Source organism: [Clostridium] saccharolyticum WM1 (assembly GCF_000144625.1).
GTDB classification, from domain to species: Bacteria; Bacillota; Clostridia; order Lachnospirales; family Lachnospiraceae; genus Lacrimispora; species Lacrimispora saccharolytica.
Genome location: NC_014376.1, coordinates 4,259,215 through 4,316,885, shown reverse-complemented (window position 1 = coordinate 4,316,885; position 57,671 = coordinate 4,259,215). Strand labels below are relative to the sequence as shown.

Genomic DNA, 57,671 nt, shown 5'->3' with positions numbered 1-57,671 from the left:
AAGGTGGTACGGGAGACCGTAAGGGAAATTGGTTATGACCGGGCAAAGTACGGGTTTGACTGTGATACCTGCGGCGTTGTGGTAGCCCTGGACGAGCAGTCTGCGGACATTGCCTTAGGCGTTGACCGTGCACTGGAAGCAAAGGAACACAAAATGTCTGAGGAAGAGATCGATGCCATCGGAGCCGGAGACCAGGGAATGATGTTTGGCTTTGCCAGCAACGAGACCGAGGAACTTATGCCATACCCCATCGCTCTTGCCCACAAACTGGCTCTTAAGCTTACAAAGGTCCGCAAGGAGGGAACACTGACCTATCTCCGTCCTGACGGAAAGACCCAGGTAACCGTGGAATACGATGAAAACGGCAAACCTCTCCGCCTGGATGCAGTGGTTTTATCCACTCAGCATGATGAGAACGTGAGCCAGGAGCAGATCCATGCAGACATTAAAAAATATGTATTTGATGAAGTCCTGCCAGGAGAGCTGGTAGATGAGAATACCAGATTCTATATTAATCCTACCGGACGCTTTGTCATCGGCGGACCTCACGGAGACAGCGGTCTGACCGGCCGTAAGATCATCGTTGATACCTATGGCGGCTATGCCCGTCATGGCGGCGGTGCATTTTCCGGCAAGGACTGTACTAAGGTGGACCGTTCCGCTGCTTATGCTGCCCGTTACGTGGCAAAGAACATAGTGGCAGCAGGTCTTGCCGACAAATGTGAGATCCAGCTTTCCTATGCCATCGGCGTGGCTCACCCTACTTCCATTATGGTGGATACCTTTGGAACCGGAAAACTGAGCAATGAGAAGGTTGTGGACATTATCCGCCAGAATTTTGACCTTCGTCCCGCCGGAATCATTAAGATGCTGGATTTACGCCGCCCCATCTACAGACAGACCGCGGCTTATGGGCATTTTGGAAGAAACGATTTAGATTTGCCATGGGAAAAGCTTGATAAGGTTTCTCTTTTAAAGGAATATTTATAATCATAACCATATAAGAAGGATGCCGCAAAAAACAGCTGGTTCATAGCTGATTTTTACGGCATCTTTTTTCTATGGATAAAGGCAGGCTCCGGTAAGACTGATTTCTATGAGAAAGATCCTTATGGGGAAGGCCTTAAAGCCTGTTTTAAGAGGAATTTATAAGGGGATGGGGCAAGGACTTTATGGTTTTTCATATTTGGCACTAAAACTAGCGCCAAATCCCAGTTTCTTCGAGTTGAAATCGGAAGCTCATATTGATTATAATAAGGCTATGAAAAGGAATTGATTGGCCAATCATACCTTCCACGGATCACACAGTAAATACTATATTATGAAGTGAGGGTATGTAATATGAAAGAGAAGGTACAAGTATTTGGCCGCTTTTTAAGCGGTATGGTAATGCCTAATATCGGTGCATTTATTGCATGGGGACTGATTACGGCATTGTTTATTCCAACGGGCTGGTATCCCAATGAAGCCATGGGAGCTTTGGTTTCACCTATGGCCAGCATGCTGCTGCCGCTTTTGATCGCCTATACAGGCGGTTCGGCTGTATACGGCCAGCGGGGCGGCGTGATCGGCGCAATCACAGCGATGGGCGTGATCGTTGGTTCCAGTGTTCCCATGTTTATCGGGGCAATGATCGTGGGACCTGCCAGTGCCTGGGTGATTAAGCAGTTCGACCGCAAAATGGGGGGAAAGGTCCCTGCCGGCTTTGAGATGCTGGTTAATAATTTTTCTCTGGGCATCATCGGTGCCATCTTAACGGTTATCGCCTTAAAGGGAGTTGCGCCTTTTGTAGAGGTTATGAACCGGGTGATGGAATCAGGAGTTGGGTTCTTTGTGGATCATAAGCTGCTGCCTTTGGCAAGCATCTTTATTGAGCCTGCCAAAATCCTGTTCTTAAACAATGCCATCAACCATGGGATCCTTTCTCCTATGGGAATCCAGCAGGTTGAGGAAATCGGAAAATCCATCTTTTTCCTTCTGGAAGCAAATCCAGGGCCTGGACTGGGAGTTTTACTGGCTTATTGTCTTGCTGGGAAAGGATCTGCCAAAAGTTCGGCACCTGGCGCAATCATCATTCACTTTTTAGGTGGAATCCATGAGATTTATTTCCCCTACATCCTGATGAACCCACTTTTGCTTCTGGCGGTTATTTCAGGCGGAGCCAGCGGAATCTTTGTGTTCCAGCTCCTTGGTGTGGGCCTGACCTCACCGGCATCTCCCGGAAGCATTCTGGCTGTTCTTGCAATGACGCCTAGAGGAGGATACTTTGGTGTGCTGGCAGGTGTTACGGTAGCAGCCGTTGTTTCCTTCCTTGTGGCACTTCCTCTGCTGCGGTTTGCAGGTAAAAGCGGAGATCTGGATGAATCGAAGGATAAAGTTCAGCAGATGAAGCAGGAGTCCAAAGGAAATCAGACAGTGGATCAGAAAACGGTATCTGGTGGGAGTGTTAAAAAAATCGTGTTTGCCTGTGATGCAGGTATGGGTTCCAGCGCTATGGGCGCTACCGTATTGAAAAAAAAGCTGGCAGCAGCAGGTTTCGGAACTATTGAAGTGGTTCACTCACCGGTTTCCTCAATTCCATTGGATGCCCAGATTGTGGTGACTCATAAGGAATTGAAGGAACGTGCGGCTCACAGCAGTCCCGAGGCACAACTGGTTTTGATCACCAATTTCCTGGCAGCTCCGGAATATGACCAGCTTGTGGAATCGTTAAAAAGCAATCAGGCAAATTTATAGAAAAAAATCAGCCTTTCTGGTATCCGATTGTAAACCATGATATAATACTTATATATGTATATCATGGGTTCAAAAGGGGAATTTCATAGATGAAAGTAGCGGGGAAAGTACTGAAGTATTACAGCAGGGTGATCGCTGAATGCATACCTTTGTTTGTGACAGCAGGGCTGCTGTCAGTCTTTTCGGCAGGCATATTCCAGAATGAGCACCTGTATGAAATGTCTAACATTTTATCTTTTCTGGTGATTCCGGTGTTTATGGGATATAAAGCAGGCACTATGTGCGGCGGGGATGCCGGCGGTTTAGCCGGCACCCTTGCCGCTTCTGCTGTTGTTATGACGGAGCCTGCTTCTGCCATGATCCTGTCTGCCATATCAGGCGGCATCGCCGGTTTCCTCTGCAGGAAGGGGCTGGACCGGATCAAGCACCGGATTCCTGCCGGCTTTGAGATGCTCTTCAGCAACTTATACTTAGCATCTTTAGGGCTGCTTGCAGGAGGCGCTGCCTATGTTTTGCTCATACCGGTGGCGGAATGGCTGCTGGGTTTTTTGGGGAATGGCCTGTCATTTATGATAGACAAGGGAACCATCCCTTTTATCAGCTTTGTGGTAGAGCCGTTAAAAATCATTTTTTTTAATAACTGGATCAATCACGGCTTTTTTCTGCCGCTGGGGCTGGAACAGCTGAAAACCCAGGGGAGTTCCATTTTGTTTCTCCTGGAGACCAATCCGGGTCCGGGATTCGGGATCCTTCTTGCTCATGCCCTGGTTTACCGGAACATGAGAAAACCAATGGTTTCCAGTCTAATTATCCAGTCTCTGGGGGGCATCCATGAAGTTTATTTCCCCTATGTACTGTCAGACATCCGATTATTGTCTGCTGCCATAGCCGGCAGCATTGCGGGAAATTACTGTTTCATGATGTCAGACAGCGGGCTTCTGGGGCCGGCTTCACCCGGGAGCATCATCACGATACTGATTATGGCGGATAAAAAGCATTGGGTGGGGATTGTTATGGGGATCCTTCTCTCCGCTGTGGTAACCTGCCTTTTATCCTGCCTGATCCTGTCGGGGAATAGGGGGAACCCATCCATTGATCAAGAAAAGGAACGGAAGGCCGGGGAGATGCCGATGAAGAGAATGGAACATGCCAGAATTTATTTTGTCTGCGATGTGGGAATGGGCTCCAGTGCCATGGCCAGTGCCCTTTTTAAGAAAAAACTAAGGCTGGAAGGACTGACAGGTGTGGAGGTTTTCCATGTGTCGGCTGACCGGATTCCTTCTGATGCAGATGCCATTGTCTGCCAGAAGGATTTTGCCCGCTTCCTGTCAGGAATTCATACTCCATGCTTTACGGTGGACAATTTAACGGATATGTCTGGCTATAAGGAGCTCCTGAACTGGTTAATGGGAGGTGGATGAGATGGCAGGTAATGATTTTACGCCCAGGATGCAGCAGATCGTTCTGGCTCTTCTGAAAGAGAATGGGCCTGTTCCTGTGAAGCAGCTTGCAGATCAGATCCGCATCAGCAAAAGAACGGTGCAAAGGGAGCTGGAATACATTCCCAGGGCGCTGAAGAAATACGGCCTGACTTTTTGCTCAAAAACCGGAACCGGCATCTGGCTGGAGGGAGACAGGGAGCAGATAAACGTTTTAAAGGCTGAGCTTGAAGCGGATGATGCTCTTGATGTTTCTGACCGGATTGAACGGCAGAAGCGCCTGATTCTTGAAATTCTAAAGGATAAGACGCTGAAAAAGCTGTATTATTACAGTGATTTATTCGGAGTCAGCGAGGCAACGGTCAGCTCGGATTTAGAGGCGGCAAAGGAGTGGTTTCATAAGTATCATCTGGAGATAAAGAGAAAACCGGGATACGGCGTGTTCATTGAGGGCAGTGAACGGGATTTCCGCCGGGCCCTTCGGGTGTTTATTGATGAAAACATTCATACGGAGATCATACAGGGGATGTATGAAGACCGGAACCAGTCCGTATTAAATGTCATCCAGAATAAAAGTGAGAGGAATATATACAGAATTCTGGATGACGATATTGTAAATCGGGTTACCGCCTGCATCTTAAGGATACGGGATAAGCGAATCTTAAACCTGACCCAGGACTCCTACCTTGGCCTGGTAATCCATGTGGCGATTGCCGTGAACCGGATCCGCAGGCAGGAGATCATTGAGGAAAATCCCCTTATGGCGGATTTTTTGCAGAAAGACCAGGATTATGATCTGGCACAAACCATTACGAAATCCCTGGAAGAAGAATTTCAGATTCAGATTCCGGAAATTGAATGTGCCTATATCTGCCTTCACATCAAAGGCTCTAAAATCCAGCAGCTGAATATTGACGAGAAGTCAAGAAGTGAAATTGAGGAATCCAGGGAGCTGTGGGAGGTGGTCAATGAAATGATCGACTGCTATAACGATGGTATCGCTTATCTGCTGAAGCAGGATGAAGAATTTGTGATTCAGGGCCTGATCGCCCATTTAAAGCCTACTTTGGTTCGTCTTGCCAATGGTATGAAGATCCAGAATCCTTTGCTGGAGCAGATCAAACGGGATTATCCGGCCATATTTGAGCGGTGCAGGACCGTTGCCAAGGTGATCGAGAGACGATATGGATATGAGGTGCCGGAACCGGAGATCGGATTTCTTGCGGTACACTTCGGTGCGGCAGAAGTCCGGATGGAAAGCAGAAAGGAAAGCCGGAGAAAGGTGAATATAGGGATCGTCTGCGCCAGTGGGATCGGGATTTCCAGGCTCATGTCTTCCAAAATTGCCAGAGATTTTTCAGACAGGGTGGAACTGTCTGTTTATGGAATGACAGACGTATCCCCCTATGTGCTCAGCAAGACGGATTTCTTTGTATCCACGGTGCCATTAAAGGAGGAGGCGGACATCCTGTATGTAAGTCCCCTGCTTTCCGCTGAAGAAATGGAACGGATCGCCGGTAAGGTCCGCCAGTGTGAATATATGCCTAAAAAACAGGAGAACAAGGAGTTTACCATTCAGTTGGACCAGGTGAATTTTATGGCTGTCCAGATCAAAAATGTCATCAGGCTCATGGAGTTCCAGCGGGTAGACAACGGGATCACCTTTGAGGAACTGCTCATAGCCGTCAGTGAGAAGCTGGCCTCCTACGCTGACCGCCAGATCATGATCCAGGAGGATTTAATGAGGAGAGAACGGCTATGCAGCCAGATATTCCCTGACTTAAACTTTGCCCTGCTTCATGCCAGGACGGAAGGGGTGGTAAAACCGGTATTCTCGGTCTGCCAGACGAAAGACGGAGAGCCTTTTAGCAACCCTTATTTTAAGGGGGTATGTGTTGTGCTTGTCATGCTGGTGCCAAAGGATGACCACGAAGTAGAAAACAGTGAGATCCTGGGGGTTTTAAGCGAACGGCTGATTGAAGAGGAGGAGTTTCTGGAAGCGGTGAGGCATGGAGGAATAGAGGAGATAAGAACTCTTGTTTCCCGGTATTTGAATCAGTATTTCAGACATTATCTGGATAAGATGTGAGGAAGAAAGGCAGGAAAGCCGGGTCCGAATAGGATCCGGCTTTTTTTGATTTTCAGTTTTGGCGCCATCTGATGGCGCCAAATGCCATTTTGTTTTCGTTGAAAAAGAAGAGATGCGGCCACTATAATTTACTTAGAACACCAGCAGAGGAGGGGATTAGCGTGTTTGGATACGGGAAAAAAAATGAAGAGAAGAATACAGAACTTCTGGAACTTGGAAATATCCGTTTAAATTGCAGACCTGGAGAAAAAGAGGCAGTCATAAGGGAAGTTGGGAATATGCTTTGCCAAAGCGGCTGCGTGGATGAGTCCTATATAGAGGCAATGCTTCGGCGGGAGCTGACCTTTCCTACGAACATCGGCAATGGGATCGCACTTCCTCACGGTGTGGAGGAAGCGAAAAAAAACATCAAACGCTCCGGTATCGCAGTCATGGTATTTCCTGACGGAACAGACTGGGGAGGAGAGCAGGTAAAGCTGGTCATAGGGATCGCAGGGGCAGGAGAGGAACATTTGGAGATACTTTCCGTCATTGCACAGTGCCTTGCTGATCCGGAGGATGTGAATCGGATCACCAGGTACAGCGCACAGGAGATCCATACCATGTTTACCGGAAAGGGGTGTTCTTAATGATCGTTACAGTTACCATGAATCCTGCCATTGATAAAACAGTGGATATTGGAAGATTTGAACGGGGAGATTTAAACAGAATAAAGCGGGTGGAGATTGATGCCGGCGGGAAAGGCATTAACGTTTCCAAGACAATCAGGGAATTAGGAGGGGAAAGCATTGCCACAGGTTTTGTGGGAGGAACCAGCGGCACCATCATCAGACAGGTCCTGGCTGACCTTGGCATAAGGACCGATTTCGTGGAAGTAAAAGGGGAGACGAGAACGAATTTAAAGGTGGTGGAGGAAACCGGGGAGGTGACAGAGCTTAATGAACCCGGACCGGAAGTATCAAAGGAACAGCTGGAAGATCTGCTTAATAAGCTGGAAGGCTATGCAAATCCTGATACCCTGTTTGTACTGGCAGGAAGCATACCTGCGGGGATACCAACGGATATCTACCGCAGGATCACGGAACAGGTTCACCAAAAGGGGGCAAAGGTTTTGCTGGATGCGGACGGTCCGCTGTTTTCTGAATCCTTAAAAGGGGAGCCGGATATGTTAAAGCCTAACCGTTCCGAGCTGGAGCGGTATTATCAGATGGATTACAGGGCTTCCGAACAGGAGCTGGTTTCCATGGGAGAGAAGCTTCTAAATCATGGAGCCTCCATGGCTGCAATCTCCCTTGGACAGATGGGTGCCATTTTTTTGACAAAGGAGAAGCGGTACCGTTGTCCGGGGCTTCGGGTAAAAGCTCATTCCACCGTAGGTGCCGGGGATGCCCTGGTAGCGGCCATGGCATACAGCTGGGATGAAAAGCTTCCCCTGGAAACCTGCATCCGCTTATGCATGGGAGCCTCTGCAGGTGCGGTCACCAGCATAGGGACCAAACCGCCTCCCCGCAGTCTGGTAGATGAATTGGTTAAGCAGGTAGAGCTGATGGAGATTTCGTGTAAAATTTAAGAATAAGGTTGGAGGATGGAACTATGAAAACAAAAGCGGTAAGAATGTATGGTACGGATGATTTGAGACTGGAGGAGTTTGAACTTCCACAGATCAAGGAAGATGAAATTCTTGTAAAAATCATGAGCGACAGCATCTGTATGTCCACCTACAAGCTGGTAAAACAGGGGAAAAAGCATAAAAGGGCTCCCCAAAACATGGACACCAATCCGGTGATTGTCGGTCATGAATGTTCGGGGCTGATTGTCGAAGTTGGGAACAAGTGGAAGGATCATTTTCGGCCGGGGCAGAAATTTTCTCTGCAGCCAGCGTTAAATTACATGGGAAAGCTGGATTCACCGGGATATTCTTATGAATTCTGCGGAGGGGCCTGTACTTACTGTATCATGCCGAACGAGGTGATGGAGCTGGGGTGTCTTCTGGATTACACCGGGGAGAGCTTTTTTGAAGCCTCCCTGGGAGAGCCAATGAGCTGCATCATAGGCGGATTCCATGCCAATTATCATACCAACAAAAGAAATTATGATCATGCCATGGGAACCAAAACCGATGGTAACATCCTGATTATGGGGGGATGCGGCCCCATGGGCCTGGGTGCGGTCAGCTATGGCCTTCAGTTTGAAAATAAGCCGAAGCGGATCGTGGTCACGGATATCAGTGATGAACGGATCGCCCGGGCAAAGGAAGTGATATCAGAAGAAACCGCTTTGGAGAGAGGTATTCAGCTTCTCTATGTTAATACAGCTAAAATGAAGGATCCTATTTCTGAACTTATGGCCATTACCGGCGGCCATGGCTATGATGATGTATTTGTTTATGTCCCTGTGAAAGAAGTGGCGGAAATGGGAGATAAGCTCCTTGCCTTTGACGGCTGCATGAATTTTTTTGCCGGTCCTTCTGACAGCCAGTTTCAGGCGGAAATCAATCTTTACAACTGCCACTACACAAGCACACATATTATGGGAACCACAGGCGGTAACACAGATGATCTGGTAGAGGCCAATCAGCTGTCAGCCAAAGGAGCCATTGAAGCGGCTGTTATGGTAACCCATATAGGAGGTATTGACAGCATTGCAGAGGCGACAAAGAATCTGCCTTCCATACCCGGAGGCAAAAAACTCACTTATACACAATTTGATATGCCTTTAACCGCTATCGGCGATTTTGAAGAGCTGGGAAAGACTGATCCGCTGTTTCAAAAGCTCAGTGAATCCTGTAAGGCCCATAAGGGATTATGGAATGGGGAAGCGGAAAAGATCCTTTTTCATCATTTTGGTATCAATCCAAAGGAGTTATAAATAAAGGCCAGATATTTAAAAATCATCCATGCTGTATCCTTTCTTATGCGGAAGGATGCAGCATTTTTTATTTATGATAACTGCTGAAAGCCGCTGTGCACGGGAGGGAAAGCCTTCTTTGCATCTGCTTTTATTCTGCGAGATAATAGTAAATTGAAAAAATAAATGGTAAAATCCGGTTATTTTGCAGCAATGTCTTAAATTTTAGAATTGTTTTATAAATTCTCTTGCCTATGTGTGTTATAATACCCCTAAGTAATATTAATTTTTCGTTATAAATGAAGTTTCAGAGCATGGGAGAGACGAGAATAGTGAAATTAAGATTGAGAACCCGTCTGGTCGTGGCATTTTTGATTATAACGGTAATTCCCCTGACCCTGATCTTTGCAGTGGTTGCAGGGCTTGGCAATTACCAGATGAAGGCGTTCCGGAAAGCCTATAATCTGACGGAACAGATCGACCTTCTGTCAAGCAATTCCCTGCAGATTTTTAACCGTCTGACCAGGACGGAGCAGAAGGAAATCAGCCAGATCCTTCAAAGTGACCCGAGGCAGTTTCAGGATGGGGATTATCTGGCAAAACTTAACGAGAATCTGGCATCCAAATATGCCTATATGATTGTGCGAAAGGGAGACTCCCTTATTTTTGACGGGAACAGCCACATTACCCAGGGTCTATACGGCCAGCTGCCCAAATACGAGGAGATGGACAGCAACATAGACGGTGCCATCTATCTGGATGGAGAAACCCAGCATCTGGTAAAGCAGATGGATTTTCTATATCCTGATGGGGATAAGGGGAGCGTATTCATTGTTTCCAATGTGAACGGCCTTCTTCCTGAAATCAAGGTCATGATGGCGGAAATGCTCATGGCCATTATTATGATCATCGTGTTTACCGATGCCATCTTAATGATGTGGGTATACCGGTCTGTGGTAAGCCCCTTAGGGCGTCTTCAGGTTGCCACCAAGAAAATCCGGGATGGGAATCTGGACTTTTCCCTGGAGGTGGAAAATGACGATGAGATCGGGCAGCTTTGCCTGGATTTTGAGGAAATGAGGATCCGGCTTAAGGAATCCGCAGAGGAAAAGGTGGAATATGATAAGGAGAACAAGGAGCTGATCAGCAATATATCCCATGATTTAAAGACACCCATCACTGCGATTAAAGGGTATGTGGAAGGAATCATGGATGGAGTGGCTTCCTCTCCGGAAAAGCTGGACCGCTATATCCGTACCATTTACAACAAGGCCAATGACATGGACAAGCTGATTGACGAATTGACGTTTTACTCTAAAATCGATACCAACAAGATCCCTTATACCTTTTCCAAGATCAATGTGGCAGGCTATTTCAGAGACTGCGTGGATGAAGTGGGACTTGAGATGGAAGACCGGAGCATTGAACTGGGATACTTTAATTATGTGGACGAGGATGTGGTGGTCATTGCGGACGCAGAGCAGCTTCGCCGGGTCATTAATAATATTGTCAGCAATTCTGTAAAATATATGGATAAAAGGAACGGCATTATCAATATCCGGATCAAGGATGTGGGAGACTTCATCCAGGTGGAGATCGAGGATAACGGAAAAGGGATCCCGGCAAAGGACCTGCCTAACATCTTTGACCGGTTTTACCGCACTGATTCTTCCAGGAATTCTTCTCAGGGCGGAAGCGGAATCGGCCTGTCCATCGTTAAGAAGATTATTGAGGATCATGGAGGCCGGATCTGGGCCACCAGTAAGGAAGGCATTGGAACAGAGATACATTTTGTTTTGAGAAAATACCAGGAGGTCATACAGGAATGAGCAGGATACTGATTGTGGAAGATGAAGAAAGCATAGCAGAGCTGGAGAAGGATTATCTGGAGCTGAGCGGATTTGAGGTTGAGATCGAGAATGATGGAGAACAAGGACTTCATATGGCGCTTCATGAGGATTTTGATCTGGTGATCCTGGATCTGATGCTGCCGGGTGTGGATGGCTTTGAAATCTGCCGGAAGGTCAGGGAGGTAAAAAACACCCCCATTATTATGGTTTCCGCAAAGAAAGAAGACATTGATAAGATCCGGGGGCTTGGCCTGGGGGCTGATGACTACATCACGAAACCCTTCAGCCCCAGTGAGATGGTTGCCCGTGTGAAAGCCCATCTTGCCCGTTATGAAAGGCTGATCGGCAGCGGAGTGCCGGACAATGAGATCATTGAGATCCGTGGCCTTAAGATTGATAAAACAGCCAGACGGGTATGGGTCAATGGAGAGGAAAAGAATTTTACCACCAAGGAATTTGACCTAGTAACCTTCCTGGCCCAGAATCCAAACCACGTTTTTACCAAGGAAGAACTGTTCAACAAAATATGGGATATGGAATCCATCGGAGATATTGCCACGGTTACCGTCCATATTAAGAAGATCAGGGAAAAGATCGAATTTAATACGGCAAAGCCCCAGTACATTGAAACGATTTGGGGAGTTGGCTACCGGTTTAAGGTGTAAAAAGCATCATTTTCTGTAAGGTCCTTGTTAATACAAGGACTTTTTGCATGGCTCCTCATTATATCATTCTTTCAACTGCTAAAAATACTACCAAAATATTATGGGCTATGCTATATTGGGAAAGGAAGACTCATTTGATTCCAGTTAAGATAAATAATTCAACATGGAGCGTTTATGAAAAAGGCTATTGTATTTGCATTAACAATGCTATTATTCATCTCAGGATTCCCATCAAAAAGTTATGCGCTGCCAGATGAGCAATCTGCAGCAATTCAAGCGTTGCTTAATGAAGCCTGTCGTAAATCAGGGGTGCCGGGAATGTCAGTCTCAATACTTGCTGATGATGAAGTGTTCTACTTTTCTTCCGGGTATGCAGACCGTGAAAAGGAGTTGTCTGCAAGTGAAAATACACTGTATGAGCTGGCTTCGGTGAGTAAAGCTTTTACTGCCACGGGTATTCTGCTGCTGGAAGAGCAGGGGCGGCTGTCAATGACTGACTCTGTCCAAAAATATCTGCCTTGGTTTACGTTAAAGTATCAAGGAAAACCTGTGGATATGCATCGCCTTACACTCAATCACTTTCTTCACCATACCAGCGGCTTAACAAATAGTAGACATACTCAAAATATTCCGCAAGGCAATACGCCGGATATGCTGCAAAAGACTGTGGAAATGCTGGCAGATGCTGAATTGGCGTTCCCTCCCGGTGAACAGTATAACTATGGAACTGTTAATTATGACGTATTGGGCTTGGTTATTGAGACCGTGTCAGGACAAAGCTATGAAGACTTTATGAGGGAACAGGTATTTCAACCGTTAGGCCTTCGCCAGACGTATGTTTACAAAGAAGATGCCAGGGCTGCCGGACAGATGGCAAAAGGCTACCGTTCTTCCTTTTTTATGACAATTCCATATCATGCGCCGGATTATGCCGGGAATAAACCCGCAGGCTACCTCATTTCTTGTACAAAAGATATGGCCCGTTGGATGGGGATACAGATAGGGATTGTGCAGGACATACCCGAAATATTCCATACGGTTATTGATAAATCACACCAGGGTGATTTGTCGGTTCCAGCTGTTAACGAAATGTATTATGCAGCGGGCTGGCAGGTAAATGCCGGCCAAACGATGATAGAGCACTCAGGGGGCAATCCTAATTTCAGTACCCAAGTTACCCTGCTGCCAAAGGAAGGAAAAGCCGTCTGCCTGCTGACCAATGGTGCAAATACCAATATCAGCCTGGTACAAAAAATAATAGCCATATTAGACGGCAATTTAACCCAGTCCTATGAAATAAGCGGCACACAGCTTTTGGACATCCTATTGTCGTCTGCCACAATTATTTTTTGCCTATTGGCTGTACTGTTTTTTCTTTCAGGATTACGCAGAGTAAAAAGGAATGAGCCTCAGCCAATAACAAAAAAGACAATAATCGTAACCGTTATTTTTCTAGCCGCTACGATTTTGAGTATCATGTGCTGGGCCTTCCCAATGTTCATAGGATATGGTTGGTCAAAGATACTGGTTTGGCAAACATATAGTGTTCTAACAGCTTTGATTTCGTCGTCATTATTATCAGCAAGCATTGCATGGTTTGTATACACGCAACGTTATCATGCTTCGCTCCGATAATAAACAGAAGGAAGCAATACCGTGCAGTGAGTAGTAATTAAGATAACAAGGCAAATGAAACCAGAAACTTTAAACACAGTCAAATGTGGTACAGATTGTGGAATACCGGTTGCAGGTGTAAGCGATGAAAGAAAAATTATATGAGATCCCCATAAATGATGCTATGGATGCCGATGATGAGTGCCTGTTCTGCTTTCTTGAAAGAAAAGCGGAACAGGAGCTTCTGGATTTTGTGTTAGGCTCCTGTGCATCTTATATGGAAAGTGATACAAGACAAGCCACGGACCGGTCCGGCTTCTGCCCCATCCATCAAAAGAAAATGTTTGATTACGGCAATGCCCTGGGAAATGGCTGGATATTAAAAACCTATTATAAAAACCTGATAAAGGAAATGAAGGGGGAATTTAAGGAGTTTACTCCCGGAAAAACCTCCTTAAAGGACCGGTTTACCAAAAAGGAAGGGAATCACAATTCCGTGAGTGCCTGGATCCGGGAAAAGATGAAGACCTGCTATATATGCGACCGGTTTTCCGAGACCTATAAACGGTATGTGGCCACTTTTTTTTACCTGTACAAAAAGGATCCTGTCTTCCGGGAACGGCTAGAAAATAGCAGGGGTTTCTGCCTCCGTCACTTTGCGGACTTATGCAGCGGGGCAGATGAGCACTTAAATGACAGGGAACGTCAGGCGTTCTATCCGGTGATTTTTAAACTCATGGAAGAGAACATGGAACGGATTTCCGGCGATATTGACTGGTTTGTGGAAAAGTTTGATTACTTAAACAAGGATGCGGATTGGAGGCAGTCAAAGGACGCCCTGCAGCGTGGGATGCAGAAGATACGGGGCGGATATCCGGCAGATCCTTCTTATAAACACCGGTAAGCCTGGTGGCTTACCCCCTTATGGCAGGCCTCTGAAACGGTATGCCCCAGGGAGAGGAATCCCCGTTGAAGATCTGAAAAAGGCGTAGCCAGGAGTCCGTTCAGGAAGAAACTCCAGGATACACCTTTTTTTGAAGAGGAGGAAAGAACCCGTCCTACGGCTCAGGAGCCGTCTCAATGGCGCAGCCCAACTCTCTGCAATAGGAGCAGAAGGCGTCATCAGGCATCCGGTCCGTTAAGATGGAATCAAACTGTCCGATCTCTCCAAAGGTCATGAGAGAGGTTCGCCCAAATTTCGTGTAATCTGCCAGAAGATAATGCTTCTGGCTTTTTTTTAATGCTGTTTTCTTAATGGTGTATTCCTCTGTGGAAGCGTTGCAGACCCCGGCCTGGACAGAGATCCCTGTACAGGCCATAAATGCGCGGACAATGTTATAGTCCTCTAAGTATTCCACACAGGAGCTGCCCACCAGGGAGGCGGTATCCCGCTTTAAGGACCCCGGAAGGGCAATTAAGTTGATATTAGGATAATTCAAGGACTTGTTAATAACCTGAAGGCTGTTGGTAATAACCGTAACCGCACTTAGATGAGACAGGTGGTCCACAATGCTCATGGTGGTAGTTCCGCTGTCAATGTATATAATATCCCGCTCCTTCACAAAGGAGGCCGCCAGAGCGGCGATCCTCTGCTTGCCCTGGGCATTTCTGCCGGAACGTTCGTGAAAGGTGACCAGATCCGGGATGGCTGCCGTATTTTCGCATGCGACTACGCCTCCGTAAACCTTTTCCACGTTGCCCCTGGAGACGAGGATCTCCAAGTCCCGGCGCAGGGTATTTTTTGAAATCTCAAATGCTTCACACAAGGCATCATTGGAAACCGCCTTGTGCTCCAATATATATTGTTCCAGTTGATCGATACGGGAAATTCTCATAGGTGTGCTCCTTACTTGGCAGCCTCTTTGGCATGCTGATATGGTAAGATTATAACAGATACTTGGAAAAATATCAAGAAGTAACCAAAACATGATCAAATTTATAAAAAAATTAGAAGATTTTCTTGACTTGGCCTAAAATAAATGCTAAAATATAACCAACATATGACACTAATAGAATCAACACATGACCATGATGAAATATTGTGATCATAGCTTTATTTGTTACTGTGGAAGTTTTGACGGTGTTTTTTCCCGGTCTGTGGGATGAAGAACCGGATAAAGGAGAAGAAGTATGGGATTAGTAAAAATGAAGGAATTGCTGAAGCAGGCCTCAGAAAAGAACCGGGCGGTGGGGGCCTTCAGTGTGGGAAACCTTGAGATGGTGAAGGGAGCTGTAAAGGCAGCGGAAGAAATGAATACCTCCATTATCTTACAGATCGCAGAAGTGCGTCTTCCCCATTCCCCTCTGATGCTGATGGGCCCTATGATGGTGGAGGCGGCGAGGAATGCAAAGGTAGATATTGCAGTTCATCTGGATCACGGCAAAACCCTCCCGGTGTTAAAACAGGCTCTGGATTATGGGTTCACCTCTGTGATGATGGATGGCTCCACCCTTCCTTTTGAAGAAAATATGGCAAAGACCTTAGAAGCGGTCAGGCTGGCCAGGGAATATGGAGCAACCGTAGAAGCGGAGCTCGGACTTGTGGGCGGCAGCGAGGATGGAAGCATTGATGAGGGAATCCGATGCACCAATCCTGACGATGCCAGAACTTTTTGCCAGAGAACCGGCGTGGATGCACTTGCAGTAGCCATCGGCAATGCTCACGGCAATTATCCGGTGGCTCCCAGACTGGCCTTTGATGTTTTGAAAGCCATTGATCAGAAGCTTGATGTACCTCTGGTCCTTCACGGCGGAACCGGAATTACTCCGGAAGACTTCCGGAAGGCCATAGGCCTTGGAATCCGGAAGATCAACATCGCAACAGCCAGCTTTGACAGTCTTACGAAGGAAGCGGAACAATACCTGGAATCAGAAGGAAAACATGATTATTTCGGACTGAATGAGGCGATGGTACGGGGAGTGTATGAGAATGTAAGGCAGCATATCCGGATCTTCCAATGTATAGAGCCGCTTACGTAAGTCCGTTCAATTATGCCAGAAATGGCGGATTACATACAGAAAGATACGGATATCCGGTTACCAGATGATCCGCCCGCTATTTTAAGAATCGGAGTATACCGGGTTCCATATATAAAAACGAATTTAATTAAACCGCTTGAAACAGCCGTTTATTAAAACGAGTTGTGTCTTGAGCGAAGAGAAAGGAAAGGATATAATAATGGGAGAGGTAAAAAAATTAAAGTATCTTGTAAATGGTCAGTGGAAGGAATCAAAGACAGATAAGTATTCTGATGCCTACGACCCAAGTACCGGAGAAGTAATTGCCCAGGTGCCCTGCTGTACTCCGGCAGAAGTGGAAGAAGCCGTGGAAGCAGCCAAAGCGGCGTTTCCATCCTGGTCATCTACCCCTGTGATAAAAAGAGTTCAGGTACTCTATAAGCTCAGGGATTTGCTCATGGAGCATATGGACGAACTGACCATGCTGGTGGCAAAGGAAAACGGGAAAAGCTGGGAAGAGGCTCAGGGCGATGTCCTGAAAGCCAAAGAAGGAACCGAGCAGGCTATCAGTGCCCCGTCACTGATGATGGGAGAAAGCCTGATGGATGCTTCCGCCGGATTTGATACGGTGCTGTACCGTATGCCTTTAGGTGTATTTGCCGGTATTGTGCCATTTAATTTCCCTGCGATGATCCCCATGGGGTGGATGGCTCCCATGTGTATTGCCTGCGGCAATACCATCGTGCTGAAAGCCGCATCCTTTACCCCTCAGTCCTGTATGCGTATAGCGGAACTGTATAAAGAAGCTGGGCTGCCGGACGGTGTTATCAATATTGTCACCTGTTCCAGAAAGGAAGCAGAGATTCTTCTCACTCATCCGGACATCAAGGGAATCAGCTTTGTTGGTTCTACTTCTGTGGGTATGCATATTTACTCCACCGCTGCGGCTACGGGCAAAAGAGTTCAGGCTCTCTGCGAAGCAAAGAATCATGCTCTTGTTTTAAATGATGCTCCGGTCAAACGGGTAGCGGCAGGAATCATCAATTCTTCATTTGGATGCGCAGGAGAACGGTGTATGGCTCTGCCCGTTGTGGTAGTACAGGAGGGAATCGCCGACGCCCTTGTGGCGGAGATCATCGCTCAGGCAAAGACTCTTAAAGTGGGTCCGGCCTATGATAAGAGTACGAAACTGGGTCCTGTGGTAAACAAGGCTCATCGAGATTCCATTGTAAAGTGGATTGAGAAAGGAATAGAAGAAGGCGCAGAGCTTGTGCTGGATGGACGTGATATTGTAGTGGAAGGTTATGAAAACGGCTTTTATTTAGGGCCGACGATCTTTGACCATGTGACTTCTGACATGAGCGTAGGGGAAAAAGAAATCTTCGGGCCGGTGCTGTGCATCAAGAGAGTGAAGACCTTTGAAGAGGGATTGGAGATCATGAATGCCAATCCATATGCAAACGGTTCAGTAATCTTTACTCAGAACGGTCACTATGCCAGAGAGTTTGCCAGACATACGGACGGCGGTATGATCGGTATTAATGTGGGAATTCCGGTTCCGGTTGGCATGTTTCCTTTTAACGGCAAAAAACTGTCATTTATCGGGGATCTGCACTGCTTAGGCAAGGATGGATACCGGTTCTTCACAGAAAACAAAGTTGTCACCACCAGATGGTTCGACGAAGAAACCGGAGAATCCACAAATGTAAATACCTGGGATGGTACAATTTAAAAACTGCCGGCCAATGATACAAAAAACGCCCTGCAAGGCGAATTACCTTGCAGTGTGTTTTTTCACTCCATGAAGTGACTGCCGATCCCGCATATTTTAAGTGAATGATGGGAGCAGGATTGGAAACATTCAATAAGGAACAGAACTCACCGGGATATAATAAGAACCATGGTACGCGAAACGGGATGGGAGAGATGTTAACAATGGAATATGTAAAATTTGATGAAACCAGAGAAATGGACTTAATTCTTCTTGGAAGGGTAGCAATTGATTTTAATCCGGCTTACAATGAGTATGTAAAAGAGGAATTCAAGCCTTTAAAGAAGGTGCACATGTTTGAAAAGTTTGTGGGCGGCTCTCCGGCTAACATCGCCGTAGGCGTGACCAGACATGGCATGAAGGCGGGATTCATCGGGAAAGTATCCGATGACCAGTTCGGTGAATTTGTAGTGGATTATTTTAAGGAACAGGGGATTGATACTTCTCATATTACGAAATGCAAAAATGGTGAAAAGCTGGGTCTGACTTTTACAGAAATGCTTTCCTCCAGTGAAAGCAAGATTCTGATGTACCGGAACTGTATTGCTGATCTGCAGCTGGACGTAGAAGACATAGACGAAGCCTATATCAAAAAGTCAAAAGCCATTCTCATATCAGGTACGGCACTTGCACAAAGCCCGTCAAGAGAAGCTGCCCTTAAGGCGGTCATGGTGGCTAAGAGAAACGATGTCAGAATAATCTTTGATATTGATTACAGAGCCTATAACTGGAAAAATGAGGATGAAATCTCCATTTACTACTCCGCAGTCGCCAAAGAAGCTGACATTATTATGGGCTCAAGAGAAGAATTCGACTTAACGGAAAAACTGATCAGACCAGGCATGACAGACGAAGAAAGTGCGGCTCTGTGGCAGGGCTACCATGCCAGGATCGTGGTTATCAAGCATGGAATGAAGGGGTCCACCGCTTATACTTGTGACGGACAGTCATTTTCCATCAAGCCGTTCCCGGTGGAGGCCAGAAAAGGATTCGGCGGCGGCGACGGATATGGTTCAGGGTTTCTGTATGGACTGTATCAGGGCTGGGATATCATAGACTGCCTGGAATTTGGTTCGGCAGAGGCTTCCATGATGGTAAAGAGCAACAACTGTTCGGATTCCCTGCCTACGCCGGAGGAAGTACATGCATTTATAAAAGAAGAAAAGGAATCGTTTGGTGAGATGATCGCCCGTGTATAAAAGTGTAAAGGAGAGCGGAACATGTCAAAAACTATAAAAATGACAACAGCACAGGCACTTGTGAAGTTCCTGGATAACCAGTATGTTTCTGTCGATGGAGTGGAAACAAAGTTCGTTGAAGGTGTTTTTACGATTTTCGGTCATGGAATCGCGGTTGGCTTGGGAGAGGCTCTGGATACGGACCCCGGACAGCTTAAGGTGCTTCAGGGAAGAAATGAGCAGGGAATGTGCCATACTGCCATTGCTTTTTCAAAACAGAGTAACCGGAAGAAAATCCTTCCATGTGCCTCATCCGTGGGACCGGGTGCCGCCAATATGGTAACAGCCTGTGCTACCGCAACAGTAAATAACATTCCGCTGCTGGTGTTTCCGGCAGATACCTTTGCTTCCCGACAGCCTGATCCGGTATTGCAGCAGTTAGAGCAAAGCAGCAGCCTGGCCACCACGACCAATGATGCGTTTAAACCGGTGTGTAAATACTGGGACAGAATCACCAGGCCGGAAATGATCATGAGCGCTTTGATCAATGCCATGCGTGTGCTGACGGACCCGGCAGAAACCGGAGCATGCTGCATTGCCCTCTGTCAGGACGTGGAAGGTGAATCCTATGATTATCCGGATTACTTCTTTAAGAAACGGGTCCACCGGATCACCAGGCCTCTTGCAGTAGAAGAAGAACTGGAGGAGATTGCAGACATCCTTGCAGAAGCGAAGAAGCCCCTTGTAATCGTAGGCGGGGGAGTCCGTTACTCCGATGCAGGAGAAACCGTAGAAAGGTTTTGTGAGGAATTTAAAATTCCCTTTGGAGAAACCCAGGGAGGGAAGAGTGCCTGTAAATCAAGCCATCCCTATTGTCTTGGCGGAATCGGAGTTACCGGGACTTATGCCTCCAATGTGATTGCAAAGGATGCAGACGTAGTCATTGCAATCGGAACCAGGCTAAGTGATTTTACCACAAGCTCAAAGCGGCTGTTCCAAAGGGAAAATGTCAGATTTGTTACCATCAATAACAGCAGATTCCATGCTTATAAAATGGATGCGGCCAAGGCTGTGGGGGATGCCAAGGTGACCGTTCAGGCCCTGGCGGAAAAACTTAAGGAAAGACAGTATGTATCCCAGTACAAAAACGAAATTGCTGATGCAAAAAGAAAATGGGATGAAGAGATGGTGCGTTTGGGCAGCATGGAATATACGGGAGTTGATTTTGAACCCAACATAAAAGCACGGGATCCCAGAACCATCCCGGAGTTTGTCCGCCTGACCGGTGGAAAAATCACTCAGACCGCAGCTCTTGCAGCGATCAGAAGAGTTATTGAGGAAGATGCTACCATCATTACGGCAGGTGGTTCCCTTCCAAGCTGTATGCAGCGTATGTGGACCACCGACAAACGGGGCGGATACCATGCAGAATACGGGTACTCCTGTATGGGATATGAAGTGGCAGCCACACTGGGGGTTAAATTTGCTGAGCCGGAAACGGAAGTTTACTGCGTTGTGGGCGATTCCAGCTTTCAGATGCTTCACAGTGAAATCATGACCATTATGCAGGAAAGGCAGAAGGTCAATATCCTGATCTTTGATAACTGCGGCTTTGGCTGCATCAATAATCTGGAAATGAACCATGGGATCGGAAGCCTTGCCACGGAATTCCGCTATTCGGATGGGAAAAAGCCCTCAGGGGATTTAATTCCCGTTGATTATGCCAAGATCGGGGAGGGCTATGGTCTGAAGGCTTATACCTGCAGAACCATCAGGGAGCTGGAAGAGGCACTGGAAGATGCCAAAACACAAAAAAGAGCCTGCCTGTTTGATTTAAAAGTAATTCCTAAAACCATGTCGGACGGATATGAATCCTGGTGGAACGTAGGAATTGCCACGACCTCGGAAAAAAGCAGTGTGAGGGAAGCGTGGGAAAAGGTCATGGAAGGTAGAAATGAAGCCAGAAAGTATTGATATGGCTCCACCGCTGTAAAACCGGCGGTATAATAATATGATAAGACTGGGGGATACAAACATGTTAAACAAGGAGAAAGTAAAATTAGGAATTGCACCCATCGCATGGACCAACGATGATTTGCCGGATTTAGGGAAGGAAAATACCTTTGAACAGTGTGTCAGCGAGATGGCCCTGGCCGGATTTACCGGATCCGAGGTGGGCAACAAATACCCAAGAGATGTGGAAACTTTAAAAAAGGCATTGGAGCTTCGGGGCGTAGAGATCTGCAATGCCTGGTTTTCCACTTTTTTGATCAGCAGACCTTATGAGGAAACGGAAAAAGAATTTGAAAAGCATGTGGCGTTCCTGGCGGCCATGGGAGCCAGGGTGGTAGGTGTTTCCGAGCAGAGCTACAGCACCCAGGGAATTCAGGACCAGCCGGTGTTTGAAGGAAAGCATGAGATGGATGACAGAGAATGGAATCTGCTGTGTGAGGGCTTAAACCGCCTTGGAAAGCTTTCCAGGGAAAAATACGGGGTAGCTTTGACCTTTCATCACCATATGGGAACCGTTGTCCAGAGTGCAGCGGAGGTAGAACGCATGATGGAGGGCACCGACCCGGACTATGTGAGCCTGCTTTTTGACAGCGGCCACTTTGCATACTGCGGCGAGGACCCGGTGGCAATGGCGGAAAAATATGTGGGACGCATCAAGCATGTACATTTAAAGGATATCCGTCCGGAGATTGTAAAACGGGTGAGAGAGGAAAAGATGAGCTTCCTGGCAGGGGTACGGGCAGGGGCATTCACCATTCCGGGAGACGGCTGTGTGGACTTTGATCCGATATTTAAGGTGCTGGAGGAAGCTTCCTATGAGGGATACATGGTAGTGGAAGCAGAGCAGGATCCTGCAAAGGCAAATCCACTGGAGTATGCCATCCGCGCAAGAGCATTCATCGCCGAAAAGACCGGTCTATAAGAGGCAGGAAAGAGAGAGGAGAAGATATTATGGTAACAGTAGGAATTATTGGAGCAGGAAGAATCGGAAAGGTACATACCACCAGCATCTGCAATCTGGTAAAGAACGGAAAGATCAAGACCATTGCCGATCCGTTTATGAATGAGGAAACCGAACAATGGGCAAAAGGCATGGGAGTTCCCAACACCACCAAGGATTATAAGGAAATTTTAGCGGACCCGGAGATTGACGCCGTGTTGATCTGCTCTTCCACCAATACCCATTCCCCCATTTCCGTTGAAGCCATTCAGGCCGGAAAGCATGTATTTTGTGAAAAACCCATTGACCACGACATTGAGAAGATCAAGGAAGTGATGGAAGCCTTAAAAGGCAGTAAGATAAAATATCAGGTAGGTTTTAACCGCCGCTTTGACCACAACTTTGAGGCAGTGAGAAATGCTGTGGCAGCCGGTAAGATCGGAGAGCCGCATATCATCAAAGTGACCTCCAGAGATCCGGAGCCGCCAAGCGCCGAGTACGCAGCCGTATCCGGAGGCATGTTCCTAGATATGACCATCCATGATTTTGATATGGTCCGTTACTTAGCAGGCTGTGATGCAGAGGAAGTTTACGTTCAGTCCGCCGTACTGGTAGATCCGGCCATTGGGGAAGCAGGAGATGTGGATACGGCTGTCATTACCCTGAAAATGGAGAACGGTGCCCTTGCAGTTATTGATAACTCCAGAAGAGCCGCTTACGGCTATGACCAGAGAGCAGAGGTTTTCGGCTCCAAGGGAATGGTGGCAACCTCCAATGATACCGAATCCAGTGCAGTATTAAGCACTGCCGAAGGCGTTACCGGGGAAAAACCCTTATACTTCTTCTTAGAGCGTTACATGCAGTCCTTTGCAAAGGAAGTAAACTGCTTCATTGAAGCCATTGAGAATGATACTCCCACCCCTCTTGGCGTAGACGATGGGTTAAAGCCAGTACTCATGGGAATTGCCGCTAAAAAGTCCGTACAGGAGCACAGACCAGTAAAGATTTCAGAAATCATGATGGAATGAGCGCAAGAGAGCGAAGATGAGCTTGCTCATCGGCGCGAACGGTGAATGCTGCTTAAGAACCGAAGGTTCGTAAGATAGGAGACAGGAGGAGAAAGAAGCTGCCATGAGTGAATTATTCAGTTATCCGGAATTCGATTCCAGAGGAGCAAAGCCCCTGACAAAAGCAGGAGATGGGGAAAATGATATGATGATGGACATTGCCGTTTATGAGATGAAGGCAGGGGATGAAAGAACCTTTTCCAGCCTGACGGATGAGATGGCAGTCCTTCTCCTGACCGGAGAGATCCGGTTTTCCTGGGAAAACAGAACGGAATGGGGAAAACGAAACAGCCTGATGGAAGAAGGGCCTTACTGCCTGCACGTTTCAAAGGGCATTATGGTGAAGGTTTTGGCAAAGGCAGACAGTCAGATCCTGGTTCAGTCCACCGGAAATGACCAGGCATTTGACAGTGTTTTTTACAAGCCTGAGAATTGCACCAATGATATTTTTGGTGAAGGACTTTGGGAAAATAAGATGAAGCGGACGGTCCGTACCATCTTTGATTATAATAACGCCCCCTACTCCAATATGGTAAACGGGGAAGTTATTACTCACCAGGGAGGCTGGTCCAGCTACACCCCTCATGAGCATCCCCAGCCTGAGGTCTATTATTACCGCTTTGAACGGCCGGAGGGCTTTGGCGCCTGCTTTCTGGGAGAGGACGTCTTTAAGATCAAAGATGGAAGCTGTGCAGCCATTCCCGGCGGCAGGACACACCCCCAGGTAACAGCACCTGGGTTTCCCATGTACTATTGCTGGATGATCCGTCATCTTCCCGGTGATCCCTGGACAACACGGACGGATGATCCCAGATACGACTGGATCAGGGAAGGAAATTAAACGGATTTACACGGAACAAATGCCAGAAAAAGATGGAAAGCGTAACGTTCTATTGAGAATATAACGGGGCGCTTCTGTCTTTTCCTGGCTTTTGTTGTAAATCAGCTCTTTTCCCGAAAAATACCAGGCGGAAGTGAAACCGGACGGGCGGCAAATTCCCGGCGGGTGCTTTTAAGCAAACATGGTGAACCGGCAGCATATTTTATAAGACATGGATTGATTATTCAGAAAAGAGGAGTAATTATGGGCCAGGCTTGGCAAATGCTGGTGAGCCTAGCGGAACGGTATGACCTTATCTACCAGACGGGATTGTTTTTCAGAATAGTAGTAGCGGGATTTTTCGGATATCTGATTGGATATGAAAGAAAGAATCATCATAAAGAGGCAGGAATGAGGACCCATGCCATTGTGGCCATGGGAGCGGCTCTTATGATGGTGGTTTCCAAGTATGGGTTTCGGGATGTACCCAATTTTGACGCTTCCAGGATCGCTTCCCAGATCGTATCAGGTATCGGATTCCTGGGAGCAGGAGTGATTTTTGTTAAGAATCATTCCGTCAGCGGCCTGACCACTGCGGCAGGCATATGGGCAACTGCAGGGGTGGGAATGGCCATCGGCGCAGGCGCCTACTATATGGGGTGCGGGGCAGGCCTTTTTCTTATTTTTACCCAGGTCCTCCTCCATGACGTCCCCTTTCTCTCCAGAGAGCCTTACCGGGGCGTTATAAAGTTCACCACCAACCAGTATGACAGCGTGATAACGGATCTGTTTGATGAATTAAATAATGAAAAGATCAGAGTTTTAAATATGAAGGTGGGAAAATCCAAGAATTCCGTCAAGGTGGAGCTGGAACTTCTGTTTCCTGCCGGATATGGGAAAAATGACCTGATAATCAGGTGGTCAAATGACAAAAGGATCGAATCCATCAGCGGTTAAGGAATGAGTCTGATATCTTCCTAATGAAGACTCCCACAGGTTTTTCTGTTGAATCACCTAAAAACCTATGGGAAATATATGGTATGACTTCAAAAACAGTTGCAAAAAAGCCGGAAATGTGTTTAAATTAATCTGACTTTTCTGACAGATAACCGGATACGCGATGGGTTATGGTCAATGAAGATATGAAAGGAGAAATTTATGAAAAAGATTTTTATGAAGAGTGCGGCTTTCCTGATGGCATCTGCTATGGTGCTTGGTGGTCTGACCGCTTGCGGAGGAAAGGACCCGGTGGCAGGGGAAACGCCAGCCGCCAATTCCAGTTCCCCGGATGCTGGTGAATCAAGTGACGGGGCCGGAAAAACTGCAGCAGGAGGAGAAAGCACGTTTACCTATGCCATTGCAGGTGATCCGGGAGCCAATGTAAATGTAATTACCACAAGCGACCGTTTCGGCCTGATGACCATCAAGATGATCTATTCCCCCCTGTATATGTATAATGCAGATGGAATCAATTATTTCCTGGCAAAAAGTATAGATACCTCTGATGACAAACTGACCTATACCATGCACTTAAGAGATGATGTAAAGTGGTCCGACGGAGAGAAGTTTACCGCCGATGACGTGGTCTTTACCTTTGAGGCGATGGAAGAAGAGAAGAATGCCGGCTGGGCGTATTCTCAGCTTGTATTCCCGGAAGGAGCGGTAAAGATCGAAAAGATCGATGACTATACCGTTTCCCTGACCATGCCTTTTGTCAATTCCGCCGCAGTAGAGATGTTTTCCCAGATCTTCATCATGCCAAAGCATATCTATGAAAATGTGGAGAATTTTGAAAACAATGACGTGAATACCAAGCCTGTAGGTACAGGGCCATATGTAATGGCAGAATATTCCCCAGGCTCCTATGTGAAATTCACAAAAAATGAAAATTATTTCCTTGGCGCACCTGCCATTGACAATTTCGTATACCGGATCATTGAAAATGAAAATACTGCCATGACAGCCATTCAGAGCGGAGAAGTAAATGCATGGATCGGAACGCCTGCCCAGGTGGCACAGATGAATCTGGAAGCTGCCAATTTAACGGTTTACCCATATCAGGAAGGCCGTGTGGGATATATGATGATCAATGCCAACCGGGTAAAGGATGAAAACCTCAGGAAAGCCATTTTCTATGCCCTGGATAAAAAGGCCATTGCAGACGCAGCCCTTCTGGATCCCCAGTATTATGACCTGCCCTGGAGCTTCATGCCTCCCAACAGCCAGTACTTTACTGAGGATGTGGAGAAATACGAACAGAATCTGGATCAATCCAAGGAGCTTCTAGCAGCCTCCGGTGTGACAAATCCGGAATTGACCCTTGCCTATAACGCTTCCGACAGCCTTCAGTCCACCTCAGCCATTATGATTCAGGAACAGCTTCAGAAGGCGGGAATTAAGGTGAACTTAACCGGCGTGGATTCTACTGCCCTCAGCCAGCAGATGAAGAAGGCAGACAATCCCTATGATATGTACTTTGGCGGTTATATCATGGGCATTGACCCTGATACGTTTTCAAGCCTGTTTGAAACAGGAGCCACTTACAATTCCATGCATTACGACTATCCTGAAATGAATGAACTTTTTGCTCAGGGCCGGAAGGAAACGGATGATGCAAAGCGTAAAGAAATTTATACAACCATCCAGAAGAAATTGCAGGATACCGCTTGCTTCTATCCCCTGTATTCCAACAAACGCCTTCTGGTAGTATCTAAAAACGTGGCTGGAGTTGAGGAGGCGAAGCTGGTTCCTGTTTATACCTTTGAGGACACTTCCAAGCTGCAGATGAAGTAATGCAGACAGCGGGTGTGTCAGCTGAATAATACGGTGCGGCTAAATCAGCTGTGAAGAAGGAAGGGTGTTCTGCTGCTGGAATCCTGCGGCAGACACCTCTTTCTTTATATAAGGAGAAACCATATGGCAAAATATATATTAAGACGGATATTGACAGCCATACCCATGGTCCTTTTGATCACAATTCTATGTTTTGCTTTGATGCATTTTGCGCCCTACGATGCCATTGATGCAATGACAACACCAAAGATGTCACAGGAAACAATTGAATTGATAAAGGCTAAATACGGGTATGACAAGCCTCTGTTCATCCAGTATTTCCGCTGGCTGAACGGAATACTCAACGGGAATTTCGGATATTCCATCGTGACCAAGCAAAGCATTGCAGGAGATCTGGCAGTGAGGATTCCAAACACCATAAAGCTGGTGCTTCCCGCCTATGCAACCGCATATATCCTGGCGGTCATTCTGGGATTATTGGCAGGCTCCCATAAAAATAAGACAGCAGATAAGGTGATCGACGGACTCTCTTCTGTAGCCATCGCAGTTCCTTCCTTCTGGTTTTCCATGCTGCTGATCTTTGTCCTGGGCTATAAACTGAAGCTTCTTCCGATTGTAGGTATGCATTCGGTGGGGAAGGGGGCCTCCATGTCGGATTTTTTAATGCATTATATCATGCCTTTCCTTACCCTTACCTTTACATTCTTACCTGCCAACTTAAAATTTGTCCGTTCCTCTACGGTCACCCAGTTTTCAGAGGATTATGTGCTGGTTCAGCGGGCGTTTGGTGCCTCCAGAGGGGAAATTATGTATAAGCATGTCTGTAAGAATGTTCTGCTTCCCATTATTACCAGGCTTGGCATGGCCCTTCAGCTTCTGGTAACCGGGGCCATCATTACGGAAACCGTATTTGGCTGGCCGGGAGTGGGACCTTATTTCATCAAGGCGATTCAGGGTATGGATTATCCCATTGTTATGATCATCCTGGTGCTGTCCTCCACTCTAGTAATCCTTGGAAACTTACTGTCGGATATCCTCTACTGCATTACGGATCCGCGAATCAGGGAAATGGGGTGACAGATGATGAAAAGTAACGAAAAGAACACAAAGAAAAGCAGATCCCTCAGAGTGGACAGCGTATTGCTGGCCTTAAAGCATGATAAGGCAGCGGTCATTTCCCTGTTTCTTTTAGGACTGATTATTTTATTTGCATTCATCGCACCCTTACTTCCAGTGGAACCGAATGCAACTAATATTGTAAACCGGCTTCAGCCCCCGTCTGCCGGGCACTGGTTTGGTACCGATGAGGTAGGAAGGGATTATTTTGCCAGAGTCATCTACGGAAGCCGTGTTTCCCTGCTGGTTGGATTTCTGGCCATGCTCACAAGCCTTACCATTGGAGTGGCGGTGGGTACGGTGTCCGGCCTGTGCGGCGGAATGGTTGACATGATCCTTATGCGTATCGTGGATGTATTGTATTCCATTCCATGGATGATCCTGGTCACTGTTGTCAGCATCTTTTTAAGGCCTGGATTAAAATCCATTATTCTGGTTATCGGGTTTTTTACCTGGATGGAGATTGCAAGACTGGTGCGGGCCGAGACCCTTTCCCTTAAGGAAAGGGAATTTATCCTTTATGCAGAATTTTCCGGCGTGGGCATCTGGAAAATCATTATCCACCATATCATACCTTCCGTGTTTCCCACCATCATTGTATCGGCAACCACCAGCATGGCCAATGCGATAATGACGGAATCTTCTTTAAGCTTCCTGGGGGTGGGCATACAACAGCCCATGTCTTCCTGGGGAAGCCTTTTGCAGAATGCTCAGGGAACCATGCAGAATACCTTTTACATGGCTCTGATCCCCGGCCTTCTGATCATTGTCACGATTTTTGCCTTTAATAAGCTAGGCAACCTGCTCCGGGTTTTCGTGGAACCCAAAATTATGAACGACGAGAAAGAGTAAAGGGAGGAAACAGGAATTGGAAAAGACAAAGAAAAACGATGAAAAGATTCTGTCTGTTGAAAATATCCATACCACCTTTCATACCCACGGAAAATCGGTAAAGGCGGTACGGGGAGTAAGCTTTCACGCAGACCGCCAGGAGATCCTGGCGGTGGTGGGAGAATCCGGCAGCGGAAAAAGTGTCCTGATGAAATCCATCCTGGGCCTGATGCCGGAGAATGCAGAGGTGACTGCGGACCAGATGCTGTTTCTGGATCAGGATATGATGGAGATGACGCCGGAACAGCTGCGAAAGATGCGGGGAAAAGAGATTGCCATGGTCTTTCAGGATCCTATGACGGCTTTGAATCCGGTGAGGACCATTGGTTTTCATCTGACGGAGGTGCTGAAACGCCACAGGGGAATGGATAACCGGTCTGCCCGCAAAGAAGCGGTCGCTGTTTTGGAACAGGTGGGCATCCCATCTCCGGAGAAGAGACTGGGCCAGTATCCCCATGAATTTTCCGGTGGAATGAGGCAGAGGGTATTGATTGCCATGGCCCTTTGCTGCAGGCCGAAGCTTCTCATTGCAGATGAGCCGACCACGGCTCTTGATGTGACCATTCAGGCCCAGATCCTGGAGCTATTAAAAAAACTGCAGGATGAGACTGGAATGAGCATAATACTTATTACCCATGATCTGGGAGTGGTGGCAAGCTTAAGCAGCCGGATCCTCGTCATGTACGGAGGCCTTTTAATGGAAGAGGGGCTGACCCGGGAAATCTTTTATGCGCCCAGGCATCCTTATACCAGGGCTCTTCTTCAGGCGGTTCCCAAACCACAGACAGGAGACAAAAAGCGGCTGGAGCCTATTCCGGGAATGGCCCCCTCCCTGATCGATCCGCCAGATGGCTGCCCTTTTGCGGAGCGTTGTAAATTTGCCTGTGAGGAATGCGAAAAGGGAATTCCTAAGTACCGGATTTATTCGGATACCCAGAGAGCTATGTGTATCTTTTCGGCAGAGGAGCTTGATGCAAGGGAAAGGAAGGTGGAGTGACATGGAGAACAAGAACCAGGAAATCCTTCTGGAAGCCCGTGAGGTCTGTAAATATTTCCCTGCAAAGGACTTTTTCGGCCGTAAGAAGGCGGAGATAAAGGCAGTGGACGGCGTGAATCTTACGATCCGGAAGGGAGAGACCTTTGGGCTGGTAGGGGAATCCGGCTGCGGTAAGTCTACCTTAGGCAGGACCTTAATCCGAATGTATGATCCCACCAGCGGCTCGATCCGGTTTAAAGGACAGGATATTACCAGTGTAAAGGGAAAAAAGCTGCTTCCAATCCACCGTCAGATGCAGATCATTTTCCAGGATCCCTATTCTGCCCTGGATCCCCACCACAATGTGCGTGAGATCATTGGAGAGTCCATGGCGGCAGGATCCGCCATGGCTTCCAGCGAGATGGACGGCAGGATCGAGGAAATGCTTAAAAAGGTGGGAATGAAGCCGGATGACATGTACAAGTATGCCTATGAGTTTTCAGGCGGCCAGCGCCAGAGGATCGGGATTGCCAGGGCCCTGGCAGTAGAACCGGAATTTTTGCTTTGCGATGAGCCTATTTCAGCCCTGGATGTTTCCATTCAGGCCCAGGTAGTGAACATGCTGGAGGATTTACAGAAGGAAATGGGACTGACCTACTTATTTGTAGCCCATGACTTATCCATGGTGCGCCATATCTCCACAAGGATCGGAGTCATGTATCTGGGAAGGCTGGTGGAGATCGCAGACAGCGATGAACTGTATGAGAATCCTCTCCATCCTTATACAAAGGCGTTGCTTTCCGCCATACCGGTGGCTGACCCGGAACTTTCTGCAAAATCAAAGCGGCTGATGCTTCAGGGAGAGCTTCCCAGCCCCATGCATGTACCATCCGGCTGCCATTTCCATACCAGATGCATGTATGCCAGGGAGGAGTGCAGCAGCAGGGTGCCTGTAATGGAAGAGGTTTCTCCAGGACATTTTGTGGCCTGCTCCTGCCTGCCATTTATTGGTAACAAAGAAAATAATCCTTGACTTTTCAAATAAAACTTTTTATAATAACAACAATTAAAAAGACTAAGCAAAGACGCTTAAGATATTCAGACTCTAAGGCGTCTTTTTGCATATTTTTAGAGAAAGTTTACAGAGAGGGGATGGAATTATGCCAGATATGGTGAAAGTTGAAAACTTAAAAAAGAACTTCGGAGATTTAGAGGTTTTAAAGGATATAAGCCTGACGGTAAAGGAGGGCGAAAAGCTGGTTATCATCGGACCCTCCGGCTCTGGAAAGTCTACCTTTATCCGCTGCATTAACTATCTGGAGGAGCCTACCAGCGGAAAGATAACCGTGGCAGGCACAGAAGTAACAAAAAAGAACCATCTGGATATGGCAAAAAAGTATTCTTCCATGGTCTTTCAGCAGTTCAATTTATATCCCCATCTCACTGTCTTAGAAAATCTGACGCTGGCTCCCATCAAGCTGCAGCATGTTCCCAAGGAAGAGGCAAAGAAAAACGCCATGAAGTGTTTGGAACGGGTGGGCTTGAAGGAAAAGGCAGGGAATTACCCGGTCCAGCTTTCCGGCGGACAGCAGCAAAGAGTAGCCATAGCCAGGGCTTTGTGCACCAAGCAGCCCCTGATTCTCTTTGACGAACCTACCTCCGCCCTTGATCCTGAGATGGTTCAGGAGGTATTAAATGTTATGGTAGAACTGGCTCATGAAAATATCACTATGATCTGTGTAACTCATGAAATGGGCTTTGCCCGCCAGGTAGCAGACCGGGTGATCTTCATGGATGGAGGCTACATCCTGGAAGAGGGAACACCGGAACACTTTTTTGAATGTCCGGAGCATGAGCGGACCAAAGCGTTTTTAAGCAAAATCCTTCATTAGGATGTTGTTTAAGATATTATAAAATGAGGAGGAACCAATTATGATGAAGAAAATGTTATCACTTGCCCTGGCTTTTGCAGCTGTGGCATCCTTAACTGCATGCGGAACAAAGGCCCCGGAAACAACAACGGCTGCTCCGGCAGAGACAACGGCTAAGGAAGGAACAGGGACGGCTGGCTCTACAGAGGCAGCAGGCAAAGGCTTGGCTGCAGATGTACAGAAAATTATTGACCGGGGAGTTTTAAAGGTTGGCTGTAAGGCTGATATCCCTAAATTCAGCTTACAGAATACGGCAACCGGAGAATACGAAGGCTTTGAGGATGATCTGGCTTATGAGATCGCCGGCACTATTTTCGGATGCACAGCGGCGGAAGCAAAGGAAAAGAAACTGGTGGAATTTCAGGGCGTAACCGCTAAGACCAGAGGACCTCTTTTAGAGAATGGAGAGATCGATCTGGTGATAGCTACCTTTACCATTACACCGGAAAGAAAAGAGACTTATAATTTCTCTACTCCATATTATACCGATGCAGTGGGACTTCTGGTTAACAAAGAGTCCGGAATTGACTCCATTGAAGATTTAGACGGCAAGATCATCGGCGTTGCCCAGTCCTCCACAACAAAGGATGGCTTTAAAAAATATGTGGATGAAAAAGGGTTAAAGGTAAATCCTCAATTCCAGGAGTTTGATGGTTATCCGGCTTTGGCCCAGGCGCTGGCAACCAAGCAGATCGATTGTTTCTCCGTAGACCGTGCCATTTTGGCAGGCTATGTAAATGACGGAAACCAGATCTTACAGGACCGTTTTGCAGAGCAGGATTACGGTGTGGCAGCTGCTAAGGAGAATACAGGCCTTGCTGCTTTCGTTGATGAAAAGATTACCTCCATGCTATCCGACGGCTCCCTTAAGGCCCTTCAGGATCAATGGGGATTGCAGTAACCCTTATGTAAAGGATAGATGACATGATAAAAGGTCTTTTTGATGCAAAACGATGGAATGCCCTGTTTCAGGCATTTCCTGAATATTATATACCGGGCTTTCTAATGACGCTTAAAATATCACTGGTGGGGCTGGCCGTTGCGCTGGCCCTAGGAGTGGTATTTGGTATGTTTTCCACGGCTAAATTTAAGCTGCTTAAGATAATTTCACGAATTTACGTAGAATTCATACAGAATACGCCCCTGGCTTTGCAGGTGCTGTGCTATTATTCCGTGCTTCCTATGTTATTTTCCAGCTCAGGCTTCCGGATCCCTAAGTTCGTTCTTGGTGTGATCGGAGTGGGAGTTTATCATGGGGCCTATATATCAGAGGTCATAAGAACCGGAATCGAAGCCATACCAAAAGGCCAGTCTGAGGCGGCTTCGTCCCAGGGCTTTTCCTATCTGGAAACCATGTATCATATCATCCTGCCCCAGACCATAAAGATTATCATGCCTCCCCTTGCCAATCAGGCCTTGAATCTTGTGAAGAATACCTCCATCCTGGCTATGGTGGCCGGTATGGACTTAATGTACTTTACGGATTCCTGGGGTGCTGACAGGGGATATTTTGCCCAGGCGTATTTTACCAGTGCTATCATGTATTTTATTATCTGTTTCCCTCTGGCAAGGCTGGCCCGCTATTTAGAGATCAGATCCATGCGGCTGCCTGTAGCAAAAACGCTTGATCTTCAGGCAGATGAGGAGGCAGCATGTTAGAATTATTTCATAAGATATTTACCCAGGCGAATGTATTATTCATGCTGAAGGGGTTGAGAATGACGGTAATGATCGCCGTTCTTGCAACAATCATCAGTATGTTTTTCGGAACCCTCCTGGCACTGATCAGGACCTATTCCACCGGAAAATGGAAATGGGCGGGAGGGGTTGTAGCTGCATATACGGAATTTTTCCGCTGTACCCCCAATCTTTTGTGGATACTCTGGATCTATTTTACCGTAAAGGGGAATAAGGTAGGAGTATCGGTATTCGCCATTTCCCTTTTCACTTCAGCAGTTATGGCAGAAATATTCCGCGGAGGCTTGAACTCCATTCCCAAGGGGCAGTTTGAAGGCGCCCAGTCCCAGGGATTCAGTTTTGCCCAGACTCTTATTTATATCGTGCTACCCCAGACGTATAAAAAGGTCATTCCTGCCCTGCTCAGTCAGGTAATCACCATCATCAAGGACACTTCTTTCTTAAAAATGGTAGATGTGGCGGAGTTTATGAGAAACTGCTCCGTTGTCCTTGGAAGCATTTATGATGTAAGAGGAATGCTGATGCTGTTTGCTTTTGAAGCACTTTGCTATTTTACTATCTGCTTTGCCCTCAGCTGTGCAGTGAGGGGATATCAAAAAACAATTGTAACCGGTTAGGGAGGAACTTCTTGCTATGGAAAAGTTTACAATTACCATCACCCGTGAATTCGGAAGCCTGGGGCGTTCCATCGCCAAAGAGCTGTCCAGAGAGCTGGGGGTGGAATTCTATGATCGTGATATTGTGGAGGAGGTTGCGAAGAAGCTGAACCTGCCGGTCTCCACGGTCAGCGAAGAGGAAGAAAAGTCAAAGCAGAGCTTTCTGCCGCGCATGTTTCCTTTGGGAACAGATGAGGCATACATTCAGGACATTATCTTTGATGTGCAAAAGGGTATTATTCAGGACCTGGCAAAAAAGTCCAGCTGTATTCTGGTAGGAAGGTGTTCCGATTACTTACTGGAAAAGGAAAAGAACAACATCAATATTTTCATCTATGCCCCTTATGAAAAAAGGCTGGAAAACTGTGTGAACACTCTTGGCATGACGGAGGGGGAGGCAAAACGGATGATCGCTTCCGTAGACAAGGCCAGAAATGCCTATCATAAGAAATACGCCGGTTACTTCCCCGGGGATCCGGAGCATAAGAACCTGATGATTGATTCTTCCCTTCTTGGGGTTACGGGAACTGCAAAGCTGATTGCAGAAATTGTGCGTCAGTTATTCGGAGAATAATAAGAATGGGAAGCTTTTTATAAAAACAGGCCTTTTTGGTGAAGCATGGGGAACATCCCGGTTTTTCACTGAAGGGGCCTGTTTTAATGCTGCTGGAAGAGTAGTTTTCATCATGGACCGGCGGGCGGGTATGGAACAGAAAAAAAGAGACGGGCTGGTTGGCCTGGGTTAAGGATGCAGATCAGTCGGACTATCATGGGGCTTTAGGAGGAAAAGAACGTGCGTTATAAATTAAGGAAAAGGCTGATCCCTGTGGGAACGGATGAAACAGTTCCAGAAGGGGAGTCCCTAATCTCTTAGGCAGGCCTGCAGTCTTTGGTTATTACATGGACAAGAACCGGCTCATATTAATTGATGACAGCGGGGAGGCGGAAAAAATGCTTCGGGAAATGGAGAGGCTCCAGAGCTATGACAAGACCTGTGTCTCCCATATGCTTTTTGAATTTCTGGAATATCAGGTAAAGGATGAGATTGAATTTTTGCAGAAATACGAGGAAGGCCTGACAGAAATGGAGGACCGGATTATGAGCGGGGGGAGGGACCGGAACGATGTGCCGGGAACCATCTTAAGGGCCAGAAAAGAGCTGGCAAAAATCGTTTCCTATTACGGGCAGCTTTTAAACATCAGCCAGACCCTGACGGAGAATTACAACGGGCTGTTACAGGATGAGGAATGTGCCCGGTTCCGCTTGTTTTCCGGCCGCATGGCAAGGCTTTCCGAGTATGGGAAGGAGCTGAGGGAATATGCCCTGCAGATCCGGGAAATGTATCAGGTGCGCATGGATGTAAAGCAGAACCATGTGTTGTCCTTTCTTACCATGGTGACCGCCATATTTATGCCCCTTACCCTGATTGCCGGCTGGTATGGCATGAACTTTAAAAATATGCCGGAACTTCATTGGGATTATGGCTATCTGGTCTGTGTGGCGGCCAGCGCAGTGATCATTATGGCTGAAATATGGTATTTTAACAAGAATGGTTGGTTGAAAAAATAGAAATCAGGGATCCGGGATTTTCCTGTTTAAAAAAATGATATAGAAAAATAAAGTCATGTCCCTTGACACCTTTAAAATAAACTGCTATAATGTATATTTGTGTGAAGCGAGAGGATGAAGGTCTGAAACGTGCCTGCTACCTCTCGTTTTGTTTGCGAAAAGTGTGTGCGAGGCCGACGGCAACATGGGAACCCGGTTGGCCGTAAGAAAGGATCAAGCATTTATGGAAACAGTTAGATTTGATGAATTACAGTTAGATGAAAGAATTCTGCGGGCAGTTGCGGATATGGGATTTGAAGAAGCATCTCCCATTCAGGCCCAGGCCATTCCGGTTCAGGCAGAAGGCCGGGATATTATCGGTCAGGCTCAGACGGGAACAGGGAAAACAGCCGCCTTTGGCATCCCTCTGCTGCAGAAAATTGACCCTAAGGTGAAAAAGCTTCAGGCGGTGGCTCTCTGTCCTACCAGAGAACTTGCCATCCAGGTGGCAGATGAAATCCGCAGGCTTGCAAAATATATGCACGGTGTAAAGGTCGTTCCCATATACGGGGGACAGGATATTGTAAAACAAATCCGATCACTGAAAGATGGTACCCAGATCATTATCGGGACACCGGGACGTGTTATGGACCATATGCGCAGGAAGACCGTGAAATTCGATCACGTTCATACCGTGATCATGGATGAAGCCGATGAGATGTTAAATATGGGATTCCTTGAGGACATGGAAACCATTTTAAGCCAGCTTCCAGAGGAACGGCAGACCGTTATGTTCTCCGCAACCATGCCGCCAGCCATCATGGAGATCGCCAGAAAGTTCCAGCAGGATCCGGTGACTGTTAAAGTGGTAAAGAAGGAGCTGACAGTTCCCAAGGTGACTCAGTATTATTATGAGGTGAAACCGAAGAGTAAGGTTGAGGTTATGTGCCGCCTTCTGGATATGTACGCTCCAAAGCTTTCTGTTGCTTTCTGCAACACCAAAAAGCAGGTTGATGAGCTGGTACAGGCCCTTCAGGGAAGGGGATATTTTGCGGAAGGACTTCATGGAGATTTAAAGCAGATTCAGCGTGACCGGGTCATGGGCAGCTTCCGTAACGGTAAGACGGAGATCCTTGTAGCGACCGACGTAGCGGCCCGAGGAATTGACGTAGACGACGTAGAGGCTGTATTCAATTACGACCTTCCCCAGGATGACGAATATTATGTTCACCGGATCGGCCGTACCGGCCGTGCAGGCCGTGAGGGCATTGCATTCAGTTTTGTTGTGGGGAAAGAGGTTTACAAGCTTCGTGACATTCAGCGTTACTGCAAGACCAAGATCGTTCCTCAGGCGATCCCATCCTTAAATGATGTAACAGCCATAAAGGTGGATAAGATCTTAGAGACCGTGGCAGATACCATCGGGGATACAGATTTAAGCAAGACGGTAAACATTATTGAAAAGAAGCTTCTGGAAGAGGATTATACCTCTCTTGACCTTGCGGCAGCATTGCTTAAGATGATGATGGGTGAGGAAAATGAGGATATTATTGATACAAGAGAGCCTCGTTCCCTTGATGAACTGGATAACTTCTACGGCGGAGGAAGCCGGGGACGCAGCAGCGGAAGAAACGGAAGCGGCAGCAGCCGCGGAGGAAGATATGATTCTTCCAGAGACGATATGGCCCGTCTGTTTATCAATATCGGGAAAAACCAGAATGTGAAGCCGGGAGATATCCTTGGTGCCATTGCAGGAGAGTCCGGTATGCCTGGAAAGATGGTGGGAAGTATTGATATGTATGACAAGTATACCTTTGTAGAGGTGCCCAGGGAAAACGCTGACGCCGTATTACAGGCCATGAAGGATGTAAAGATCAAAGGAAAAAATATCCATATGGAAAAAGCCAACGGAAAAGGCAGATAAATTTCCGGGAGCTGGGTGAGGAAGGAAGACCTTGTGTCTTACCGGAGCCGCCTTGCTCCCGTTTTTTGATCATGGGAAATTCCATTTTGTATAATAATAAAATGAAGCGGACCGGCTGAGGACCTTAGGCAGAGGTAAAACGGCTGCTGAAGCAGTTAAGTTTTGGTTTTGATTCCGTATTGTGGAAAAGGTTTTCTTGCTTCTTGTGGAAAAAAAAGTTACAATAAGCTCAGGATGTGGAAAAGGTATTCATTTAATAAGGATTTGGTCTGGAAATATTTTGGTAGGACAAGTAGGAAGGCCGGGAAGGAAGGCCGGAAAACGGATTAGTATCAACGGAGGTTATGATGGCAGAGTGGAAGAAGAATGATAGAATCGATGTAATGATTGAGGATATGAGCGAAACCGGTGAAGGGATCGGTAAGACCGATGGATTTACCTGGTTTATTAAGGATACGGTAATCGGAGATAAAGTTCAGGCGAAGGTAATGAAGACCAAGAAATCCTATGGATTTGCAAAGCTGGAAAGAATTACAGAGCCTTCTTTCAACCGTATAGAACCGAAGTGTCCGGTTGCCGGCCCATGCGGCGGCTGCCAGCTGCAGGCAATGGATTATGGGGAACAGCTTCGTTATAAGGAGCGGAAGATTTATAACAATATTACCAGAATCGGAGGATTTTCAGAAGTTCCCATGCAGCCTATCATGGGGATGGACGAACCGTGGAGATACCGGAATAAGGCACAGTTTCCCTGGGGACTTGATAAGGATGGGAATATTGTAACAGGATTTTATGCGGGACGCACTCATTCCATCATAAGCTGTGAGGACTGCCTTCTTGGAATAGAAGAGAACCAGGAGGTTTTAAGACAGATCAAGGCTCATATGGAGCGGTATCATCTTATTCCCTATGAGGAGGCTTCTCACAAGGGGCTGATCCGCCATACCCTGATCCGCAAGGGATTCCGGACAGGGGAGATCATGGTGTGCCAGGTGATTAATGGTAACAGCCTGCCTCACAGCAAGGAGTTGGTGGAACGCCTTCTGGAGATTCCGGGTATGACCAGTATTTCCTTTAATATTAATAAGGAGAGGACAAATGTGATCCTTGGGGACAAGGTGGAGAACCTTTATGGGCCGGGGTATATTACGGACTTCATAGGAGCGGTAAAGTACCGCATTTCCCCCCTGTCCTTCTATCAGGTGAATCCGGTACAGACGGAAAAGCTTTATGGCACTGCGCTTGCTTATGCCGGACTGACAGGCGTGGAAACGGTTTGGGATCTATACTGCGGCATCGGGACCATCTCTCTTTTTCTGGCGCAAAAGGCAAAGAAGGTGTATGGAGTGGAAATTGTGCCCCAGGCCATTGAGGATGCCAGGGAGAATGCCAGGTTAAATGGATTAGATAATGTGGAGTTCTTTGTGGGAAAGGCGGAAGAGGTTCTGCCGGAGCAATATGAGAAACATCAGGTGTATGCAGATGTCATCGTGGTGGACCCGCCCAGAAAAGGCTGCGACGAGGCTTGCCTGAATACCATTGTAAAGATGGGACCCAAACGGGTGGTGTATGTAAGCTGCGATTCAGCTACGTTGGCACGGGATATGAAGTATCTGGCGGAGAATGGGTATAAGGTGGAGAAGGTTAGAGGATGTGATATGTTTCCTCAGGCGTTGCATACAGAAGTATGCTGTTTAATAGTAAAGGCTTAAATTTTCAATGGCGGAATAATTCCTACCGGAATTGTTAATTTACCGTTTAGTATGACTAAATCGATACGTATTTAGAAAGGATTTAAAATGAGTGTGTTTTTTTATGGCTGTATAACTCTGGATGGCTATCTTGCTGATAAGAACCATAATTTGGACTGGCTTTATCAAACTGGAGCAGTAGAAGAAACAGATTATGATAGTTTCTATAAAAGTATGGATATTACTATCATGGGTAAAAGGACATTTAATGAAATCAAAAATATGGATAATATAGATAGTTTATACCCGACCACAAAAAACTATGTTTTTACACATGATCGAAGCTTATCAGCAAAGGGGTTTAGTCCAATTAATTGCGATATTATAGAATTTGTTAAACAGTTAGAAAAGGATAAAAATATCTGGATTGTTGGAGGAAACACAATAATAGCTCCATTATTAGATAATGATATGATAGATAATATGATAATTCAGATCGCTCCTGTGTTACTAGGGATAGGAATACCGTTGTTTTCACAGAAGGAAGCATTAAAGCGATTTCACCTTAAAGAAGTAAAGAAATACGGACAGTTTGCTGAATTATTTTATACTCAATTTTCTAAGTAGTTTACAGGGACTCCGCCAAGAGGGTACCAGAGGGGGTATGACTTCTTTTTAGCACACACAAGGCATGTGGAGACGGTGATTCTGATGACACGTTGAGGTAAAATCGATAAATAAGCCACTCTGACCACAAGATGTTGTGGTTTCGGGCTAAAAGATGGGCAAAAATCAGGCTAAAAAATGCCCGATTTTTGCCCTGATTTTTAGAGGAAAATATAGATGACATAGGGTGAAATCATAGAAAGGTAGGATAATTCATGAGTGAAAGCACACTAGAAAATAATAAAATAGAACTTTACAATTTAGAACAACTAGAAAATATAAAAAATAACCCAGTTGTAAAATCTACTATTTTATCGGTGCTGAAAGGAGTGTAGGTGTTGATATTATTTATCGAATCTTATTGTGAAAAACTTCTCATTGAGGTACAATTGATATACAATATTCTACAACGTAATGCTTGTTGAAAATAAGAGTTCAAAGACATTTCTGATTATTCCGCATCTGGAAAAAATGAAGAGCACCGAATAATTTACCTTGGTATGAGTAGAGCAAAAAGAAAGTTATCCATGCAAATAGGAAGTAAAATGGCAAATCTATTATCTATAGTTATCTAATGTCTATTCATGGTATACAGTGACCTGTGTGAAGATTGAGAAACTGAAATAAAGTTGAATAGCGGCTCGCTTTCCCTCCTCCAACCGCCCTAGCAGAGATTTTCCCACTTGCAGTAATTACATTTCGGGTGGACATCGGAAGATTGCCGGATAAATCCTGTACTTTCTGCAAGATTAATAGAGCTCTTTTCAATTTCATTCTATCTTTTTGAATATGTATTAAGGGAGGTTTTTTCTTTGCATAATGAGACAAAAGAAGTACTTGCGAATGCTTTAATAGATATACTACAAAAAAGACCCATTAATAAAATAACCGTTAAGGATATTGTCGAGGAATGTGGTTTGACACGACAGACTTTCTACAATTATTTTTATGATATATATGAACTTGTTGAATGGATTTATTTACAGGCTACTGAAAAGTCACTTGCAGAAAATAAGGATTATGATACTTGGCAGCAGGGCTTTTACCAGCTGTTAATTTCCATTAGTAACAGTAAAGTCCTGGTTCAAAATACCTATCGGTCTACCAACCGGGAATCCTTAGAAAGATATATGTATACGGTAATCTATGATCAGGTTCTTGCAGTAGTGGAACGGCAAGCCATTGAAATGTCTGTTGACCAGAAATACAAAAATTTTATTGCACGTTTTTACAGTCTGGCTTTCATAGCACTCATTTGTGAGTGGATAAAGGATGGGATGAAAGAAAAACCGGAAGATATCGTAGAGCAAACTGCTGTATTAATAAAAGGCGATTTTGAAAAAGCACTGAAAAAATACGCAAATTAATCATAATTTACAGATAAGGGGAAGTGTAAATACTTTTTACACTTCAATTTGATTGTAAATTGTTTTGGCTATCCTAATGTTTTATATTATATGCAAGACATTGTCTTACAAATAAATTAGAAAGGATAGATTATTATGAATATTTACAAAACCATGTACCATCCTCACAAACCAGCAGGAATAGACGGACGTAAAGCCTATATCGTCGGGGGAGGAATTGCCGGACTTGCCGCAGCAGTGTTTTTGATTGACGACGCTAAGATGCCTGGACAGAACATCACCATTTATGAAAAGAAACCGGTTATGGGTGGTTCCATGGACGGAACCAAAAACGAATTCGGTTATCTTTGCCGTGGTGAGCGTGAGCTTGAGCCATATATGGAATGCCTCTGGTATCTGTGTAGCAAAATACCTTCTCTTGAAAACGAAGGACGTACTGTGCTTGATGATGTTGTAGACTTCAACAGGGATGAACCCATCCATTCTGAGGCGCGTTTGTGGGTAAATCAGGGCGAGATTTACAGCCATGTACATGATTATAAGCTTGATCCCAAGTATGTTGCAGCTATGAACAGGATCTTTGCTTCAACGGAAGAAGAACTTGCCGATCTCAAGATCGAGGACTTCTTTGACGATCCTTTCTTTGAAACCAGTTTCTGGACTTGCTTCCACAGTCAGCTAGCTTTTAAACGCTACCACAGTGTTATTGAGTGCAGGCGCTATTGGCAGAGGTTTACATTCGCTAACCGACATGAATATCTGGATGGCTTTATCCATACAAAATACAACGAGTATGATGCTATTATCCTTCCGATTGAAAGATGGCTTATTGATAGGGGTGTAAACTTTGTATTTGGCAGTTCAGTATATGATTTAGATATGGATGGTCATCACAATACAGTTCATGGTATCCGTATGTACCAAAATGGTGTGGAGAAGACGATCCGTGTGGGAACGGACGATTTAGTGTTTGTAACGAGCGGATCAATAAGTGAAAACAGCTGCTTTGGCGATAATAAGACGGTTGCTCCTACAAACCGAGACACAAAAGATATGGGAACCTTTACGATTTGGCAGAATCTTGCCAAAAAGGATGAAAAATTTGGTCATCCGGAAAAATTCCTTAGTGATATTGATAAAACAAAATGGGTTTCTTTCTTCCCTACCATCAAGGACTATCCTGAGTTTTTTAAAAGAATAGAAAAGATGACAGGAAGCAAAGCGGGTACCGGCGGCATGATGACATTCAAAGATTCCAATTGGGATATATCATTTGAAATACATCACAAGCCTTTCTTCCCGCTCCAAGCTGACAACGAAGAGGTTGGCTGGGGCTATGGACTGTATGGAGAGAACATCGGCAATTATATTAAAAAGCCTATGTGTGACTGCACCGGTGACGAGATACTGACCGAGCTACTCTATCATTTTGGAATGCTTGATATTAAGGACGAAGTACTGGCTCATACATATATGTCTACCGCTATGATGCCTTACTGCACAAGTCAGTTTATGCCACGTAAGGTAGAGGACCGTCCGAAAAACGTTCCGGATGGTTGTACCAACTTAGCCCTCCTCGGTCAGTTTGTCGAGGTCGATGATGATGTTGTATTCACAGTTGAGACCTCCGTCCGTACCGGACTCGAGGGAGTTTATAAACTTCTTGGCTTAGACAAGGATATCATTGAGGTTAATCCTTCCCGCTTCGATGTTCGTTACATGATCGAGCGTATGAAGAAGTTTAATGGAATAAAGGGTCCTGTTAAGGAAGAAGATCTGCCTAATATCGATTTAGCGATGATGGAACAATACAAGAAAAAAATTGTGAACAAGATCAATGGCATTCCGCCGTATTATCAGATGTACCTTGGACGTGACAGAACTGTACCGTTGAAAGAATCTGTTCTTCACCCTGAAGCACCGCAGAGTAAATAAGGGTAAGTCATTTATAAAGTAAAGACCGATAAAAGGGCTTTCTTTTAGAAAAGAATGAAAAATTCAATTCTGAAAGGAAGTCTTTTATACAGATGAAGAAGACTTATTTCAATATTCTCGTCGAGAAAGTTGATAATGTGTTTATAATTTTAACTATAAAATCTGCCGCCAAGGCCCTACCAGGTTCAAGTGACATCTTTTTTGACTGTACAAGACACCTGGATTATGCGGTAGTAAGTTAGGCGGAGAGCCATATTGGGATAATCAAAAAATGTATCCTGTAGATTTTAAGAGAAATCAGCTAATGTTGTTAACACAAATTAATCTGGAACATTGTGACTTTGGAGAATTATTACGGATGACAGGTATGTTACAGTATTAGATGATGTTCTCGGATTGGATTTTGATGAACAGGACAGACAGGATACCTTTCGTGTGGGAAACCATGACACAAGTCCCCCATTTCAAATGCGAAAGCATTAAGTGGGGGACTAGCTTGTGTCAGTGTGGTTTTATAATGATTTTGAGGTTTAAAAACAGGGGGAAAAGTACTGCCTTCAAGCCTCAAAATATAGTTAAAAATTAGATAACATAGGATGTTAATTATATTTCTGCATTTCTTTTCATTCATAGTTTGTCAGGGATTACGTTTAACATTACACCTTTATAAGCACTTTCCGCTTATCTAAATGATATTGGTTCAAAACTCCTTCCCTGCATGATAATGAATTGTTTTTCCTATAATAATTTTTTAAAAATAAAATTATGCCTTTGCCTTACGGATTTCTTCGGTGAGCACAGGAAGAACCTCAAATAAATCTCCCACAATGCCATAATCAGCAACTCCAAAGATCGGTGCATCAGGGTCTTTGTTGATGGCAATCACGACATCCGAGCTGCTCATTCCGGCAAGATGCTGAATAGCGCCGGAGATACCACAAGCAATATAAAGTTTTGGACCAACCGTTTTTCCGGTCTGTCCAACCTGATGTGGGTGAGAAATCCAGCCTGCATCAACTGCCGCACGGGAAGCGCCGACTGTTGCACCGAGAACTTCGGCAAGGGCTTTAATTGGAGCAAACCCTTCCGGTCCTTTTACACCGCGTCCTCCGGATACAATAATCTGCGCACCTTCTAAATCGATTGTTTCTCCATCCATTTCTTTGATCAGTTCAAGAATCTGCGTGCGGATATCAGATTTTGGGATATGGATATTTTCCCGGATGATTTCGGCATGGGAGATTGCCTCGTCGGGCATTTTAAACACACCGGGCCGTACCGTACCAAGCTGTGGACGGTGATCCGGACACATGATCGTGGCCATTAAGTTCCCGCCAAATGCCGGACGTGTCCATGCAACGTTTCCCGTTTGTTCATCAATATCCAATGAAGTACAGTCTGCGGTCAGACCGGTTTTTAAACGGCATGCAATACGCGGACCGAGATCCCGTCCATTGTTAGTCGCTCCAATCAGCATGCTGGTCGGACCATATTTTTTCACTAATTGTTCTATAGCCGCGGTGTAGGCATCCGTAGAGTAATCCTGATATTCTTCTCCCTCGACCACAATGATTTTATCGGCACCGTGTGCGGAGACAGCTTCTATAGCCGGGGTGACATGATTGCCAATGATGATGGCAGTAAGGCTGCCGCCTTGTTTTCCGGCCATATCTTTCCCAGGACTTAAGAGTTCAAGACCGACTTTTTTTGCGGAACCATCCTCTTTTGTTTCGATAAATACCCAAAGATCTTTGCTTTTGACTTCCATGAATGTTTCCTCCTTAAATGATACCAGCGTCGCTCATAAGAGAGAACAGCTTTTTAGCTGCATCTGCGCCGGATTCTTCTTCGATTTTGACACCGCCGCTTTTTCTGGGCGGAACGAAAGTTTTCTTGACTTTTGTAGGAGAACCTTTTAGACCGGCGTGCTCCAGATTGAGGCTAGGAAGATCTGCTGCTGTGATATTTGGAATCTCAGCTTTGTTCGCTGCCATTTTACGCTTAATGGTAGGATGTCTTGGATCCCAGGAAGGCTTTGTATACGTGACGACGCAGGGAAGGGTAGAAGCAATCATCTGAATACCTTCCTCGGCTTCCTTTTTAACGTTGATCCGGTCACCCACAAGTTCTGCTTCCAGGGCATAAGTGATCTGGGAATAGCCAAGATGCTCTGCAATTTCAGGACCTACCTGTGCAGTATCGCCATCGATTGCCTGCTTGCCGCAGAAGATAAGATCAAAAGCTCCTTCGGTTTCTTCAATTTTTTTTATGGCTTCGGAAAGTATGTAGCTTGTGGCAAGGGTATCGGAACCGCCGAAGGCACGGTCAGTTACCAGATAGGCGGAGTCAGCGGCTATGGACAGACATTCTTTCAATGCATTCTTTGCCTGTTCCGGTCCCATGGAAAGAACGATGATTTTGGTGTCCGGATTGGCATCCTTTATACGTGCAGCCGCCTCTAAGGCATATCCGTCAAATGGGTTAACGATGGATGGCACACCTTCTCGGATCAGTGTATTTTTTACGGGATCAATTTTGATCTCGGTAGTATCGGGTACTTGTTTTACGCATACAAGTATATTCATGGTCATTCCTCCTGTTAATGTTTGTCTGCTGCTTGCAGCTCTCTTTTCTTTATTTTACCTGTGGCAGTGCGGGGGAAATCCTTTACGAATGCCACAAATTCAGGCACTTTAAAGCAAGCAAGGCGGCTTTCGCAATAAGTGATGATTTCATTCGCTGTCAATGGGGCGCCATCTGTTAACTTCACGAACGCTTTTACTGCCTGATTGCGGATGGGATCAGGTACGCCGATCACAGCGGCATCCTCAATCAGAGGGTGGGAGGTGAGGACACATTCCACTTCCGCACAACTGATATTTTCACCGGAACGTTTAATCATATCTCCGCAGCGGCCGAGAAAGAAGAGCCAGCCATCATTGTCTAAATACCCCCAATCCCCGGAGTGAAGCCAGTTGTCTTGATCAATGAGACGCCTGGTAGCCTCTTCATCCTTAAAGTATCCGGGTATGATGGAGCGTCCGGGAGTGCCATGTATGCAAATTTCGCCCTCCGAACCGGCGGGGAGTGTATTGCCGTTCGCGTCTACGATTTTTACTTCATAGGAGACGGCTGGGCGGCCTACGGAAGGCCAATGCTGGTCTCCATACAGTGGAACGCAGGTTACGGCGGAAACTGTTTCTGTCATGCCATAAGAGTTAAGCAGCCGTACATGGAAACGTTCCTCAAACGCTTCTTTTTCCTCCGTTCTTAAACCCATGGAAAAGTAGATTTCCTTTAGGTGATGGTCCTTTTCCCAGGGCTGAACCGGCTGCAGCAGCATAGTCCGGTTCATGATGGACATGGTATCTGTAAAGTTTGCTTTATGGTCACAAATCTGACGCCAGAACCGGCGTGCGCTGTAATGCTCTACCATAACAAGAGTTGCACCGGCGCAGATAACGGGAGCCGCGGCCATTTCCTGAAAATCCATATGATAACATGGCATGGAAGTTAAAAAGACGTCTCCTGTGCGCATGCCTATTTGTGCACAATGGAATAGACCGCCATAAATGACATTGCAGTGGGTGTAAAGTGCGCCTTTCGGATGTTTTGTGGTACCGGAAGTAAATAGTATGACAGCGGTTTCTTCGGCAGAGACGGAAACTTGTGCCTTTAATGAAACCGGCTGAAGCGCCATCTCTTTTACCAGAAGATGAACGCGGGAATCTTCGCTGAAACCATCGGTTAAAATCAGGGTGTCAAGGTTCAGCTCCTTATAGTGCTCTGTATAAATATTCAAACAGCATGGTTCTGTAATCACACGGGAAATATCGCCTTTTTGAAGTATGTATCTGCACTCATCAATTTGAAAGTGTTCATTTATAGGGACGGATACAGCTCCGATTTGTGCCAGAGCCAGCCAGCAGATCAAATACTCCGGTTTATTGTGAAGATGAAGGGCGACTAATTCCTGTTTACGAATGCCCAAAGCCAAAAAAACATTGGCTGCCTGTTTTACCTTCAAATCAAATTCATGATAAGTAAAGCAGCTTACCTCGTCATTGACAGAAATATACTTTAAAAAAGTGTGGCTTCCGTAATAAGAAACTGTTTCATTCCATTGGCTTTGTACCGTTTTACTACCTACCATATCTGCGACCATAGTGACACTCCTTGCGTTTGTCAAATGTTATTTAGGAAAGTTTTTCGATTAATGCCGGAACAATTTTGTACATGTCCCCTACAAGTCCAAAATCTGCATTCTTAAAGATCGGTGCAGCCTTGTCCTTGTTGATGGCAACGATAACCTTTGATTTATTAATGCCGCCAATGTGCTGTACCTGTCCGGATAACCCTAAGGTTACGATTAAGTCTGGCTTGACCTGTACACCGGTAATGCCCATATAGCACGCTTTTGGCATCCATTTATTGTTTTCTGCTATAGGGCGGGAACATCCAACCTCTGCATCAAGTAATTTAGCCAGCTTGCGGCACATGTCCAGATCTTCTTCTGCAGCCAGTCCGCGGCCTATATCAACAATGCGTTTTGCAGCCGCCAGATTCACGGCGCCTTCCTTTTTCTCATTGCGGGAGATACGCCGGATGGAACCTTCCGGTGCCCCTTCAATGGCCCTTATATCTGTGGTTTCCCCTCCATCAGGCACTACATCGAACATACCTCCTGCGATGGTCACTATGCCGTAAGGCTTTGTAAATACCTCTTTACGCTGTGCGGTGCCGCCATACACCATGCGGCTGCAGATAAATTGATCTTCTTCCACGGAAAGATTATTGGCACCGCTGATGACAGCGGTATCTAAATATACGGAAATTTTTCCGGCTAACAGGTGTCCGCGTATGCTGTTGTTCACCAGCACTATGGCATTTGGAACTGCCTTTATTTCGGCAGCGATGGCAGATGCGTAATCCTCCGGTGCACCTTCCCCGGCAACGGGACAGAAAATGATTTTGTCCGCCGAGCAGTTTGCAGCAGCTTTTGCAGCAGTCTCATCGCCGAAAACAATGGCGGTAACATGGTCAGCCAGAGTTTTTGCTCCGCAGCAGAACTCGGGAAGCACAGCGTAATTATCACTTACAATAAAAATAGATGGAATAGCCATATCAATGATCCTCCTTTACTGAATTGTTTTTAGAAACCTTCTTTCTTTAAAAACTGAACCAGTGCGCCGACTGCTTCCTCGCCGTCTCCCTCAATAATCTCCTGGCGGCGGTCCTGTACAGCAGGAGCGAGCTGTTCTAATGTCTGGGCCGACGCATCCGTTTTTGCTTCAACATTTAACTCATTTACAGGCTTTTTGCCTGCTTTCATTATGTCACGCATACTCGGTACGGCCGGGATATTGATTTCAGAAGAAACGGATAATACTGCTGGAAGGGGAATTTCCAATGTCTCCACCTCGTCTTCTAAGGTGCGCTCCACTAAAAGCATGGACTCTGATAATACTTTAATACCGGTGACATTGTTCATAACAGGAATACCAAGCAACGTGCCGGTCTGGATGCCGACTTCCTGGGCATAGAGATCACTGGAGCCTGCGCCGCATATTACAACATCGTATTCCATGAGCTTTAATGCCCCGGCGATTGCCTTGGCGGTCTGCAGAGAATCAAAAGATTCATTGGAGTCATCCTGTACAAGGCTTAATTCGTCTGCACCTCTGGATAAAATATCTTTTCGGATTTTTGAATTTGTTAAAGCTGCTGCCGGACCAACGCTGAGAGCGGTCATAGTTCCCATTGTTTCTGACGCTAACTGCTTTCCGGTTTCAAGGGCATTCAAATCATACTGGCTGATTTTTAAGGAAGCGCCAGTCATGGACAATTCGCGAGACGGAAGGATGCTGATTTCTTCTTCATTTGGAACAATTTTACAACATGCAATTATTTTCATAGTAATTACCCATCTGTCCTTTCTTTACATTGTAGTTTATTTTGTCTGTAAGAACAACTACTTTCTCGTGAAAGCAATGTGCTTGTTTTTATATTAACAAAAAGATTTATTTTGTCAACAGGTGAGAGGAAAAAATGTAAACTTTTGTGAGAAAACGAAAAAAAGGCATTGGGTAAAAATGCAAAAAAAAAGTAGATTATTACGCAAAAATGTAAAAAGTGCATGAAAAACATAGTTAAAAATTAGACGAAATATAGTTTGACTTATGATTTATGTGCATGTTATACTAAAACACATAACTAGGAAAAGTGTCATTTTTCCTTGATTTCACGTAAAAGTAAACCGAAGGGGGAGTGTAAATCATGAAGCCACTTTGTTCATTGAAGATTTTGGATATGACAGATGGTAACCCGTACACAGGCAGCATGTTTGCTGATTATGGTGCGGAAGTTCTAAAGATTGAGAAACCGGATGGAGGAGATTCTGTTCGCAGACGCGGTGCAGCAGATGACGGTGAGGGAATTTACCAGGCTTTTTACAATCGCGGCAAAAAGAGCATGACGCTGGATATCAATAAGGAGGCAGGTCAGGAGATTATAAGGCGACTGATCCCGCAATTTGATATGCTGATTGTCAATAAAAAAGAAGAGGATATGAAAGCCCTGGGCCTTGGATTTGAATCATTAAAAGAAAAAAATCCTAAATTGATTTACGGAGTTCTTACACCGTATGGAGAAAACGGGCCTTGGAAGGATATGCCGGATTATGATTTGCTGATTAATTCCCGTTCCGGATTACAGGAAAAGACGGGATTTCCTGAAAAGCCTACGAAATTTGGTTTCCCTTTGGGGTATATTTATGCAGGCTGGCATCTAAGTGCCGGAATGATGGCGGCCTATTTAAGCATGCAGAAAACAGGGGAAGGGGTAAAGGTTTCTGTCAGCGTGTGGCATACGCTGATGTCACTGGATGATACGTTTGCAGAAGGCCTTCTTGGCATGAATGCACTGCCAAAGAGGATTGGAAATGGTTTTCCAACAACGAATCCCACCGATACATTCCGTTGTAAGGATGGCTGGTTTTCCTTGAGTATCGGCAGTGATGCACAGTGGATTTCTTTTGCACAGTGTGCGGGCCGGAAGGACTGGGCGGAAGATCCCCGTTATGCTCATGATCCTGCACGTTCCATGGAAAATTATTTTGGAGATTTGGACCAGCAGTTAAAAGATTATTTTGCGGCAATTACCATCCAGGAGGCAGACATGATTTGCCGGGAGGCAATGGTACCGGGAGGTCCGTGCAATACTGTGATGGAACTGGTGCATGATGAACAGGTTGCAGACAGAGAGATGCTGCTTCATATTCAGGATAAAAAGCTTGGCGATACGCTGCAGATTGGAAAAGCGGCGAAGTTTTCATGGGATGGAAAAGAGGACCATGTGATTGATTCCGCACCGTTGCTTGGAGAAGATACCGATGATTACCTGGCGGGAATTAATATGGGGCAGGCTGAGATTGCACGTTTGCGGGCAGACGGCGTGATCTGACCGGAAAAATATATGGAAAGGGGTAGAAAAAATGGCCAAATGGGAATCAAAGGGCGTATTTAAAGGCATGAAAGTTTTGGACTTTACCATTGCATTGGCGGGAGTCTATACGGCATGGCAGTTTGCGGATTTAGGCGCAGAGGTGTGGAAGGTAGAGAGATACAACGCCGGTGACCAATCCAGAACATGGGATCCATTTGTAAATGGCATGAGTACGCTTTACTGTGCCTATAACAAAAATAAACAAAGCATTGAACTGGATCTTTCCTCAGCGGAAGGGAAAAACGTCATTTACGAGATGGTAAAACAATGCGATGTGGTATTGGAAAATTTTAAGAGCGGTTCCATCGACCGGCTGGGACTTGGGTATGACAAATTAAAGGAGATCAATCCCGGAATTGTGTTTATGTCGCTGAGCGGTTTTGGTGCCAGCGGGCCGCTGATGAAATATCCCTGCTATGATGCAATCGCGGCTGCGCGCGGCGGCTTTGCGGCCAGCAATGGTGAGGCAGAGGGGGCTCCTGTAAAGGCGGGAAATGCAAACTGTGATACGCTTACGGGAATCTATGGGTTTAATGCGGTGCTTATGGCACTGATCGAAGCCCGCAGGACTGGAAAGGGATGCAGAATTGACATTGGAATGTCGGATGTTGTAATGGAGGCATGTGCAGAAACAGTAATGGATTACGGTATGGAAGGAAAGGCCCAGGCGCGTTTTGGGAATCATGATCGTTTTGCCGCACCCTATGGGATCTTTGAGGCAAGGGATGGCTGGGTATCCATCGTTGCCGATACCCAGGAAAAATGGAAAGCCCTTGCCAATACGTTAGGGCTGGCAGACTTGCTTTCAGACCCCCGGTTTGCAACAATGGAAGCACGCATTGCAAACAGGGAAGTACTTACGGAAAGGATAGAAGCGGTGACCCGTACCATGTTCCGCAAAGAAGCAGAAGAAAAGCTTTTGGCGGTGAACGTGGGAGCATCGGAGGTTCTGCCGTTTATTGAAGCGTATACCTCAGACCATGCGAACCAGACTGATGTCACGGCTCTGGCCTGGCAGGATAACATTGGTTTCATCCGTTTTTACAATAATCCCATCCGGTTCAATGACGAGCTATGCCCGATCCACAGGGGCTCGCCGCTGCTGGGGCAGGATTCCAGAGATATATTGGAGAGAGCAGGATATTCCAGGGAAGAGATTCAAAAATTAATTGATGACGGTGTCGTCGGTGAGCACATGTTCTAAAAAATAACGAGAGAGAATGCAGGGAGGTGAGTGATGGAAGTACAGAGACTTGTTTTGGGAATATTTAATACAAATTGTTATATCATTTCAGGCAAGAGTTTGGGCAAATGTATTTTAATTGATCCGGCAGATGATGCAGAGAACATCAGGAAGTGGCTTGTTCAGCAGAATCTGGTTCCGGAGGCCATTCTTCTTACCCATGGACATTATGACCACTTTCTGGCAGTTCCGAAGCTGCAGGCGTTTTGGAAGGAACTTCCTGTGTACTGTCATTTGCTGGACTGCCCAATGGAAAAAGAGGAGCATGACATGGGTATGGTGTTTCCCACCGTAACTGCATTATCGAATGTCAGAGGAATTGAAGAAGGACAGAAGCTCTGGCTGGCGGGTTTTGAGATTACCGTGTGCCACACGCCGGGGCATACAAAAGGGTCCGTACTGTTTTTGGTGGAGGATGGACTATTTACAGGAGATACACTGTTTTGCAATAGCATTGGACGTACGGACTTTCCAGGAGGTGATGATGCCCAGATGCATTTGTCATTGCGCCGGATTTCAGAAATAAAAGGAGATTATAACGTGTATCCGGGGCATGAGGGGCTTACGACACTTTCGGCAGAAAAAAAATATAACCCGTATTTGCAATGTTTTTGCAAAGATTCCGGCAGATTATATCAATAACAGGAGGTAAAGAAGCATGGAGAACCAAAAGGTACTTACGGAATTAAGGGATGAGGTGTTGATCGTAACGATCAACCGCGATGAGAGGAGGAATGCCATTGATCCGGAAACATCTGCAAGGCTGGAAGAAATTTTTAATGATGCGGAAAAGGATTCAAAGGTACGCTGCATTATCATAACCGGCGCTGGAGAAAGAAGCTTCTGTGCCGGAGAAGATTTAAGCGCATACGATGAAAATGGCGGCTGTCAGACCATTATGGCCCATGGTTTTGCGGGAATTACAGAAAGGGTATCAACAAAACCGATTATCTGCGCGGCAAATGGAACGGCAGTTGCAGGGGGGCTTGAAATTGCAGTGTCATGTGATCTGATCGTGGCGGCAGAACATGCGAAATTTGGACTTTCTGAGGTGAAGGTAGGTCTCCTGGCAACCAGCGGCGGACTGATTCGCCTTCCCAAGCTGGTACCGCCTAAAATTGCGGCGGAGATGTGCCTGACCGGAAAACTAATTTCCGCTTCCCGTGCATATGAGATTGGCCTGGTAAACTATGTGGTGCCCTCGGATCAGGTACTTATAAAGGCTCTGGAACTTGCCCATATCATCGCTGCCAATGCGCCGATATCCTTAAAGCTGACCAAAGAGATTTTACACATTGCTCCCCAGGTATCGCAGGAGGATGCGCAGCGCTTCTGTAACCGTTGCTGGGATTATATAGAAAAGACAGAAGATTCTGTAGAAGGACCAAGAGCATTTCTGGAGAAACGAAAACCGGACTGGAAGGGAAAATGATTGAAAACCGGGAAGTCCCCCGTAAGGGATAATGATAGACAGAATAATGGAGGAAAGAACTATGGATTTTAGAATTACAGAGGAACAGGAATTAATGGTACAGGCAATTGAAGAGGCATTGACACGTGAGAATTTAGAGAGCTATTTTCAGGAATGTGACAGGAATCACGAACATCCCCACAAGTTCTGGGATATTTTAAAGGAATTGGGATGCTTTAGCATGTTCTTGCCGGAGGAGGCAGGCGGAGACGGCGAAGGTGCGATTACGATGCTCCTTGTGATGGAAGCGCTGGGAAGATGCGGAACGCCGGTATACTTGTTCTGGGATCATGTGAAAGCAGATGCATTGCTGGAGAATGGTACGAAAGAGCAGATTGAAAAATTCATGCCACTGTTTTTTGAGGGGCACCCGGCATATGCACAGGGCTTTTCGGAACCGACTGCAGGTACGGATCTTTCCAGTGGTACGATTTTGACCACCTATACACGCAGAAATGGAAAAGTATATATCAATGGACACAAGCACTTTATCTCCGGTGCCCAGGGAAGTGATTACTGCCTGACCCTTGCAAAGAACAGTGAAAATCCGGAGCAGCTGACCTTATGGTTTGTTCCTACCAATGGCCCCGGCTGCAAAAAGGAGCCTATGGAGACTATGGGACTTCATATGGAGAATGTGAACGATATCTGGTTTGATGATGTAGAAATCGAAGAAAAGGATATGTTCAGCACAGAAGGTAACGGTCTGCTTGCTACCTCAAAGGGGTTTGATTATGAGCGTCTCATTGATGCGTTTAACGCATATGCACAGGCTTTGTGTGCATACGAAGATGCATGCAGATATGCAAACCAGAGAATCGCTTTTGGGAAAGAAATCGGAAGATTGCAGCTCATCCAGAACCATATTATGGAGATGGCGATGAGAATTGAAGCAATGCGCGATATGCTGCTGCGCTATGCCTGGAATAAGGATAATGGTCTCCTAAGAAGAGAGGAAGCATCCATTGCAAAACAGTTCTGCTCCGAATCTGCAAATATTGTGGTAGATCATGCCATGCAGGTAATGGCAGGCATCGGTTTCTGCGGAAGCCGTGTAAGCCGTATTTACCGTGATCTTAGAATCACACGTATCTCTGGAGGAACCGGTGAGATTCAGACGGTAATTGCAAGCAAGCAGATTCTGAAAAGATATCGATAAGGGATGGAAGATATAGGAAGCAAAAGGAGAAAATTATGGAATTTAAGTTAAATGATGAGCAGGAATTATTACGTGACACAATCCGGGAATTTGTAGAAGCGGAAATTGCGCCCATTGCAGCAGAACTTGACAGAGAGGAGAGATTTCCGGAAGAGCTGATACCCCAGCTTGGGGAAATCGGCGTAATGGGTATTCCGATTCCGGAGGAATATGGGGGAGTCGGAATGGGAGACTTAGAATGTGCCATGGCGGTGGAAGAGATTTCCAAAGCATGTGCAAGTACAGGCGTTACCGTATCCATCCATACCTCTTTTTGCTGCTGGCCCATTCTTGCTTTTGGGACAGAAGAGCAGAAGCAGAAGTATCTGCCGGATTTGGCCGCAGGCGAAAAGCTTGGAGCATTTGGCCTGACCGAGCCCAATGCCGGTACGGATGCTGCCATGCAGGCAACAACGGCTTCCGATGAGGGGGATCATTATCTGTTAAATGGAAGTAAAATCTTTATTACCAATGGGTCTTACGCTGATGTATATATCATCTTTGCGGTGACAGATAAGAAATTGGGAAAGAAAGGAATCAGCGCATTCATTCTCGAAAAAGGGATGGAAGGATTCACCTTTGGAAGCAAGGAGCATAAAATGGGAATCCGCGGTTCGGCTACCTATGAGCTGGTATTTGACAATGTAAAGGTTCCAAAGGAAAATTTACTTGGTGAAGCTGGAAAAGGATTCAAGATTGCAATGGCCACACTTGATGGAGGCCGTATTGGGATTGCGGCACAGGCACTTGGCATCGCCCAGGGGGCGATTGACGCAGCTGCGGCGTATGTGAAAGAGCGTATCCAGTTCGGTAAACCAATTTCTGCTTTCCAGAACACACAGTTTACGCTGGCAGATATGCAGACACGTGTTGACGCGGCACGTTTGCTGGTCTACCGTGCCGCATGTATGAAGACGGCAGGAGAAAAATATACTGCGCAAGCATCAATGGCAAAGTTATATGCGTCTGAAACGGCCGGGTATGTGACCAGCAAAGCAGTTCAGCTGTTTGGCGGATACGGATATACCAGAGAGTATCCGGTGGAAAGAATGATGCGTGATGCAAAGATTACGGAAATCTATGGAGGGACCAGCGAAGTTCAGAAGATGGTTATAGCTGCGGATATGGGAATGAAATAGTCCTGTGAAAAGAGTGCTTGTGTACGAATCTGCATGCGGAGAAAGGAGCATATTTTACCATGGGAGAAATCATTTTTTCAATTTGCGTTGGCGGATGTCTGGTTGCATCAGGTATCATCATGCTTGTTGTCCTGAAAAAAGAAGAGGAACGAAATGATATACGATAAAAATGCCGTTTTGTTTTTGCAAAGTGGAGAGAGGTGACCTGGTGAGCATTTATTTTTGGGGTGTTATTATAAGTATTGTAATATATATGGTGGTTGGCTTATATGCCGGCAGCCAGGTAAGAGATGCCAATGACTACTATGTCAGTGGACGTAATGCTCCCACTTTTTTGATTACTGGTACATTGATTGCCTCCATGTTGTCTGTAAACGGATTTATGGGGGATCAGGGCTGGTGTTACACTGGAAATATTACTTCACTGGTGCTTTTAAATTCCATGTGCGCCTGCGGTTATGTGCTTGGTCCTCTTGTTTTTGGAAGATATTTAAGACGCTCTGAATGTACTACGATGCCGGAGTATTTTGGCGTGCGCTATCATGACCGAAAAATCAGACGTGTGGCAGGAATCATTACCATTGTTTCCTTGACGGCATATCTGCTGGCATGTATTACGGGTGTGGGGATTCTGATACAGGAACTGACCGGACTGCCTTATGAAGTAACACTGTTTTTGGCATGGCTTTGTTTTACGGTATTCACCTTTTACTCCGGGTCAAAAGGAGTGGTCTTAACAGATACGCTGATGTTTTTAGTATTTTTGTTGGGAGTAATTCTTGCGGGACCGATTATTTTCAAAGCTCAAGGCGGGATTGGAAAACTGCTGACGAATCTGATGAACAATCCGGCCGCACCCCAGGGGCTGTTGGATTATCATGGAAATATTGCCGGTACGGGAGCGAAGGATGTGTTTGGAGCAGTGATGTATGCGGTTACCATGGGCATTATCTGGTTAATCACTGTTGCGGTATCACCGTGGCAGGCTGGACGGAATCTAATGGCTAAGAGTGAGCATGTAACGTTCCGTTCCGGTGCTGTCGCAGCAATCTGTACGGTGGTATTTCTCCTGTTTCTGAATTTGCAGTCGGTGGCTGTACTGAATTTAAATGGAGGGCTGGAAGATCCGCAGCGTGTATTAATATGGGCCTCCTTTGAAGTGCTTCCCAAATTGATCGGGACATTACTGTTGGCCGGTATTACAGCGGCAGGCTTATCAAGTGCCTCCACGTTCCTGTCGGTCATCGGGTTTTCGGTAACGTCGGATATTATTGACAGGAAATTTAATTCGGAAGAAGAAAAGCTTAAGCACAGCCGTATTATGATGTTGATAGTAGGGATCCTGGCACTAATGCTGGCTTATGTTGGATTAGGCGGTGTGCGTGTGATTTCCTGGTTTGCATCCACCATTATTGCAGCCAGTTGGGTAGTGCCGGGGATTGGCGGCATTGTATGCAAAAAATTATCTGCAACCGGCGCCAGATGGGCGATGATTTCCGGTTTTCTTGGATTTGTCATTCCTAAAAGTCTTGTAGGGCTTGGGATCAGTCCTTTCGCAGGTGTTTTTGTGAATTTCCTGGATCCGTTTTTTATCGGAATCTATTTAAGCTTATTCTTTGCACTGATTGGTACAAAACTCCACCAGGCAGGAACAGAGGAGATGGAATATCACGAGAAATTAATGATATTGCCGGATAAAGAAAAAGCGGCATCCGAATATAAACGGGATCGCCGTTATGGATATATTCTGATCATTGCAGGCGTCATAACGACGCTGGTGCTGCTGTTTGGATGGGCGCTGCCTTATAATGGTATGATATAAAAAATGTGGACAAATGAAAACCTGGTTATGTTTATACGGAGGAATTACCAAATTCATTTGTTATTGTTGTTCCTGCAGAAAAATAAAACGAAAGAGGTAGAAGTATGGGGAAAGAA

The 57,671-nt window shown here is 46.0% G+C and carries 50 protein-coding genes (2 of these 50 only partly in view); 44 read left to right on the top strand and 6 right to left on the bottom strand.

Going from position 1 to position 57,671, the window contains the following annotated elements:
* The 11 genes from metK to CLOSA_RS19915 all read left to right on the top strand — a co-directional run.
* A protein-coding gene (gene metK, locus CLOSA_RS19965) for a methionine adenosyltransferase (protein WP_013274543.1) crosses the window boundary here: on the top strand, window positions 1-990 show its 3' portion. It extends 198 nt beyond the left edge of the window; only the last 990 of its 1,188 coding nucleotides appear in the window; its start codon lies off the left edge, out of view; its stop codon occupies window positions 988-990.
* A 351-nt stretch (window positions 991-1,341) separates the two neighbouring features.
* Window positions 1,342-2,736, top strand: coding sequence for a PTS mannitol transporter subunit IICB (locus CLOSA_RS19960; protein ID WP_013274542.1), 1,395 nt, complete (start codon window positions 1,342-1,344; stop codon window positions 2,734-2,736).
* A gap of 89 nt (window positions 2,737-2,825) precedes the next feature.
* Window positions 2,826-4,157 (top strand): PTS mannitol transporter subunit IICB, encoded by a 1,332-nt coding sequence (locus CLOSA_RS19955; RefSeq protein ID WP_013274541.1) that lies wholly within the window; start codon window positions 2,826-2,828, stop codon window positions 4,155-4,157.
* A 1-nt stretch (window position 4,158) separates the two neighbouring features.
* On the top strand, window positions 4,159-6,264 hold the full coding sequence (locus CLOSA_RS19950) for a BglG family transcription antiterminator (protein WP_013274540.1): 2,106 nt from the start codon (window positions 4,159-4,161) through the stop codon (window positions 6,262-6,264).
* 161 nt (window positions 6,265-6,425) lie between these two features.
* A complete protein-coding gene (locus CLOSA_RS19945; RefSeq protein WP_013274539.1) occupies window positions 6,426-6,893 on the top strand; it encodes a PTS sugar transporter subunit IIA in 468 nt (155 codons plus the stop codon).
* Complete coding sequence (gene pfkB, locus CLOSA_RS19940; RefSeq protein WP_013274538.1) at window positions 6,893-7,834, top strand: 1-phosphofructokinase; 942 nt, start codon at window positions 6,893-6,895, stop codon at window positions 7,832-7,834. The genes CLOSA_RS19945 and pfkB overlap by 1 nt, the downstream gene beginning before the upstream one ends.
* Window positions 7,835-7,857: 23 nt before the next feature.
* Complete coding sequence (locus tag CLOSA_RS19935; protein WP_013274537.1) at window positions 7,858-9,132, top strand: zinc-binding dehydrogenase; 1,275 nt, start codon at window positions 7,858-7,860, stop codon at window positions 9,130-9,132.
* A 278-nt stretch (window positions 9,133-9,410) separates the two neighbouring features.
* Window positions 9,411-10,940, top strand: coding sequence for a sensor histidine kinase (locus tag CLOSA_RS19930; protein WP_013274536.1), 1,530 nt, complete (start codon window positions 9,411-9,413; stop codon window positions 10,938-10,940).
* Window positions 10,937-11,626 (top strand): response regulator transcription factor, encoded by a 690-nt coding sequence (locus CLOSA_RS19925; protein ID WP_013274535.1) that lies wholly within the window; start codon window positions 10,937-10,939, stop codon window positions 11,624-11,626. The genes CLOSA_RS19930 and CLOSA_RS19925 overlap by 4 nt, the downstream gene beginning before the upstream one ends.
* Window positions 11,627-11,800: 174 nt before the next feature.
* Entirely contained in the window at window positions 11,801-13,261 is a 1,461-nt protein-coding gene (locus tag CLOSA_RS19920) for a serine hydrolase domain-containing protein (RefSeq protein ID WP_013274534.1), read from the top strand.
* A gap of 124 nt (window positions 13,262-13,385) precedes the next feature.
* Window positions 13,386-14,144 carry a DUF6062 family protein gene (locus tag CLOSA_RS19915; protein WP_013274533.1) on the top strand — a complete coding sequence of 253 codons (759 nt, stop codon included), beginning with the start codon at window positions 13,386-13,388 and terminating at the stop codon, window positions 14,142-14,144.
* 154 nt (window positions 14,145-14,298) lie between these two features.
* On the opposite strand, the gene CLOSA_RS19910 is transcribed toward CLOSA_RS19915, so the two are convergent.
* Complete coding sequence (locus CLOSA_RS19910; protein WP_013274532.1) at window positions 14,299-15,075, bottom strand: DeoR/GlpR family DNA-binding transcription regulator; 777 nt, start codon at window positions 15,073-15,075, stop codon at window positions 14,299-14,301.
* Window positions 15,076-15,370: 295 nt separating this feature from the next.
* On the opposite strand from CLOSA_RS19910, the gene CLOSA_RS19905 reads away from it, so the two are divergent.
* The 25 genes from CLOSA_RS19905 (at window position 15,371) to CLOSA_RS23735 (ending at window position 43,561) form a co-directional block, all read left to right on the top strand.
* On the top strand, window positions 15,371-16,219 hold the full coding sequence (locus CLOSA_RS19905; protein ID WP_013274531.1) for a class II fructose-bisphosphate aldolase: 849 nt from the start codon (window positions 15,371-15,373) through the stop codon (window positions 16,217-16,219).
* 199 nt (window positions 16,220-16,418) lie between these two features.
* Window positions 16,419-17,930: a CoA-acylating methylmalonate-semialdehyde dehydrogenase gene (locus CLOSA_RS19900; RefSeq protein WP_013274530.1), complete on the top strand. Its 1,512-nt coding sequence runs from the start codon at window positions 16,419-16,421 to the stop codon at window positions 17,928-17,930.
* Window positions 17,931-18,133: 203 nt separating this feature from the next.
* Window positions 18,134-19,168 (top strand): 5-dehydro-2-deoxygluconokinase, encoded by a 1,035-nt coding sequence (gene iolC, locus CLOSA_RS19895; RefSeq protein WP_013274529.1) that lies wholly within the window; start codon window positions 18,134-18,136, stop codon window positions 19,166-19,168.
* 21 nt (window positions 19,169-19,189) lie between these two features.
* Window positions 19,190-21,121: a 3D-(3,5/4)-trihydroxycyclohexane-1,2-dione acylhydrolase (decyclizing) gene (gene iolD, locus CLOSA_RS19890; protein ID WP_013274528.1), complete on the top strand. Its 1,932-nt coding sequence runs from the start codon at window positions 19,190-19,192 to the stop codon at window positions 21,119-21,121.
* Window positions 21,122-21,182: 61 nt separating this feature from the next.
* Entirely contained in the window at window positions 21,183-22,082 is a 900-nt protein-coding gene (gene iolE, locus CLOSA_RS19885; protein WP_041708722.1) for a myo-inosose-2 dehydratase, read from the top strand.
* 29 nt (window positions 22,083-22,111) lie between these two features.
* Window positions 22,112-23,128 (top strand): inositol 2-dehydrogenase, encoded by a 1,017-nt coding sequence (gene iolG, locus CLOSA_RS19880; RefSeq protein WP_013274526.1) that lies wholly within the window; start codon window positions 22,112-22,114, stop codon window positions 23,126-23,128.
* Window positions 23,129-23,231: 103 nt separating this feature from the next.
* Window positions 23,232-24,008 carry a 5-deoxy-glucuronate isomerase gene (locus CLOSA_RS19875; RefSeq protein ID WP_013274525.1) on the top strand — a complete coding sequence of 259 codons (777 nt, stop codon included), beginning with the start codon at window positions 23,232-23,234 and terminating at the stop codon, window positions 24,006-24,008.
* 243 nt (window positions 24,009-24,251) lie between these two features.
* Window positions 24,252-24,944, top strand: a complete 693-nt coding sequence (locus tag CLOSA_RS19870) for an MgtC/SapB family protein (protein ID WP_013274524.1) — start codon at window positions 24,252-24,254, stop codon at window positions 24,942-24,944.
* Between the two features lie 201 nt (window positions 24,945-25,145).
* Window positions 25,146-26,780, top strand: coding sequence for an ABC transporter substrate-binding protein (locus CLOSA_RS19865; protein ID WP_013274523.1), 1,635 nt, complete (start codon window positions 25,146-25,148; stop codon window positions 26,778-26,780).
* 123 nt (window positions 26,781-26,903) lie between these two features.
* A complete protein-coding gene (locus CLOSA_RS19860; protein WP_013274522.1) occupies window positions 26,904-27,857 on the top strand; it encodes an ABC transporter permease in 954 nt (317 codons plus the stop codon).
* A gap of 3 nt (window positions 27,858-27,860) precedes the next feature.
* On the top strand, window positions 27,861-28,748 hold the full coding sequence (locus CLOSA_RS19855) for an ABC transporter permease (RefSeq protein WP_013274521.1): 888 nt from the start codon (window positions 27,861-27,863) through the stop codon (window positions 28,746-28,748).
* A gap of 16 nt (window positions 28,749-28,764) precedes the next feature.
* The gene (locus CLOSA_RS19850; protein ID WP_013274520.1) at window positions 28,765-29,784 is read left to right on the top strand and encodes an ABC transporter ATP-binding protein; all 1,020 of its coding nucleotides are present in this window, start codon (window positions 28,765-28,767) and stop codon (window positions 29,782-29,784) included.
* Window position 29,785: 1 nt separating this feature from the next.
* Window positions 29,786-30,796: an ABC transporter ATP-binding protein gene (locus CLOSA_RS19845; protein ID WP_013274519.1), complete on the top strand. Its 1,011-nt coding sequence runs from the start codon at window positions 29,786-29,788 to the stop codon at window positions 30,794-30,796.
* Between the two features lie 127 nt (window positions 30,797-30,923).
* Window positions 30,924-31,655: an amino acid ABC transporter ATP-binding protein gene (locus tag CLOSA_RS19840; RefSeq protein WP_013274518.1), complete on the top strand. Its 732-nt coding sequence runs from the start codon at window positions 30,924-30,926 to the stop codon at window positions 31,653-31,655.
* 40 nt (window positions 31,656-31,695) lie between these two features.
* Complete coding sequence (locus CLOSA_RS19835; protein WP_013274517.1) at window positions 31,696-32,595, top strand: transporter substrate-binding domain-containing protein; 900 nt, start codon at window positions 31,696-31,698, stop codon at window positions 32,593-32,595.
* Window positions 32,596-32,618: 23 nt separating this feature from the next.
* Complete coding sequence (locus tag CLOSA_RS19830) at window positions 32,619-33,353, top strand: amino acid ABC transporter permease (protein WP_013274516.1); 735 nt, start codon at window positions 32,619-32,621, stop codon at window positions 33,351-33,353.
* Entirely contained in the window at window positions 33,347-34,009 is a 663-nt protein-coding gene (locus CLOSA_RS19825) for an amino acid ABC transporter permease (protein WP_013274515.1), read from the top strand. Before CLOSA_RS19830 ends, CLOSA_RS19825 begins: the two co-directional genes overlap by 7 nt.
* Window positions 34,010-34,025: 16 nt before the next feature.
* The gene (locus CLOSA_RS19820) at window positions 34,026-34,622 is read left to right on the top strand and encodes a cytidylate kinase-like family protein (RefSeq protein WP_013274514.1); all 597 of its coding nucleotides are present in this window, start codon (window positions 34,026-34,028) and stop codon (window positions 34,620-34,622) included.
* Window positions 34,623-34,948: 326 nt separating this feature from the next.
* Window positions 34,949-35,617, top strand: coding sequence for a magnesium transporter CorA family protein (locus CLOSA_RS19810; protein WP_049791685.1), 669 nt, complete (start codon window positions 34,949-34,951; stop codon window positions 35,615-35,617).
* 223 nt (window positions 35,618-35,840) lie between these two features.
* Window positions 35,841-37,520, top strand: coding sequence for a DEAD/DEAH box helicase (locus CLOSA_RS19805; protein WP_041709512.1), 1,680 nt, complete (start codon window positions 35,841-35,843; stop codon window positions 37,518-37,520).
* A 347-nt stretch (window positions 37,521-37,867) separates the two neighbouring features.
* A complete protein-coding gene (gene rlmD / locus CLOSA_RS19800; protein WP_013274512.1) occupies window positions 37,868-39,232 on the top strand; it encodes a 23S rRNA (uracil(1939)-C(5))-methyltransferase RlmD in 1,365 nt (454 codons plus the stop codon).
* Window positions 39,233-39,319: 87 nt separating this feature from the next.
* Complete coding sequence (locus CLOSA_RS19795) at window positions 39,320-39,838, top strand: dihydrofolate reductase family protein (protein WP_013274511.1); 519 nt, start codon at window positions 39,320-39,322, stop codon at window positions 39,836-39,838.
* 851 nt (window positions 39,839-40,689) lie between these two features.
* Complete coding sequence (locus CLOSA_RS19790) at window positions 40,690-41,244, top strand: TetR/AcrR family transcriptional regulator (protein WP_013274509.1); 555 nt, start codon at window positions 40,690-40,692, stop codon at window positions 41,242-41,244.
* Window positions 41,245-41,379: 135 nt separating this feature from the next.
* Entirely contained in the window at window positions 41,380-43,179 is a 1,800-nt protein-coding gene (locus CLOSA_RS19785; protein ID WP_013274508.1) for an oleate hydratase, read from the top strand.
* Between the two features lie 205 nt (window positions 43,180-43,384).
* The gene (locus tag CLOSA_RS23735) at window positions 43,385-43,561 is read left to right on the top strand and encodes a DUF1963 domain-containing protein (RefSeq protein WP_408643013.1); all 177 of its coding nucleotides are present in this window, start codon (window positions 43,385-43,387) and stop codon (window positions 43,559-43,561) included.
* A gap of 381 nt (window positions 43,562-43,942) precedes the next feature.
* Here the strand turns inward: CLOSA_RS23735 and CLOSA_RS19775 are convergent, their stop codons facing one another.
* From CLOSA_RS19775 to fixA, 5 genes are read right to left on the bottom strand one after another with little or no spacing between them, the layout of a single operon-like run.
* Window positions 43,943-44,947, bottom strand: a complete 1,005-nt coding sequence (locus tag CLOSA_RS19775) for an electron transfer flavoprotein subunit alpha/FixB family protein (protein WP_013274507.1) — start codon at window positions 44,945-44,947, stop codon at window positions 43,943-43,945.
* Between the two features lie 13 nt (window positions 44,948-44,960).
* Window positions 44,961-45,764: an electron transfer flavoprotein subunit beta/FixA family protein gene (locus tag CLOSA_RS19770; protein WP_013274506.1), complete on the bottom strand. Its 804-nt coding sequence runs from the start codon at window positions 45,762-45,764 to the stop codon at window positions 44,961-44,963.
* Between the two features lie 14 nt (window positions 45,765-45,778).
* A complete protein-coding gene (locus CLOSA_RS19765) occupies window positions 45,779-47,344 on the bottom strand; it encodes a crotonobetaine/carnitine-CoA ligase (protein WP_013274505.1) in 1,566 nt (521 codons plus the stop codon).
* 31 nt (window positions 47,345-47,375) lie between these two features.
* Entirely contained in the window at window positions 47,376-48,302 is a 927-nt protein-coding gene (locus CLOSA_RS19760) for an electron transfer flavoprotein subunit alpha/FixB family protein (RefSeq protein ID WP_013274504.1), read from the bottom strand.
* Between the two features lie 29 nt (window positions 48,303-48,331).
* Window positions 48,332-49,093 carry a putative electron transfer flavoprotein FixA gene (gene fixA, locus CLOSA_RS19755; protein WP_013274503.1) on the bottom strand — a complete coding sequence of 254 codons (762 nt, stop codon included), beginning with the start codon at window positions 49,091-49,093 and terminating at the stop codon, window positions 48,332-48,334.
* A gap of 362 nt (window positions 49,094-49,455) precedes the next feature.
* On the opposite strand from fixA, the gene CLOSA_RS19750 reads away from it, so the two are divergent.
* The 8 genes from CLOSA_RS19750 to CLOSA_RS19715 all read left to right on the top strand — a co-directional run.
* Complete coding sequence (locus tag CLOSA_RS19750; RefSeq protein ID WP_013274502.1) at window positions 49,456-50,640, top strand: CaiB/BaiF CoA transferase family protein; 1,185 nt, start codon at window positions 49,456-49,458, stop codon at window positions 50,638-50,640.
* 31 nt (window positions 50,641-50,671) lie between these two features.
* A complete protein-coding gene (locus tag CLOSA_RS19745; protein ID WP_013274501.1) occupies window positions 50,672-51,886 on the top strand; it encodes a CaiB/BaiF CoA transferase family protein in 1,215 nt (404 codons plus the stop codon).
* Between the two features lie 33 nt (window positions 51,887-51,919).
* Window positions 51,920-52,567 carry an MBL fold metallo-hydrolase gene (locus CLOSA_RS19740; protein WP_013274500.1) on the top strand — a complete coding sequence of 216 codons (648 nt, stop codon included), beginning with the start codon at window positions 51,920-51,922 and terminating at the stop codon, window positions 52,565-52,567.
* 16 nt (window positions 52,568-52,583) lie between these two features.
* Window positions 52,584-53,357 carry an enoyl-CoA hydratase/isomerase family protein gene (locus tag CLOSA_RS19735; protein ID WP_013274499.1) on the top strand — a complete coding sequence of 258 codons (774 nt, stop codon included), beginning with the start codon at window positions 52,584-52,586 and terminating at the stop codon, window positions 53,355-53,357.
* A gap of 61 nt (window positions 53,358-53,418) precedes the next feature.
* Window positions 53,419-54,555: an acyl-CoA dehydrogenase family protein gene (locus CLOSA_RS19730; RefSeq protein ID WP_013274498.1), complete on the top strand. Its 1,137-nt coding sequence runs from the start codon at window positions 53,419-53,421 to the stop codon at window positions 54,553-54,555.
* A gap of 35 nt (window positions 54,556-54,590) precedes the next feature.
* Complete coding sequence (locus CLOSA_RS19725) at window positions 54,591-55,733, top strand: acyl-CoA dehydrogenase (protein ID WP_013274497.1); 1,143 nt, start codon at window positions 54,591-54,593, stop codon at window positions 55,731-55,733.
* A gap of 208 nt (window positions 55,734-55,941) precedes the next feature.
* Window positions 55,942-57,555, top strand: a complete 1,614-nt coding sequence (locus CLOSA_RS19720) for a sodium:solute symporter family protein (protein ID WP_013274495.1) — start codon at window positions 55,942-55,944, stop codon at window positions 57,553-57,555.
* A 104-nt stretch (window positions 57,556-57,659) separates the two neighbouring features.
* Window positions 57,660-57,671, top strand: partial view of an MFS transporter gene (locus tag CLOSA_RS19715; RefSeq protein ID WP_013274494.1) — the beginning only. 1,275 nt of this gene lie beyond the right edge of the window; only the first 12 of its 1,287 coding nucleotides appear in the window; it begins with the start codon at window positions 57,660-57,662; the stop codon falls past the right edge of the window.

Bases quoted from the DNA above. Each gene is read 5' to 3' on its own strand.
- CLOSA_RS19960 (WP_013274542.1), top strand. From the start codon at position 1,342: ATGAAAGAGAAGGTACAAGTATTTGGCCGCTTTTTAAGCGGTATGGTA.
- CLOSA_RS19785 (WP_013274508.1), top strand. From the start codon at position 41,380: ATGAATATTTACAAAACCATGTACCATCCTCACAAACCAGCAGGAATA.
- CLOSA_RS19845 (WP_013274519.1), top strand. From the start codon at position 29,786: ATGGAGAACAAGAACCAGGAAATCCTTCTGGAAGCCCGTGAGGTCTGT.
- CLOSA_RS19860 (WP_013274522.1), top strand. From the start codon at position 26,904: ATGGCAAAATATATATTAAGACGGATATTGACAGCCATACCCATGGTC.
- CLOSA_RS19820 (WP_013274514.1), top strand. From the start codon at position 34,026: ATGGAAAAGTTTACAATTACCATCACCCGTGAATTCGGAAGCCTGGGG.
- iolC (WP_013274529.1), top strand. From the start codon at position 18,134: ATGGAATATGTAAAATTTGATGAAACCAGAGAAATGGACTTAATTCTT.
- CLOSA_RS19930 (WP_013274536.1), top strand. From the start codon at position 9,411: ATGAAGTTTCAGAGCATGGGAGAGACGAGAATAGTGAAATTAAGATTG.
- CLOSA_RS19750 (WP_013274502.1), top strand. From the start codon at position 49,456: ATGAAGCCACTTTGTTCATTGAAGATTTTGGATATGACAGATGGTAAC.
- CLOSA_RS19770 (WP_013274506.1), bottom strand. From the start codon at position 45,764: ATGAATATACTTGTATGCGTAAAACAAGTACCCGATACTACCGAGATC.
- CLOSA_RS19950 (WP_013274540.1), top strand. From the start codon at position 4,159: ATGGCAGGTAATGATTTTACGCCCAGGATGCAGCAGATCGTTCTGGCT.
- CLOSA_RS19955 (WP_013274541.1), top strand. From the start codon at position 2,826: ATGAAAGTAGCGGGGAAAGTACTGAAGTATTACAGCAGGGTGATCGCT.
- CLOSA_RS19915 (WP_013274533.1), top strand. From the start codon at position 13,386: ATGAAAGAAAAATTATATGAGATCCCCATAAATGATGCTATGGATGCC.
- iolE (WP_041708722.1), top strand. From the start codon at position 21,183: ATGTTAAACAAGGAGAAAGTAAAATTAGGAATTGCACCCATCGCATGG.
- CLOSA_RS19870 (WP_013274524.1), top strand. From the start codon at position 24,252: ATGGGCCAGGCTTGGCAAATGCTGGTGAGCCTAGCGGAACGGTATGAC.
- CLOSA_RS19830 (WP_013274516.1), top strand. From the start codon at position 32,619: ATGATAAAAGGTCTTTTTGATGCAAAACGATGGAATGCCCTGTTTCAG.
- CLOSA_RS19805 (WP_041709512.1), top strand. From the start codon at position 35,841: ATGGAAACAGTTAGATTTGATGAATTACAGTTAGATGAAAGAATTCTG.
- CLOSA_RS19795 (WP_013274511.1), top strand. From the start codon at position 39,320: ATGAGTGTGTTTTTTTATGGCTGTATAACTCTGGATGGCTATCTTGCT.
- CLOSA_RS19875 (WP_013274525.1), top strand. From the start codon at position 23,232: ATGAGTGAATTATTCAGTTATCCGGAATTCGATTCCAGAGGAGCAAAG.
- CLOSA_RS19760 (WP_013274504.1), bottom strand. From the start codon at position 48,302: ATGGCTATTCCATCTATTTTTATTGTAAGTGATAATTACGCTGTGCTT.
- iolD (WP_013274528.1), top strand. From the start codon at position 19,190: ATGTCAAAAACTATAAAAATGACAACAGCACAGGCACTTGTGAAGTTC.
- CLOSA_RS19905 (WP_013274531.1), top strand. From the start codon at position 15,371: ATGGGATTAGTAAAAATGAAGGAATTGCTGAAGCAGGCCTCAGAAAAG.
- CLOSA_RS19925 (WP_013274535.1), top strand. From the start codon at position 10,937: ATGAGCAGGATACTGATTGTGGAAGATGAAGAAAGCATAGCAGAGCTG.
- CLOSA_RS19725 (WP_013274497.1), top strand. From the start codon at position 54,591: ATGGAATTTAAGTTAAATGATGAGCAGGAATTATTACGTGACACAATC.
- CLOSA_RS19920 (WP_013274534.1), top strand. From the start codon at position 11,801: ATGAAAAAGGCTATTGTATTTGCATTAACAATGCTATTATTCATCTCA.
- CLOSA_RS19775 (WP_013274507.1), bottom strand. From the start codon at position 44,947: ATGGAAGTCAAAAGCAAAGATCTTTGGGTATTTATCGAAACAAAAGAG.
- CLOSA_RS19735 (WP_013274499.1), top strand. From the start codon at position 52,584: ATGGAGAACCAAAAGGTACTTACGGAATTAAGGGATGAGGTGTTGATC.
- CLOSA_RS19900 (WP_013274530.1), top strand. From the start codon at position 16,419: ATGGGAGAGGTAAAAAAATTAAAGTATCTTGTAAATGGTCAGTGGAAG.
- CLOSA_RS19835 (WP_013274517.1), top strand. From the start codon at position 31,696: ATGATGAAGAAAATGTTATCACTTGCCCTGGCTTTTGCAGCTGTGGCA.
- iolG (WP_013274526.1), top strand. From the start codon at position 22,112: ATGGTAACAGTAGGAATTATTGGAGCAGGAAGAATCGGAAAGGTACAT.
- CLOSA_RS19935 (WP_013274537.1), top strand. From the start codon at position 7,858: ATGAAAACAAAAGCGGTAAGAATGTATGGTACGGATGATTTGAGACTG.
- CLOSA_RS19865 (WP_013274523.1), top strand. From the start codon at position 25,146: ATGAAAAAGATTTTTATGAAGAGTGCGGCTTTCCTGATGGCATCTGCT.
- CLOSA_RS19730 (WP_013274498.1), top strand. From the start codon at position 53,419: ATGGATTTTAGAATTACAGAGGAACAGGAATTAATGGTACAGGCAATT.
- CLOSA_RS19910 (WP_013274532.1), bottom strand. From the start codon at position 15,075: ATGAGAATTTCCCGTATCGATCAACTGGAACAATATATATTGGAGCAC.
- CLOSA_RS19740 (WP_013274500.1), top strand. From the start codon at position 51,920: ATGGAAGTACAGAGACTTGTTTTGGGAATATTTAATACAAATTGTTAT.
- CLOSA_RS19825 (WP_013274515.1), top strand. From the start codon at position 33,347: ATGTTAGAATTATTTCATAAGATATTTACCCAGGCGAATGTATTATTC.
- CLOSA_RS19855 (WP_013274521.1), top strand. From the start codon at position 27,861: ATGATGAAAAGTAACGAAAAGAACACAAAGAAAAGCAGATCCCTCAGA.
- fixA (WP_013274503.1), bottom strand. From the start codon at position 49,093: ATGAAAATAATTGCATGTTGTAAAATTGTTCCAAATGAAGAAGAAATC.
- CLOSA_RS19810 (WP_049791685.1), top strand. From the start codon at position 34,949: ATGGACAAGAACCGGCTCATATTAATTGATGACAGCGGGGAGGCGGAA.
- CLOSA_RS19745 (WP_013274501.1), top strand. From the start codon at position 50,672: ATGGCCAAATGGGAATCAAAGGGCGTATTTAAAGGCATGAAAGTTTTG.
- CLOSA_RS19765 (WP_013274505.1), bottom strand. From the start codon at position 47,344: ATGGTCGCAGATATGGTAGGTAGTAAAACGGTACAAAGCCAATGGAAT.
- pfkB (WP_013274538.1), top strand. From the start codon at position 6,893: ATGATCGTTACAGTTACCATGAATCCTGCCATTGATAAAACAGTGGAT.
- CLOSA_RS19840 (WP_013274518.1), top strand. From the start codon at position 30,924: ATGCCAGATATGGTGAAAGTTGAAAACTTAAAAAAGAACTTCGGAGAT.
- rlmD (WP_013274512.1), top strand. From the start codon at position 37,868: ATGGCAGAGTGGAAGAAGAATGATAGAATCGATGTAATGATTGAGGAT.